Source organism: Sphingomonas jeddahensis (assembly GCF_001981525.1).
GTDB classification, from domain to species: Bacteria; Pseudomonadota; Alphaproteobacteria; order Sphingomonadales; family Sphingomonadaceae; genus Sphingomonas; species Sphingomonas jeddahensis.
Map to the genome: position 1 here is coordinate 1 of NZ_MPSB01000008.1, position 55,743 is coordinate 55,743.

The 55,743-nt window shown below is 67.2% G+C and carries 51 protein-coding genes, 1 tRNA gene and 3 pseudogenes (1 of these 55 only partly in view); 20 read left to right on the plus strand and 35 right to left on the minus strand.

Translation table 11 applies throughout. From position 1 onward, the window contains the following. A pseudogene (locus SPHI_RS15125) lies at positions 1–216 on the plus strand (hypothetical protein); the annotation flags it as partial. Positions 217–222: 6 nt separating this feature from the next. Here the strand turns inward: SPHI_RS15125 and SPHI_RS09615 are convergent. After that, a complete protein-coding gene (locus SPHI_RS09615; protein ID WP_144036179.1) occupies positions 223–864 on the minus strand; it encodes a Tim44/TimA family putative adaptor protein in 642 nt (213 codons plus the stop codon). Between the two features lie 151 nt (positions 865–1,015). Between SPHI_RS09615 and secB the strand changes: the two genes are divergently transcribed. The 4 genes from secB (at position 1,016) to SPHI_RS15315 (ending at position 5,785) form a co-directional block, all read left to right on the plus strand. Further along, positions 1,016–1,528 carry a protein-export chaperone SecB gene (gene secB, locus SPHI_RS09620; protein WP_076744723.1) on the plus strand — a complete coding sequence of 171 codons (513 nt, stop codon included), beginning with the start codon at positions 1,016–1,018 and terminating at the stop codon, positions 1,526–1,528. Between the two features lie 139 nt (positions 1,529–1,667). Beyond that, complete coding sequence (murJ, locus tag SPHI_RS09625) at positions 1,668–3,227, plus strand: murein biosynthesis integral membrane protein MurJ (protein ID WP_076744724.1); 1,560 nt, start codon at positions 1,668–1,670, stop codon at positions 3,225–3,227. Positions 3,228–3,236: 9 nt separating this feature from the next. Further along, complete coding sequence (trpS, locus tag SPHI_RS09630; protein ID WP_076744725.1) at positions 3,237–4,244, plus strand: tryptophan--tRNA ligase; 1,008 nt, start codon at positions 3,237–3,239, stop codon at positions 4,242–4,244. 152 nt (positions 4,245–4,396) lie between these two features. After that, positions 4,397–5,785: a sugar transferase gene (locus SPHI_RS15315; RefSeq protein WP_233130862.1), complete on the plus strand. Its 1,389-nt coding sequence runs from the start codon at positions 4,397–4,399 to the stop codon at positions 5,783–5,785. A gap of 317 nt (positions 5,786–6,102) precedes the next feature. On the opposite strand, the gene SPHI_RS09640 is transcribed toward SPHI_RS15315, so the two are convergent. The 6 genes from SPHI_RS09640 to SPHI_RS09665 form a co-directional block, all read right to left on the minus strand. Continuing rightward, on the minus strand, positions 6,103–8,208 hold the full coding sequence (locus SPHI_RS09640; RefSeq protein ID WP_076744726.1) for a GumC family protein: 2,106 nt from the start codon (positions 8,206–8,208) through the stop codon (positions 6,103–6,105). Between the two features lie 35 nt (positions 8,209–8,243). Then, positions 8,244–9,509, minus strand: a complete 1,266-nt coding sequence (locus tag SPHI_RS09645) for an outer membrane beta-barrel protein (protein ID WP_144036180.1) — start codon at positions 9,507–9,509, stop codon at positions 8,244–8,246. Between the two features lie 83 nt (positions 9,510–9,592). After that, entirely contained in the window at positions 9,593–10,054 is a 462-nt protein-coding gene (locus tag SPHI_RS09650) for a polysaccharide biosynthesis/export family protein (RefSeq protein WP_233130845.1), read from the minus strand. 208 nt (positions 10,055–10,262) lie between these two features. Next, on the minus strand, positions 10,263–14,375 hold the full coding sequence (locus SPHI_RS09655; RefSeq protein WP_198927850.1) for a translocation/assembly module TamB domain-containing protein: 4,113 nt from the start codon (positions 14,373–14,375) through the stop codon (positions 10,263–10,265). Then, complete coding sequence (locus tag SPHI_RS09660) at positions 14,375–16,300, minus strand: autotransporter assembly complex protein TamA (protein ID WP_076744729.1); 1,926 nt, start codon at positions 16,298–16,300, stop codon at positions 14,375–14,377. The genes SPHI_RS09655 and SPHI_RS09660 overlap by 1 nt, the downstream gene beginning before the upstream one ends. A gap of 48 nt (positions 16,301–16,348) precedes the next feature. Beyond that, positions 16,349–16,558 carry a hypothetical protein gene (locus SPHI_RS09665; RefSeq protein WP_096348748.1) on the minus strand — a complete coding sequence of 70 codons (210 nt, stop codon included), beginning with the start codon at positions 16,556–16,558 and terminating at the stop codon, positions 16,349–16,351. Between the two features lie 124 nt (positions 16,559–16,682). Between SPHI_RS09665 and SPHI_RS14780 the strand changes: the two genes are divergently transcribed. Then, entirely contained in the window at positions 16,683–16,856 is a 174-nt protein-coding gene (locus SPHI_RS14780; RefSeq protein WP_233130848.1) for a hypothetical protein, read from the plus strand. A 188-nt stretch (positions 16,857–17,044) separates the two neighbouring features. Here SPHI_RS14780 and SPHI_RS09670 read toward each other — a convergent pair whose 3' ends face one another. Continuing rightward, positions 17,045–17,659: a S24 family peptidase gene (locus tag SPHI_RS09670; RefSeq protein WP_076744731.1), complete on the minus strand. Its 615-nt coding sequence runs from the start codon at positions 17,657–17,659 to the stop codon at positions 17,045–17,047. Between the two features lie 87 nt (positions 17,660–17,746). Here SPHI_RS09670 and SPHI_RS15130 point away from each other — a divergent pair, with 87 nt between their 5' ends. Together SPHI_RS15130 and SPHI_RS09675 are read left to right on the plus strand one after the other, a co-directional pair. Further along, entirely contained in the window at positions 17,747–17,920 is a 174-nt protein-coding gene (locus SPHI_RS15130; protein ID WP_198927851.1) for a hypothetical protein, read from the plus strand. After that, positions 17,920–18,231, plus strand: coding sequence for a hypothetical protein (locus SPHI_RS09675; RefSeq protein ID WP_083719925.1), 312 nt, complete (start codon positions 17,920–17,922; stop codon positions 18,229–18,231). Before SPHI_RS15130 ends, SPHI_RS09675 begins: the two co-directional genes overlap by 1 nt. On the opposite strand, the gene SPHI_RS09680 is transcribed toward SPHI_RS09675, so the two are convergent. After that, on the minus strand, positions 18,232–19,140 hold the full coding sequence (locus SPHI_RS09680; protein ID WP_076744733.1) for a hypothetical protein: 909 nt from the start codon (positions 19,138–19,140) through the stop codon (positions 18,232–18,234). After that, the gene (locus tag SPHI_RS09685) at positions 19,110–20,348 is read right to left on the minus strand and encodes a TIGR04063 family PEP-CTERM/XrtA system glycosyltransferase (RefSeq protein WP_076744826.1); all 1,239 of its coding nucleotides are present in this window, start codon (positions 20,346–20,348) and stop codon (positions 19,110–19,112) included. The genes SPHI_RS09680 and SPHI_RS09685 overlap by 31 nt, the downstream gene beginning before the upstream one ends. Positions 20,349–20,441: 93 nt before the next feature. On the opposite strand from SPHI_RS09685, the gene SPHI_RS15135 reads away from it, so the two are divergent. The 3 genes from SPHI_RS15135 to acnA all read left to right on the plus strand — a co-directional run bounded on the left by SPHI_RS15135 (position 20,442) and on the right by acnA (position 24,870). Continuing rightward, complete coding sequence (locus SPHI_RS15135; protein WP_198927852.1) at positions 20,442–20,579, plus strand: hypothetical protein; 138 nt, start codon at positions 20,442–20,444, stop codon at positions 20,577–20,579. Further along, positions 20,572–21,921 (plus strand): putative O-glycosylation ligase, exosortase A system-associated, encoded by a 1,350-nt coding sequence (locus SPHI_RS09690; RefSeq protein ID WP_076744734.1) that lies wholly within the window; start codon positions 20,572–20,574, stop codon positions 21,919–21,921. The genes SPHI_RS15135 and SPHI_RS09690 overlap by 8 nt, the downstream gene beginning before the upstream one ends. A 264-nt stretch (positions 21,922–22,185) precedes the next feature. After that, entirely contained in the window at positions 22,186–24,870 is a 2,685-nt protein-coding gene (gene acnA / locus SPHI_RS09695; protein WP_076744735.1) for an aconitate hydratase AcnA, read from the plus strand. Positions 24,871–25,269: 399 nt separating this feature from the next. On the opposite strand, the gene SPHI_RS09700 is transcribed toward acnA, so the two are convergent. The 5 genes from SPHI_RS09700 to SPHI_RS09720 form a co-directional block, all read right to left on the minus strand. Next, the gene (locus SPHI_RS09700; protein WP_076744736.1) at positions 25,270–27,918 is read right to left on the minus strand and encodes a valine--tRNA ligase; all 2,649 of its coding nucleotides are present in this window, start codon (positions 27,916–27,918) and stop codon (positions 25,270–25,272) included. Positions 27,919–28,048: 130 nt separating this feature from the next. Then, the gene (locus SPHI_RS09705) at positions 28,049–30,097 is read right to left on the minus strand and encodes an alpha/beta hydrolase family protein (protein WP_076744737.1); all 2,049 of its coding nucleotides are present in this window, start codon (positions 30,095–30,097) and stop codon (positions 28,049–28,051) included. Positions 30,098–30,356: 259 nt separating this feature from the next. Further along, the gene (locus SPHI_RS09710) at positions 30,357–30,824 is read right to left on the minus strand and encodes a DUF2497 domain-containing protein (protein ID WP_076744827.1); all 468 of its coding nucleotides are present in this window, start codon (positions 30,822–30,824) and stop codon (positions 30,357–30,359) included. Between the two features lie 36 nt (positions 30,825–30,860). Then, complete coding sequence (locus tag SPHI_RS09715) at positions 30,861–32,369, minus strand: TolC family outer membrane protein (protein WP_076744738.1); 1,509 nt, start codon at positions 32,367–32,369, stop codon at positions 30,861–30,863. Between the two features lie 13 nt (positions 32,370–32,382). Then, positions 32,383–33,039: a protein-L-isoaspartate O-methyltransferase family protein gene (locus tag SPHI_RS09720; protein ID WP_233130851.1), complete on the minus strand. Its 657-nt coding sequence runs from the start codon at positions 33,037–33,039 to the stop codon at positions 32,383–32,385. A 158-nt stretch (positions 33,040–33,197) separates the two neighbouring features. Here SPHI_RS09720 and SPHI_RS09725 point away from each other — a divergent pair. After that, a tRNA-Cys gene (locus tag SPHI_RS09725) sits at positions 33,198–33,271 on the plus strand. Positions 33,272–33,461: 190 nt separating this feature from the next. Here the strand turns inward: SPHI_RS09725 and SPHI_RS15505 are convergent. The 6 genes and pseudogenes from SPHI_RS15505 to SPHI_RS09765 all read right to left on the minus strand — a co-directional run bounded on the left by SPHI_RS15505 (position 33,462) and on the right by SPHI_RS09765 (position 38,795). Then, positions 33,462–34,473: pseudogene (locus tag SPHI_RS15505) on the minus strand (malate:quinone oxidoreductase). Further along, complete coding sequence (locus SPHI_RS15510) at positions 34,412–34,684, minus strand: hypothetical protein (protein WP_076744743.1); 273 nt, start codon at positions 34,682–34,684, stop codon at positions 34,412–34,414. Before SPHI_RS15510 ends, SPHI_RS15505 begins: the two are co-directional and overlap by 62 nt. Beyond that, positions 34,681–35,013, minus strand: coding sequence for a hypothetical protein (locus SPHI_RS15515; RefSeq protein ID WP_076744744.1), 333 nt, complete (start codon positions 35,011–35,013; stop codon positions 34,681–34,683). Before SPHI_RS15515 ends, SPHI_RS15510 begins: the two co-directional genes overlap by 4 nt. Positions 35,014–35,023: 10 nt before the next feature. After that, positions 35,024–36,355, minus strand: a complete 1,332-nt coding sequence (locus SPHI_RS09755; protein WP_076744745.1) for a dicarboxylate/amino acid:cation symporter — start codon at positions 36,353–36,355, stop codon at positions 35,024–35,026. Between the two features lie 302 nt (positions 36,356–36,657). Beyond that, complete coding sequence (locus SPHI_RS09760) at positions 36,658–37,353, minus strand: TIM44-like domain-containing protein (protein ID WP_233130853.1); 696 nt, start codon at positions 37,351–37,353, stop codon at positions 36,658–36,660. 1,001 nt (positions 37,354–38,354) lie between these two features. Continuing rightward, positions 38,355–38,795, minus strand: coding sequence for a (deoxy)nucleoside triphosphate pyrophosphohydrolase (locus SPHI_RS09765; protein WP_076744747.1), 441 nt, complete (start codon positions 38,793–38,795; stop codon positions 38,355–38,357). Positions 38,796–38,835: 40 nt separating this feature from the next. On the opposite strand from SPHI_RS09765, the gene SPHI_RS09770 reads away from it, so the two are divergent. Continuing rightward, a complete protein-coding gene (locus SPHI_RS09770) occupies positions 38,836–39,039 on the plus strand; it encodes a Flp family type IVb pilin (RefSeq protein WP_076744828.1) in 204 nt (67 codons plus the stop codon). Positions 39,040–39,157: 118 nt separating this feature from the next. Beyond that, positions 39,158–39,340 (plus strand): Flp family type IVb pilin, encoded by a 183-nt coding sequence (locus SPHI_RS09775; protein WP_076744748.1) that lies wholly within the window; start codon positions 39,158–39,160, stop codon positions 39,338–39,340. A gap of 77 nt (positions 39,341–39,417) precedes the next feature. Here SPHI_RS09775 and SPHI_RS09780 read toward each other — a convergent pair whose 3' ends face one another. The 4 genes from SPHI_RS09780 to SPHI_RS15165 are packed head-to-tail and all read right to left on the minus strand — an operon-like array spanning position 39,418 to position 43,164. Beyond that, complete coding sequence (locus tag SPHI_RS09780) at positions 39,418–40,371, minus strand: acetyl-CoA carboxylase carboxyltransferase subunit alpha (RefSeq protein ID WP_076744749.1); 954 nt, start codon at positions 40,369–40,371, stop codon at positions 39,418–39,420. 9 nt (positions 40,372–40,380) lie between these two features. Next, positions 40,381–41,277 (minus strand): tyrosine-type recombinase/integrase, encoded by an 897-nt coding sequence (locus SPHI_RS09785; protein ID WP_076744750.1) that lies wholly within the window; start codon positions 41,275–41,277, stop codon positions 40,381–40,383. Between the two features lie 2 nt (positions 41,278–41,279). Next, positions 41,280–43,046 carry a hypothetical protein gene (locus SPHI_RS09790; RefSeq protein ID WP_076744751.1) on the minus strand — a complete coding sequence of 589 codons (1,767 nt, stop codon included), beginning with the start codon at positions 43,044–43,046 and terminating at the stop codon, positions 41,280–41,282. Then, positions 43,027–43,164 carry a hypothetical protein gene (locus SPHI_RS15165; RefSeq protein WP_198927855.1) on the minus strand — a complete coding sequence of 46 codons (138 nt, stop codon included), beginning with the start codon at positions 43,162–43,164 and terminating at the stop codon, positions 43,027–43,029. Before SPHI_RS15165 ends, SPHI_RS09790 begins: the two co-directional genes overlap by 20 nt. A 100-nt stretch (positions 43,165–43,264) precedes the next feature. Between SPHI_RS15165 and SPHI_RS09795 the strand changes: the two genes are divergently transcribed. Genes SPHI_RS09795 through SPHI_RS09805 form a run of 3 tightly spaced genes read left to right on the plus strand, consistent with a single transcriptional unit; the run spans position 43,265 to position 45,065 of the window. After that, positions 43,265–43,828 carry a shikimate kinase gene (locus SPHI_RS09795; RefSeq protein WP_076744752.1) on the plus strand — a complete coding sequence of 188 codons (564 nt, stop codon included), beginning with the start codon at positions 43,265–43,267 and terminating at the stop codon, positions 43,826–43,828. Beyond that, positions 43,825–44,925, plus strand: a complete 1,101-nt coding sequence (aroB, locus tag SPHI_RS09800; protein WP_076744753.1) for a 3-dehydroquinate synthase — start codon at positions 43,825–43,827, stop codon at positions 44,923–44,925. Before SPHI_RS09795 ends, aroB begins: the two co-directional genes overlap by 4 nt. After that, positions 44,925–45,065, plus strand: coding sequence for a DUF2256 domain-containing protein (locus tag SPHI_RS09805; RefSeq protein WP_076744754.1), 141 nt, complete (start codon positions 44,925–44,927; stop codon positions 45,063–45,065). Before aroB ends, SPHI_RS09805 begins: the two co-directional genes overlap by 1 nt. Positions 45,066–45,218: 153 nt before the next feature. Here SPHI_RS09805 and SPHI_RS09810 read toward each other — a convergent pair whose 3' ends face one another. The 5 genes from SPHI_RS09810 to radA all read right to left on the minus strand — a co-directional run bounded on the left by SPHI_RS09810 (position 45,219) and on the right by radA (position 49,847). Beyond that, positions 45,219–45,551: a DUF423 domain-containing protein gene (locus SPHI_RS09810; protein ID WP_076744755.1), complete on the minus strand. Its 333-nt coding sequence runs from the start codon at positions 45,549–45,551 to the stop codon at positions 45,219–45,221. Further along, a complete protein-coding gene (locus tag SPHI_RS09815; RefSeq protein WP_076744756.1) occupies positions 45,548–47,302 on the minus strand; it encodes a cation:proton antiporter domain-containing protein in 1,755 nt (584 codons plus the stop codon). The genes SPHI_RS09810 and SPHI_RS09815 overlap by 4 nt, the downstream gene beginning before the upstream one ends. Next, positions 47,302–47,742, minus strand: a complete 441-nt coding sequence (locus tag SPHI_RS09820; protein ID WP_076744757.1) for an iron-sulfur cluster assembly scaffold protein — start codon at positions 47,740–47,742, stop codon at positions 47,302–47,304. Before SPHI_RS09820 ends, SPHI_RS09815 begins: the two co-directional genes overlap by 1 nt. Then, positions 47,739–48,302, minus strand: a complete 564-nt coding sequence (locus SPHI_RS09825) for a CvpA family protein (RefSeq protein ID WP_076744758.1) — start codon at positions 48,300–48,302, stop codon at positions 47,739–47,741. Before SPHI_RS09825 ends, SPHI_RS09820 begins: the two co-directional genes overlap by 4 nt. Positions 48,303–48,473: 171 nt before the next feature. Continuing rightward, the gene (gene radA, locus SPHI_RS09830) at positions 48,474–49,847 is read right to left on the minus strand and encodes a DNA repair protein RadA (protein WP_076744759.1); all 1,374 of its coding nucleotides are present in this window, start codon (positions 49,845–49,847) and stop codon (positions 48,474–48,476) included. Between the two features lie 351 nt (positions 49,848–50,198). On the opposite strand from radA, the gene SPHI_RS09835 reads away from it, so the two are divergent. Then, positions 50,199–50,579, plus strand: a complete 381-nt coding sequence (locus tag SPHI_RS09835; protein ID WP_076744760.1) for a hypothetical protein — start codon at positions 50,199–50,201, stop codon at positions 50,577–50,579. A 66-nt stretch (positions 50,580–50,645) separates the two neighbouring features. Further along, entirely contained in the window at positions 50,646–51,383 is a 738-nt protein-coding gene (aat, locus tag SPHI_RS15325) for a leucyl/phenylalanyl-tRNA--protein transferase (RefSeq protein WP_076744761.1), read from the plus strand. 35 nt (positions 51,384–51,418) lie between these two features. On the opposite strand, the pseudogene SPHI_RS14700 reads toward aat, so the two are convergent. From SPHI_RS14700 to SPHI_RS09865, 5 genes and pseudogenes are all read right to left on the minus strand, one after another. Beyond that, positions 51,419–51,652, minus strand: a pseudogene (locus SPHI_RS14700) (DUF2155 domain-containing protein); the annotation flags it as partial. 203 nt (positions 51,653–51,855) lie between these two features. Then, on the minus strand, positions 51,856–52,248 hold the full coding sequence (locus SPHI_RS09850; protein ID WP_076744829.1) for an NADH:ubiquinone oxidoreductase subunit NDUFA12: 393 nt from the start codon (positions 52,246–52,248) through the stop codon (positions 51,856–51,858). A 120-nt stretch (positions 52,249–52,368) separates the two neighbouring features. Beyond that, a complete protein-coding gene (locus SPHI_RS09855; protein ID WP_076744763.1) occupies positions 52,369–52,854 on the minus strand; it encodes a DUF192 domain-containing protein in 486 nt (161 codons plus the stop codon). 2 nt (positions 52,855–52,856) lie between these two features. Next, positions 52,857–53,417: a cold-shock protein gene (locus SPHI_RS09860; RefSeq protein ID WP_083719926.1), complete on the minus strand. Its 561-nt coding sequence runs from the start codon at positions 53,415–53,417 to the stop codon at positions 52,857–52,859. Between the two features lie 76 nt (positions 53,418–53,493). Beyond that, entirely contained in the window at positions 53,494–54,015 is a 522-nt protein-coding gene (locus tag SPHI_RS09865; protein ID WP_076744764.1) for a regulatory protein RecX, read from the minus strand. A 115-nt stretch (positions 54,016–54,130) separates the two neighbouring features. On the opposite strand from SPHI_RS09865, the gene SPHI_RS09870 reads away from it, so the two are divergent. Next, positions 54,131–55,743, plus strand: the 5' portion of a protein-coding gene (locus tag SPHI_RS09870; RefSeq protein WP_076744765.1) for a fatty acyl-AMP ligase. 115 nt of this gene lie beyond the right edge of the window; only the first 1,613 of its 1,728 coding nucleotides appear in the window; its start codon is at positions 54,131–54,133; its stop codon lies beyond the right edge, outside the window.

Consider the following 55,743-nt stretch of genomic DNA (forward strand, 5'->3'; position numbering starts at 1 on the left):
GTGCAGTTCGACATCGCCGCCAACCAGGTGGGCGAGGACGCGCACGAAGTGGAGCTGAAGATCGAGGTCCGCGCCGAGACGCAGGGCCGCGTGTTCCTGAGGAACGGGGCGGCGGCTGCGATCCCGGCGATGGCGGCGATGGCGGCACGACGCCGCCGACGCAGGCAGACAGCGCAAGCGCCGAGGTCAGCGCGATTACCCCCCGTTTCAGCATAACGCCCCTTAGGCTTCGTCGGTGTCCGACAGCTTCCAGTTCGGGTCGCTGCTGCGCAGGGTGCGCGCAAAGGTCCAGACGTCGTGCGTCTCGACCGCGTCGCTGGTGGAGCCGGCGATCACATTGCCTTCCGCATCGCGGGTGACGGCGGCGATCAGCGCATCGAAGCGGATGGTGATCCGCGCATCCTTGCCGATGAGCGACGCGCCTGTGATCGTCGCGCGTTCAATCGAGACGAGGCGATTGTCAAGCACCTGCCCCGCCTCGTTCCGCGCGGCGATGGCGTCGCCGAAGGCACGCGCGACATCGGGCGCGACCAGTTCGCGCAGGCCGTCCTCATCGCCTTTCCAGAAGGATTCGAGGATCATGCGATAGGCCGACTGGGCGCCTTCCATGAAGCGGGCGACGTCGAAGCCCTGTTCCGCGGCGATGATCGCGCGGATGCCCGGTTCGGCATTGCCCTCAAACGGCTTGACCGCCGGCTCGCGTGGCTCGCTCGCCTTTTCGACGGCACGCGGCAACGGCGCAGGGGCGACCCGCTCCTCCGCTGGCTTCGGCAATGGTTCATGCCCCGTCCGCTTGCCCAGCACCGAATAGAGGCGGAGGGCAAGGAAGGCGGCGACCATCGCAAGAAGGACTATGTAGAACACCCGGCCTCCGATACGCTAAGCTTGCAACATAGGCGCCAACGCCCCGAGTTACAAATGGGTGCGGGCGTTGAAACGGTGCGGGCCGGCTGCTAGGCGCCCGCCTCATGCGCGCGGCCGTTTGCCGCGCCCTTCATCCTCAAGGAAAGACGACATGGACGAGCAGGATAACGGCGCCGCCCTCGGCAACACGCCCCAGCCCAATGGCGAGGACACCGGCCCCGCGATCGGCCTTCTTTCGCAATATGTGAAGGACCTGTCGTTCGAGAATCCGAACGCGCCGGCGGTGTTCCAGAACCAGCAGGGTCCCGAAATCAACGTGCAGTTCGACATCGCCGCCAACCAGGTGGGCGAGGACGCGCACGAAGTGGTGCTGAAGATCGAGGTCCGCGCCGAGACGCAGGGCCGCGTCACGTTCCTGGTCGAGCTGGCCTATGCCGGCCTGTTCGGCGTCCGCAACGTGCCGATGGAGACGCTGCAGCCGTTCATGCTGGGCGAAGCGCCGCGCCTGCTGTTCCCGTTCGCGCGTCGCGTGGTGGCGGACACGATCCGCGACGGCGGCTTCCCGCCGCTGCTGCTGGAGCCGATCGACTTCAACGCGCTGTACATGCAGCAGGCCGAGCAGCGCGACGCGCAGCTGCAGGCGGGGAACTTCGGGCAGGCTTGAGGCTGCTTGAACCACAATAAGCCGGACGGGCGCCCCCTCACCCGTTCGGACTGAGCCTGTCGAAGTCCGTGTGTTCTGAACATGCCCTTCGACAAGCTCAGGGCGAACGGGGCGTTGTTGGCGGCCCGGGGGCATCAAGATGAACTTAACCCGTGCGCTTGGCTCCGTTGGCGGGCTGACGCTGGCGAGCCGTATTCTGGGTCTCGTTCGCGATTCTTTGTTCGCCCGCTTCGTGGGCGCGGGGTTTGCGTCAGACGCGTTTCTGATCGCGTTTCGGCTACCCAACATGTTTCGCGCATTGTTCGCGGAAGGCGCCTTTTCCGCGGCGTTCATTCCGATGTTCAACCGCAAGGTGGCGGACAAGGATGGGCGCGGGCTGGCCGATGGCGTTGGCTTCGCGAGCGATACGCTGTCGATCCTGCTGCCGATCCTGATCGTCTTCACGATCGTGATGGAGCTGGCCGCCTGGCCGGTGACGTGGTTGCTCTCTGGCGGGTTCAATGCCGCGAGCCGCGATGAGTTCGCCTTTGCCGTCGAGCTGTCGCGGATCACCTTTCCCTATCTGATGCTGATCAGCCTGGTGTCGCTGCTGGGCGGGATCCTCAATTCGCTGCACCGCTTCTGGGTCGCAGCGGCGGCGCCGATCCTGCTCAACGTGACGCTGATCGCGGCGCTGCTGTTCTTCCACCACGACAACAACCTGTTCACCGCGCGCAACCAGGCGATTGCGGTGACGGTGTCGGGCGCCTTGCAATTGCTGTGGTTGATCTGGGCGTGTCGCAAGGCGGGCGTGACGCTAAAGCTCAAGCGGCCGACGCTCAATCCCGAGGTGAAGAAGCTGCTGTCGCTGATCTGGCCGGCGGCTGCGGGGGCCGGGGCGGTGCAGATCAACCTTGTCGTGTCGACGGCGCTGGCGGCGAGCCTGCTGTCGGCGGGGTCGGTGAGCTATATCTATTATGCCGATCGGCTGAACCAATTGCCGCTGGGGCTGATCGGGATCGGGCTTGGCACCGTCCTCCTGCCGACGATCTCGGCGCAGCTTGGGCGCGGCGAGGACGCCAGGGCGATGGAGACGCAGAACCGCGGCATGGAGCTGGCGCTGTTCCTCACCCTGCCCGCGACCGCGGCATTGGTGGTGTGCGGCCAGCCGATCGCGGCGGCGCTGTTCCAGCATGGCGCGTTCACGCCGGCGGACACGGTGGCGACGGCGCAGTCGCTGGCGGCGTTCTCGATCGGGCTGCCGTCGTACATTCTGGTCAAGGTGCTGACGCCGGGTTTCTATGCGCGGCAAGATACGCGCACGCCGGTGCGCTATGCCACGGTGTCGATGGTGGTGAACCTCGTCCTCAACCTCGCGCTGATCTATCCGCTGGGGCATATGGGGCCGCCGCTGGCGACGGCGCTGGCCTCCACCGTCAACGTCATTCTGCTGTGGCGGGCCTTGGTGGCGCGGGGGCATTTCGTGGCGGATGCGCAATTGCGGCGGCGGGCGTGGCGGCTGGGCGCGGCGGCGCTGCTGATGGGCGCGGTGATGTGGTTCGCCAACGATCTGTTCCGCCCCTACACGACGGGGCCGAGCCTCACCCGCTGGGGCGCGATGCTGGTGCTGGTCAGCGCGGGCGCGCTGGTTTACTTCGCCGCGACCTTCCTGTTCGGTGCCTTCCGGGTGGCCGACGTGAAGCGGTTAGTTCGTCGATAAGGATCATCCATGCGTGTCGTCTCGGGCATCAAGCCCACCGGTAATCTTCACCTCGGCAATTATCTTGGCGCGGTGAAGCAATGGGTGGCGATGCAGGAGGAGATCCAGGCCGCCGGGGGCGAGACGATGTATTTCATCGCCGACCTCCATGGCCTGACCGAGTTCATCGCGCCGGCCGAGCTGACCGCAAACACGATCGAGATGACCGCGACGTTGGTGGCGGCGGGGATCGATCCGGAACGATCGATCCTGTTCAACCAGACGCGCGTGCCGGCGCATAGCGAGCTCGCCTGGCTGCTCAACAATGTCGCGCGGGTCGGCTGGCTGAACCGCATGACTCAGTTCAAGGACAAGGCGGGGAAGAACCGTGAGGGCGCCTCCGTAGGCCTCTACGACTATCCGGTGCTGATGGCGGCGGACGTGCTGCTGTATAACGGCACGCACGTGCCGGTGGGCGAGGACCAGAAGCAGCATCTGGAGCTGGCGCGCGACATCGCAGCGAAGTTCAACCTCGATTACGGGACGGAGCTGTTCACCCAGCCCGAGCCGCTGATCAGCGCCGCCGCACCCAGGATCATGAGCCTGCGCGATGCGAGCGCCAAGATGTCGAAGAGCAACCCGTCCGAGCAATCGGTGGTGAAGCTGATCGATTCGGACAGCGTGATTGCCGACAAGTTCCGCAAGGCGAAGACCGATCCCGATGCGCTGCCGGATAGCTGGGAGGCGCTGGAGGGGCGGCCGGAGGCGCGCAATCTCGTGACGATCTTCGCCGCGCTGGCGGATCGCACGCCGGAGGATGTGGTGGCGGAGTTTGCCGGGCAGGGCTTCGGGCAGTTCAAGCCGGCGCTGGCTGACCTCGCCGTGGCGAAGCTGGGGCCGATCCGTGACGAGATGGTGCGATTGTTGAACGACCGCGCGGCGATCGATGCGATCCTGGCGCGGGGGGCGGAGAAGGCGCGCGATCTTGCTGCGCCCGTGCTGGCGGATGCGCAGCGGGCGATGGGGTTGCTGGCGTAAAGTTACGCGCCAGCAGATACTTCCATACTGACCGTATTTCGCTCCATCGCGAGAACTTCTCGGATATAGCGTCTCCTGACAGGCGAAGACGAACAACGACAGTTTTGCTGTAACAAATCTTCGGAGCGCATAGGGGGGCAGGCGTGGCCGTGATGTCCGAGGTGATTTCGCCGCGCGACTGGCTCACGCCGGTCGATGCCGCCGATGCCCCAAACGACGACAAACGTGCCTTTCGCCTGCGCTTCTACATGGTACTGTTTGCGGGCGACATTCTGTCGCTAGCTGCCGGTTTCGCGATCGGGCGCTCCCTTGCTGATGCGCGCGGCATGCCGGTGGAGAACCTCGGGTGGCTCGCGGCGACCCTGCCTCTTTACCTGCTGCTCAGCACGCGGACCTTTACCTCGGAGACGCTGCAACGCTGGCGCCGCGCGGCGTGGCTGGCGATCGCCAATCTGCTCGCGGCGTTCCTGATGGCGATCTTTGTCGCCTTTCTGCTCAAGGAAGCGGCGCCCATCCCGCGGCTGAGCGCGGGCGTGGCCTTCGTCGCTGCGGCCGGGCTGCTGCTGCTGTCGCGCAGCATGGTCGGCTGGTGGAGCGACCGGGTGTTCCGCGACTCCGTGCTGAGCTGCGTGTTGATCATCGACGGCGTGGATATGCCGCGGCCCGCCGGGCTGAAGATCGTGGCGAGCGAGCCGATCGATTCCGCGCAAACCACGATCCACCCACTCGCGCTCGATCGGTTGGCAAGGCAACTGCGCGGGGTGGACGAGGTATATGTCGCTTGCCCGCCCTCCCGCCGAGCGACCTGGTCGACGGTGCTGAAGGGCAGCAGCGTGGCGTCGCAATTGCTGATCCCGGAGCTGGATGCGATCGGGGTGATCGGCAACAAGCGCTTTGCCGGAGTTGCCTCCGTGCTGGTCTCGGCGGGCGGCCTGGCGCTGCGCGAGCGAATAATGAAGCGGGCGCTGGACCTCGCCATCGTGGTGCCGGCGATGCTGGTGCTGGCGCCACTGCTGATGGTGGTGGCGGTACTGGTGAAGCTCGACAGCCGGGGGCCCGTGTTCTTCACCCAGACGCGCGTGGGCGAAGGCAACCACCTGTTCACGATGTTCAAGTTCCGCAGCATGCGGCAGGCTGAGGCCGATCGCGACGGGGCGGTTTCTGCGGCGCGCGACGATGCGCGCGTGACTCGGGTGGGCCGGATCATCCGCGCGACCAGCATCGACGAACTGCCGCAATTGCTCAATATCTTGAAGGGCGACATGAGTTTCGTGGGGCCGCGGCCGCACGCCATCGGCTCGCTGGCCGGGGATCAATTGTTCTGGGAGGTGGACCAGCGCTACCACCATCGCCACGTCTGCAAGCCGGGGCTGACCGGGCTTGCGCAGGTGCGCGGCTTTCGCGGCGCGACGCACCGGCGCGAGGATCTGCTCAATCGGCTCGACGCCGATCTGGAATATGTCAACGGGTGGAGCCTGATGCGGGATCTGGTGATCCTGTGTGCGACGCTGAAGGTGGTGGTGCACCGCAATGCGTTTTGAGGTGAGGCTGCCGTTGCGGGCTCGCCTTTCTTCTGGGGCTTTGGGGTGGCTTTCGGGCTTCGCACCTGGCGGCTCGTGCTCAGGGCATCGCTGGTTGATTGGCCCCCGCCTACTTTCGTGCTGAGCTTGTCGAGAACGCGTTTCGCAGGTGTGGCACGCGCTTCCACAAGCTCGGGGCGACCGCCGGGTGGGTCGGCGTTCGCTCGCCGGGAGGTCGGGACGGCTCGAGCTTTGTTCCGGGCCCAACGGTTCCGATTGGGCCCGCTCTGGCGACCGTTTCGGTTTAGCTATTCCCCACAAGAGTGGCCCCGACCCTGTCACGCGGCACGATAATAGTCCGAGTAGAGTTTCGAGTGGTGATACAATCCGCCGACCGCGGGGGCGGCCGGATCGACTTGGGTGAGGATCACGCCGACCGGGTTGCTGCCGTCGGTGCGGAGCCAGGACAGGGCTGAGGCTGCGGCTGGCGCAGGTGTGGCGTTCCATTTGATGACCACGGCGGTGGCATCCGCCAGCGCCGCGAGCGGGCGGCCATCCGCCAGACCGATCAGCGGTGGCAGGTCGAGGACGATGTGACCGTAACGGTCGCGTAAGCCGGCGATCAGCCGCTCCATTCGGCCTTCGCCGAAGGGATCGTCCGCCTTGAAGAAGGGGCTGCGGACGAGGAGTTGGTCGAGGTTGGTGACGTCGCCAGGACGGATCGCCTCGCCGGCGTCCGCTTCGCCGCGCAGAACTTCGATGAGGCCTGGTCCGGAGGAGCCGCTGCGCACCAGTTCGCGGAGCACCGCTCGGCGGATGTCGCATTCGACGATCAGGGTCGGCGTGCCACCGATTGCCAACGTTCGCGCAAAGGCCAAAGCAACCGTGGTCTTGCCCTCCGCCGGCAGGGCTGAAGTGATGGCGATCACCCTGGGCACATGTTCCTCCCGCGCACCAAGAATGGCCGCGCGGGCGATGCGTAGGCTTTCGGCAAACATCGACGCTGGCCGTTCGAGCATCACATCCGCCGGGTTCTGTCCACTGCGCACGCGGGGCACGACCGCGAGCACCGGAACGCCAAGCCGATCCTCGATCTCCTTTATCGAGCGCAACCCGCCGCCGGACAGCTCAATCACCGCCACCGTCCCCATGCCGGCCGCCATCGCAACGATCAGGACCAGGGCGTAGAGCAGCGGCTTGTTGGGCGCGCTCGGCCGCACCGGCGGTGCGGCGCGTTCGATCACTTCGGCTTGTGCGATCGGCAGGCGGGCGGCCTGCATGCTTTCGAGGGACATCTGCGAGGTTCGTTCGTAGAGCGCCCGCTTGGCGGCGGCCTCGCGCTCCAGTCCGGCCGCGATTACCGCATCGCGGGTGCTGTGCTCGCGCTGGTGCTCAAGCATGTCCAGCGAGGCGCGCAGGCTGCCGGCGCGGGCCTCGGCCGCGGCGGCGCTGGCCTGGAGCGAGCCGATGACGCGCTGCGCCTCGGCGTCGATCTGGCCGTCGAGCGAGGCGAGCTGGTTGGCGACGCGAATGCTTTCCGGGTGGCGCTCGCCATAGCGGGCGTCGATCTCGCCACGGGCGCGCAGCACCTCGGCACGCTGACGCCGCAGATCGGCGATCACTACCGAGCCGAGCACTTCGGACACCGCATCCATGCCGCCGCGCGCCACCTGCGCGCGCGCCGCCGCGAGGTTCGACCGGGCGGCGGCGGCGTCGGACTCAGCGCTGGCGAGGCTACTCGCGAGCGGCGCGACTTGCTGATCGCTGATCGTACCGGCGCCAGGGCCGGCGCTGCTATGGACGATGCCGGCGCGCGCGCGGTAATCGGCGGCGCTGGCCTCGGCCTCCATCACCTCACGGCCGAGTTCATCGAGCCGCTGGCGAAACCAGGCGCTTTGCCGTTCCGCGGTGCCGACCCGGTTGGTCATGCGGCGATCGATGTAGCCTTCTGCGAAGGCATTCGCGAGCGCCGCCGCCTTTAGCGGATCGGCGGAAGTGAAGCGGAGCTGGAGGACGTAGGCCATCGCCTCCCGATCCACGGTGAGGTGCGACAGCAGGGCAGCGGTGACGGCATGGCCGGATGCCGCTGTGCCGTTCGCAGGAGCAAACTCGGGATCCGCCCGCAGATTGTGCGCGGCGGTAATCGCCTGTGCCAGCTCGGGCGAGCGTAGCGCCATGACTTCGGTATCGATCGCCTCGGGGGTCAGTTCCGCGCGCTGCGCCTGTGCGTTGCCGGCGAGTGGACTGCGCGATGGATCGAGACGGATGCGGGCAGCAGCGGTGTAATGCGGCGGCATCGAGGCCACCGCGAGAACGCCGATCAGCGTTACCGCGCTCACGATGCCGATGAACAGCATCCATCGGCGGCGTAGCGCATCGCTGACCCGGGCCACCACATCGCCCATGCGTGCGTCGGGTTCGGGGGCCCTGAGCTTGCCTTCCATGCGCGTCTTGCCTCGTTTCTGCTCTGGACCGATCGTCAAAGGTGGTAGGCAAGCCCCGCCTCGATGCGGCCCTCACCGGCGTAATTGCGGAGCGGGCCATCGCGGGCGTGCCGCCGGGCATAGCTCATGCCCGCGGTGAGCGTGGCGCGGCGCGAGACGAGGTAGCGGGCAGCGGCGGCGAGCCGGTAGGTGCGGTTCTGCCGGTTGGTGCCGATGACTGCCTGCCACCCGTAATCGCCGCTTGCCGACAGGATGAGGTTGGCGAGCGCCTCGTAGTCGCCGCCAAGCGTTACGCGATTGTCCCAGAAAGGCTGGGGCACGGCGCGGTCAGCGGCCGATTCCTCAGCCGTGCGGCGGGCGGCAGCGGTAACCGTGAACCGGCGAGTGAGAAACAGCTCGCCGCGCCCCTCCACGATCGCGCCGCGCACTGGCGCGATGCTTGCCATCCGATAGTCGCGAATGGTGTACCCGACCGTAAGCGTGCCGCGGGCGCGGCCGGCGATGTCGGCGTTGAAGCCCAAAGCGGCGCGGATCGCATGCGAGTTGAGCGCCGGGCGGCCGTAAGTCGTGTCCGTTACGCCGATCTGCCCGAAGAGCGACACGCTGGGCGTGCGGGCATGTTCGAACTGGCCGACGAGCCGGGTGACCTCGCGATCACGCGCCGCCTGATCGCGCACGGTGCCATCGACCAGCTCAAGCGGCGCAAAGCGGAAGCGCGCCCGATCCGCCGCGACGAAAGCGCGTATCCGGCCGCTGGTATATTGCGCCCGCACCGCCGCGGCATCGCGCCGGAAGCGCGACAATGCCGCCACGTCGGACCCAACTTCTCCTGAGAACAGATTTTCCGCGCCGCGCGAGGCGCGTGCCTCTCCGATAATGGTCAGCGCACGGCCGAGATCGAGCCGGCCGCTGCCGCCGATGTCCCAGGTGCGCTCGTTACGGCGCGGCTCGCCGGCGAAGCTGCGCAGTAGTGCGGCGGCGTCGAGACGGAGCGAATGGCGCGACCATAAGGATTGCACGCGCAGGCTGGGTTCGAGCGCCGCAAATGGTGCGCCCACTTGGCTCCGGGGTGTCAGATAGACGTTGCTCGACGCGCCAGCGGTGGTCCTGAGTTGCGGAAAGATCATCAGTCCGCCCAGCCGGCCGCCAAGCGGGGCGTAGGACGGACGCGGGCGGGACTGGACGCTGACGTTCCGATCGCGATCGACATCCTGCATGATCGGCGGCTGCACGAGCAGGCCGTCTTGCGCCTGCACAGGCGAGACTGTGCCGGCGATGACCAGCATGGTTGACGCGAGCATCAATCGCCCGATCGCCACGGCCTTTCCCTTCCCCAACGATCAAATGTGTTGCTGCGCCAGGCCGGCGAAGCGGAAGCTGCGTTTCAGAAGAAGCGTTCACCGACGCGGATCGTGTCGCCGGGGCGGACGATCAGTTCGGGCGTGAGCCGATAGTTCACCTCATCCTCGCCGCCCTGCGGGCGGATGCGGATCACGGCGCGGTCGGCGCGCGGGGTGAAACCCTTCGCCGTCGCAATGGCGTTGAGCGCGGTGAGGCCGTTTGCGTAGGAATATTGGCCTGGCGCAGCCACTTCACCGAGGATGTAGAAGGGACGAAAGGCGATCACGTCCATCGCGACCTTTGGATCGCGCAAGTAACCGTCGCCGAATTGCGCGCGTGCCTGTGCCGCGACCTGAGCGACGGTTTTTCCAAGCGCTGGAATGGTGCCGATCAGCGGCAGCGAGATTGCGCCGTCGGGATTGATCCAGAACTCGCCGGTCAGGCTGGGTTCGTTGTAAACGGTAACCCTGATCTTGTCGCCGACCCCAAGTCGGTAATCGGTCACCGACGTATCAGCGGCAACATAGCGGTCGCCAACAGAAACAACCGGCCCGGCGCCTCGCTCCGCACAAGCGGACAGGCACGCAACCAGGCAGACTAGCGACCCCGTTCTAAGCAACATGGTTCCCCCAAACCATGATGAATGACAAGTACGTCAATTACATGCGAGCACCGGGGGAGCAAGCCTCCACGATGCCTTGCCGGAGGGTAATTTAATAGTCGCGCGAGATACGAACGTTGGCACTTTGGCGGCCGAGCGTCGAGATGCTGGACAGGAGCGAGAGCCAGCGCGTGATCTGGAATTCGACGCGGGTTGCGGAATAGCCCTGACCATCGGTGACGATCTCCGCATAAAGCCGCCGTGTCACATATTTGCCGGCGGCAATCGAGGTTCCCTGGCCGGTCTGTGGATCCGCGGGAAGGATGCGGAGGCGATCGAGGCCAGCGGCGCGGCGGACGACGTTGATCGGGTTCAGGCCGCCATCGCCATCGCGTAGCGCCGCCACCGCGGCGGCGAGCTGCAAGGCTTCGGGCGCAGACAGATTGGTGATCGACGTGCCGAACAGCAGGCGCGAAAGCAGCTCGTCCTGTGGCAGCGCCGGGGTGCTGGAGAAGGTGATTTCCGGCTTCAGCGCGACGCCGGTGACTCGGATCGAGGCGTTGAGACCGGTGCTGTCGGCATTGGCCTCGATGTCGAGCGCGGGGTTGGCGGGCACCTCGCCGGCGAAGCGGATCACGCCGCGTTCGAGCTCGAACTCGCGGCCGGCGAATTCATAATCGCCGCGGATCAGGTCCGCCCGGCCGGTGATCGCGGGATTGTCGGGCGCGCCGCCGATCTGGAGGTCGGCGGACCATTCGCTGGTGAGGCCGAGACCGGTGACCGCGAGCTGGTTCGCCGCGCGTGCCTTGATGTCCAGCCGCCATGGCGCGGGCGGCACGATCGTCTCGTCGCTGCCCTCGGGCTGGTTGATCTCGCGGATCGTCAGCTTGGGGATGGCGCTGGCAGCGCTGGCCTGGCCGAAGCGGTAGCGGCTGCGATCAAGCTTCACCGTGCCCGAGATGGTGCCGCCCTGCCCGCTCGACTGGAAGCGCAGCGGGCCGGACACGGTGGCGCCGATGTCGTCGCGGTTGATCATCACCGCATGATCGGCGTCCAGGGTGAGATCGAGGCCGATGCCGCCATTGCCGGCGAAATTGAAGCGGCCGGTGCCGGTCACCTCGCCGTCGCGGCCGGCGGCAGCGGTGAAGCGGTCGATGGCGAGGCGCGAGCCGGCGAAGCGGCCGGCGGCCTGGACGTTGCTGAGCACGGTGCCGGTGGTGGCGCTTTCGATGCGCGCGCCCTTGGCCTCGACCGAGCCGCGGATGGTGGGATCGGCGACGGTGCCGCTGACGTCAGCGGCGATCGCGATCGGGCCGGACAGATCGAACAATTCGACGCGGCTGAGGCGCCAGAGCGTGTCGGCAGGGCCGTCATAGCGCAATTGCGCGAACAGGCCGGCGCGCGCGATCCGCGTGGCGAGATCGCCCTCGCCGAGCCGGAGCAGCGCCTGGGCGCGTCCGATCGTCTTGCCGCCCGAGGCGACCACCGCACGCACGCCGGCGCGGTCGGCGGTGAGCACGCCGGCCAGCCCCATGTCGATTGGGCTGGAGGAGGTGAGCAGGCCGGAGCGGGTGAGGCCGCGCACCGTTATGTCGATCCGTCCGGTCGGCGCGGCGCCGGCCGTGCTGACATAGCTGAGCGTGCCCGAGGCGCTGCCGCCGAGGCCGAGGCCGGGATAGCCGATGTCGAGCACCGCGAGCGGCATCTTGGCGAGCGTCGCGTCGATCGCGTTGCTGTCTTCGGTGAAGCGGCCAGTGACGGTCGCCTCGCCGCCCGCGAAGGTGAGCTTGGCGGGGGCAAGGCGCCAGCCCTCGCCATCGCGCGTCAGAACCGCGGGGGTGTCGAGGCGCAGCGGGCGGCGGTCGACGGTACCCTGCGCGACGACGCGGTAGCTGTCGGGCGTGACGTCGATGACGCTCTGGATGTCAAAGGCGCGGCCGCGCGAGCCGGCGATGGCGGCGCGGACCTGGCCGGCGCCGTCGCGCAGCTTCGCATTGCCGGCGAAGCGCGCGAGGCTCATCGCGCCGCGGCGCAGGCCGGTGCCGTTGAAGGTGGCGTCCAGCGTGGTGCCGGCCGGGTCGAGCACCGTGACGAGATCGAGCCGCGCCTGGCGCACCGTGGCGGTGTCGGCGAGGCGGGCGTTGCGCAGCGCCAGCCGCGCCTCGATACGCTGGACCTCGCCGACGAGGCGGAGCAGCACCTCGCCCTGGATGCCGCCGCCGGCGACCGCGAGGCGGCCGTCGAAGCCGCCGGTGACGATGCCGATCGTGCCGGCGGCGCGCGTGCCGCTGACGTCGAGCCGCGCCACCTCAATCTGCGCATCGGCGCCGCGCGGGAGCAGGATCTCGCCCTCGCCGCTGAACGGGCCGAGGCGCGAGCGGCCGGCGGCGGTGACGGCGAAGCCGCGCGGGCTGGGATCGAGGTGCGCGCGCACGTCGCGCAAGCCGAGCGCTTCGTTGGGGCGCTGGAACACTAGGTCGAGCGTCGGGCGTTCGATGCGGCCGTCCAGCTTCAGCGTCACCGGACCATAGGTCGATTGCTGGCCGGCGCCGGCGAAGACAAAGGTGCCGTCGCGGCGGCGATAGCCGTTGCCGGTGAGGCGGATCGACGGGCCGGTCAGTACCAGGTTGCGGAAATGGAGAATGCCGTCGGGCGTGCGCTCGAGGTTGGTGACGATGCGCGGCAGGCCGCCCGCGAGGCTGCGGAAGAAGCCATTGTCGAGCCGCACCATCTGCGCGGTGCCGGTGCCCACCACGCGGGTGCCGCGGCGGCCGGGGCCGGGGACGACTCGCAGGCGCGAGGTGACGTCCACCACGCCGAGGCCGGGGATCAGATAGCGGCCGAGCGCACCGTTGAGGCCGACCTGATATTCGCCGGTCCTGAGATCGAGCACCAGGCCGATGCGGCCGGTGAGCTTGTCCGAGCGTAGCCGCAGATCGTCGCCGGTGACGATCGTAGGCGTCACGCGCAGCACGCCATCGACCGATAGGTTGCGCAGAATGCCGCCGGCCACATCGCCGACGCCGGTCACGCGCGCGGCGGTGAAGCGAGCGGGAAGCAACACCGGCGCTTTCGACAGCCGCCCCTTGCCGGCGACGCGCGCCTGTTCGAAGCCGGTGTCGTCGAAGGCGAAGCGCGCGGCGGTGATGCGATAGTCGAAGCGGGCGGTGGCGAAGGGGCCGTCCAGCACGGCGCGCAGCTCGACATTGCGCCCGGTCATGTTGGCGAACAAGGCCGGCGGGCGCAGCAGGCGCGCCTTGATGCGCAGATTGCCCCAGGCGCTTTCGGCGAGATCGGCGATGCCGGTTGCGTCCACGGCCAATGCGGCGGAGCGGAGCGAGAGATTGCCGTCGAGGCGGCGGTCGGCGAGCGTGGCGGCGCCGTTGACCATGACGCCCGGCGCGGTGAGCCGCTGGAGCTTGCCTTGCGTGAGGCTCGCGGGCGAGACGCGGCCGGTGAGCGTGTAGGCGCCTGCGCGGTTGCCGAGCGCGAGATCGATCACGCGCACCTCGCCCGCCGTGGCGATCGCCCGCCCCTGCCATGCCGCCCAGCGCCCCGCGCCGCCGATATCGAGCGCCAGCGGCTTGCGGATGCCGGAAAGCCGCGCGAGCACGCCGCTGGCGGCGCCGCGGGCGCGCACGTCGATGTCGAAGCGGTTGCGATCGGGCGCCGCGTCGATCTTGAGTGCGAGCTGGTCGCTGCCCTGAACCATCGCGTCGATCGCAACGAGCGCGCGGCCGTCGCGAATATCGGCGCGCCCGTTGAGTCGGCCATAGCGCAGCACGCCGGTAACCTTTGGCGCGACCACCAGTCGGTCGACGGTCAGCCGGCCAATCGTGATGTCGAAATCGGGCAGGATCGGCGACGCGCGCCCGGTCGGTCGGGTTTTCGGCAGCTTGGCCAACATCGCGACGGGGACGCGCAGCGAGCGGATGTCGAGCTTGTTGGACAGCCAGGCGAACGGGCGCCAATCGAGCTCCGCGCGGGGTGCGGCGAACACCAGCCCCTCGGGATCGTGGACGCGCACGTCGCGCAGCACCGCGGCGCCGTACAGCGAGCCGTCGATCCGCCCCACCGTGAAGCGCAGGCCGTTGGCGGGGCGCGCCGCGTTGATCCGTTCCGCCACCCAGCGGTGGCCCACGTCTGTGTCGACGATCCATAGGCTGGCGGCGGCGATCGCGACCAGCGCGACAATCGCGCCCGCCACCCAGCGCAACCAGCGCATCAGAAGGCCTGGCCCAGCGAGACGTACACCGCGACTCGCGAATCGCCCGGCTGCGGGTTGATCGGGGTGCCGACGTCGATGCGGATCGGCCCGAAATTGCTGTAATAACGCACGCCGACGCCGGCGCCGTAGCGCAGCCCGGAGAAGTCGGGCAGGCCGGCGGTGTAGATGTTGCCGCCATCGAAGAACGGCACCACGCCGAAATTGCCGAACGCCTTGATCCGGCCCTCGATCGCGAATTCGGCCAGGCTGCGCCCGCCGATCGGATCGTTGTTGGGATCGCGCGGGCCGATCGACTGATAGCCATAGCCGCGCACCGACGCGCCGCCACCGGCGTAGAAGCGCCGCGAGGGTGCGATCTCATCACGCGGGGCACCGAGGATCGTGCCGAGCCGGATGCGGCCGGCGAGCACCACGCCGTCGCGGATCGGGTGGTAGGCGCTGGCATCGAACTGCGTGCGGGCATAGCCGAATGCCGTGCCCTGCAGCGAGAATTCGGGGCTGAAGCGGCCCCCGAGGCGGAAGCCGCGCGACGGATTGAGCAGATCGTCCGACCCGTCATAGCTGAGGCTGGTCGGTGCGGCGGCGATGAAGAAGGTGCGGCGGCGCGGCTGGCCGGTGGTGACGATCACGTCGCGTTCGTCCGACGCGACCAGTTCGGCGCCGAGCGACCAGGTCCAGGTTTTCTGGAAGAAGATGTTGGTCTGCCGTTCGAGGCTGCCGGAGAGCGAGAAGGTGTTCGCCTCATAAGCGTCGCGCCGGGTATGCGCGGCGGAGATCTGGGCGGTGAGGACGCGGTCGCGGCCCTCGAAATTGTTGCGGCGGAAGGTGACGGCGCCGAGCTGCTCCTGCGTGCCGAGCACGGTGCGCAGCGTCAGCGCGCCTTCGGGCGGAAACAGGTTGCGATGCGTCCAGCTCGCCTCGACGCGCGCGCCTTCGCCGGTGCCATAGCCGATCTCGCCCGCGATCGTGCGCGGCGGGGCGGGTTCCAGCCGGACATCGATGTCGACCGTCTCTGGCGTGGTGCCGGGCACCGGCTTCACCTCCGCAACGGAGACGAGCCCGGTCTGGATCAACGCGCGCCTGAGATCGTCAAGCGCGGGGGCGTAATAGGGCTTGCCCGGTTCGAAGCGGGCGATTTCCTGGACGTGATCGGCGTCAAAGACGCGGTTGTTCGGATTGGCGCGGATCTGCCCGAACACGCGCGCGGTGCCGGGATCGACACTGACGTCCAGCGTCGCGGTGCGCGCCTCGCGATCGATCGTGACGACGGGATCGCTGATTTCCGCGAAGGGAAAGCCCTGTTCGCCGGCCTCGACGCGCAGCTTCGCTTCGCCCTCTGCGATGCGATCGGCGTTGACGGCGTCGTCGCGCTCGACGCCAAAGGCGTTGCGCAGCGTTTCGGCCTTGTCACCCGCCGCGGCGACGCCGGCGATCGTCACGTCTTTCAGCCGGTAGATCGGCCCCGCCTCGACCGCCAGCACGACCAGCGGGCGCCCGCCCGTCGTTTCGATGCGGGTTTCGACCGAGGCGTCATAATAGCCTTCAGCGCGCAGCAGGGTGACGAGCAGTGAGGAATCCTCGCGCGCGCGGCGATCGAGTTGCGCGGCATTGGCTGGCTCTCCATCATTCTGATCAAGCACGGACAGTTCGGCGAAGCGCTGCCGCAGCAGCTGGGTGCCGGCACTGTCGAGTCCGTCGATTCGCCAGCCGTACCGCGCTTCACCGATCGTTACCGATTGCGCCCGTTCGGCCGCGGCCGGCTCCGGTGGCAATTCCGGCCAGGCAACGCCGATATCGGGCATCTCGGCGAGCGGCGCTTCGGGATCGAGCGCAGGGGCGCTGCTCTGTTGCGCCACGACGGACGGCGCGGTGAGCAACGCGATCAGACCTGCTGCGCCGATCGATGCGCCCCGCCCATACATGCTTTGGCCCTAGGGCGTTGATTGCACGTGAGCAATGCCGGCCGGCGTTCAGTGCACCGTGCCAGACGGGGCGTTCGCCGCAAGCAGGCGGACGAGCCGCTCCACCTGGCGCCAGCGGCAGAAATGAACGACATTGCCGAGCGTGCGACTGTGATCCGCCCGGATCGCCGCTTCATCCGCGGCATAATCGCCGAACACGCGCATCAGGGAAGCCGCGTCCGCCACCATGTGGCGGTCGGCGAGATACAGTTGTGACAATGGCGCCCCTGTTTTCTAGTCGTCGCTGTGCTCTACCGAACGGCACCCACCAGCCGGTGAATGGCGAAGGTTAACGCCTGTCGGATGGTGACAGGTCGGCGTTCGGCGTGGCAAGGTGATTGTTATGGCTCCCTCCCCCCAACGTTCCGGCTCCGCCGGTGGTTTTCTTGTCGCCGTTTGTCTTGTGATCGGCACCATCATCGGCTTGGTCGTGGGACAGCCGTCGATCGGCTTTCTCGTCGGACTGGGCGTCGGTGCGCTGGCTGCGCTGGTGCTGTGGTTGAAGGATCGGGGGTAAGCGCTGCCGGAGTGTTTCGGGTACGTGCTTCGACAAGCTCAGCACGAACGGGGCAATGGCATTCGCTCTGTCCGAGACTAGGTAATTTGCGAGCATCCTGATCCGTTCGCCCTGGGCTTGTCGAAGGACGTGTTTCCGGCACGTACTTCGACAAGCCCAGGGCGAACGGAAGATTGGTCCACAACCACTCAGGGCTGGCGCAGCAGTAATTTGACGCGGCCGACCACCACCGCGTCCTCCGGCGCGCAGCGGACCGGCGGGTAGTCGGGATTGTCGCTGAGCAGCAGCAGCCACTCGCGTTCGCGGCGCAGGCGCTTGACCAGCAGATCGTCGCTACGGCGGACCACGTAGATCCCGGCAGCGGCCAGCTTCACGTCGCTGCGATCAACCAGCAGCCGGTCGCCCGGGTGGATCGTCGGCAGCATCGATTCGCCCGTCGCGTCGATCAGCGATGCCTCAGCCGGCGAGATGCCGGCGTCGCGCAGCATTGGCGCGGCAAAAGCTTCGTGGCGGATTGTGCGCTCCTGCGCTGCTGCAACGCCGCGACCGGCGGATGCCGCCACCGTCAAATACGGCACGGCGATCGTGCCTTCACGCGGCAGGCCGCCGAGCAGCGCTTCCTCCACGCCCAGAAACTGCGCCAGCATTTGGCGGTCGCGCTCGGCGAGCTGGCGTGGGGTGCCCCGGCGAACGAATTGCTGAAGATACGCGAGGTTGCGGCCGATCAGCCGCGACAATTCGGACAGGCTGACGCCGCGCGCCGCCGCCAATCGCTCCAGCGTCTCGCCAACCGTTTCCGCCATGGCCGGATCATAGTCTAGGATTTTTCCTAGACAAGTTGGAAAAGTTGCAGGAACAAACATGGAACAAAGCGACTCGGAGGATCGTCCATGTCCCTGCTCACTCAGATCGACAGCTATCTTCGCCGTACCGGCACGCCCGAATCGACCTTTGGGCGACGGGCGGTGAACGACCCACGACTGGTCCACGACATGCGTGGCGGACGCACGCCGGGGCCACGCGTTCGCGCGCGGGTCGAGGCGCTGTTGCGCGAGGGCCAGTGATGCGCGGGCCGGGAGCAAGCGTGCTGCTGGGCCGCGCCCTGTCTGCTGCGGCGGCCCGCCATGGCTGCGCCGTGTCGGTGGAGGAGCGTGAGGCGACGGCGTGGCACAGCGCGACGTTCAGCGGCGAGCGCCTTGCGCTGGCGCTGAGCGCGCCGGCGGGCGTTGCCTGGGGCGGCTGGCTGGCAACGATCGGCGACATGGACGTGGCCCTGCCCGGGCATCTGCTCGCCGACCTTTGCGTCACGCGCGAGGTGGAGCGCGACGGGCGATGCCATGCCCGCATCGACGCCCTGACGGTGGCGCAGGCCTGATCAGCTGCGCGCCATGCGGCGGAGCATGACCAGCGTATCGTCAAGGCTGGTGGCGGTGGGTGCGGGAGGCTCGGACGGGGGCGCGGGTTCGGGCGCCTTTCGGCGCTGGGCACCGCGTTCGAGCCGTTCGAGCAAGGTTGCGAGTGACGCGGGTTCGTCCGAACCGACAGGCGCAGCTGCGGTGGCAGGTGCGGGTTCGGGCGCCATCGCCATTGCCGGCTCGCTGACCGGTCGGGGTGCTTCCTGCACAGGCTCGATCTTGGGCTCGGGCTCGGGCTCGGGTTCTGGGGCCTCGGCGAGAAAATCGAGTATTGACTCCTCGGCGACCGGTTCAGCAAACTCCTCATCCTCTTCGCGCGCGGGGACGACTACTACCGCCAGCGGCGGCACGGCGCGGCATGGCTCTCGCGGCACGTCGGGGATCGAGATCGGATCGAAAGAGGCGAGCCGCTGATCGAGATCGGCGGGCAAGGGCTGTTCCGGCTCGGGCACGCCGCGCGCGGGGGCAACCGTGATGATCGGCAGCGGCGGGCCGAGATCCTCCTCGGCGCGGATCGGTCGGCGTGGCGGATGATCGGGGTGCGCGTCGGCGCGGCGCATTGTTGGCACGTCGCGCAACACGGTGCGGCGCTTCAACATGGCCGCGGCTTGTCCGCGCAGCCGCCAAGCCAACCCCGCCGCGCCCACAAAGGGCGCCAGCACGGCCAGCGCGAGCAAGGTTCGGCCGGTGGCGCCGATCGGGGGTGCGGCGGCAGCGATGATCTTCGGCAGCCCCAAGCGCCACACGAGCACGTCGAGGCTGGCCTGCGGCATGGCCGCGACCAGCGCCGCCGCGACCACGCCGATCACCAGCATGACGAGCGGGAAGATATATCCGCTCAGGTCCGTACCGCTTCGCTCTGAGTCCATTTTCCGTCCTTGCCCCCGGCAGCGATCAGCCGCTGGTACACCGGCTCGTAGCGCGAAATATTTGAGGACCAGTTACGCTCGCGCTCCACGAACGCACGCGCTTGTGCCCGCCGCACATCCCAGATGCCGCGATCGGATAGCAGGCGGGCGAGCGCGGCAGCGATGGCGGCGGGATCATCGGCGGCGAACAAGGTTCCGGTCTCGCCATCGCGAATCAGCTCACGATGGCCCCCGACGTCTGACGCGGCGACCAGCCGGCCCTGCGCCATCGCCTCCAGCGGCTTTAGCGGCGTGACGAGATCGGTGAGGCGCATCTTCTTGCGCGGGTAAGCGAGCACGTCGACCAGGCTGTAATAGCGCTCGACCTCCTGGTGCGGCACGCGGCCGGCGAAGCGGATGCGGTCTGCCGCGGGAGATGCGGCGGCCTGCGCACGCAGGGCCGCTTCCATCGGTCCGCCGCCAACCAGCAGCAAATGCGCGCGCGGGCGCTCGGCCAGCAGCGCCGGCACCGCCGCGATCAGATCGTCGAGCCCCTCGTAATCGTAGAAGCTGCCGATGAAGCCGATCACCTCGCCGTCGAGGCCGAGCTGATCCGCGAGCGCTGCATCGCGCGGGGGTGGGTCGCCGAACAAGGCCATGTCGACGCCATTGGGGGAGACCATGATCTTGTCCGCCAGCACGCCGCGCGCGAGCAGATCCGCCTTCAGCCCTTCGCAGATTACCGCCACCGCATCGGCGTGCTTCACCGCCCAGCTTTCGAGTGCGCGCGTCGCCTTGTAGCGCAGCGACCCTTCAGTGCCGGTGCCGTTGCCGACCGCGGCGTCTTCCCAGAAAGCGCGGATCTCATAAACCAACGGCAGCTTCAGGCGCCGCGTCGCGCTGAGCGCTGCCAGTGCATCGAGCACAGGGGAATGGGCGTGAACGATGTCGGGCCGGAACGCCTTGGCGACCGCGGCGATGCGGCGGCCGAATGCGGCCACCTCCGCCATTTCGCCGAGCGGCGCGCGCAGCTTCCACGACGGCGGGGTACGGTGAAAGGTGATGCCATCCACTTGCTCGACCGCCGGCGCGTCATGGTGATGGCGCGGGCCGGTGACGGCGGCGACATCCCATCCGCGCGCCAGCTGCGCCTTGACGATCGCGCGGGTGCGGAAGGTGTAGCCGCTTTGCAGCGGCAGACCGTGATCGAGGACGTGGAGGATGCGCATCGCCGCTTCCTCTGCCATGGGCGCGCTTAACGGCGCGTCAACTGCCCGCCGCTAGCGTGGCGACCGCAACCGGGGACAAGCAGCACCACCGCCATGATCGACAATCTCGCCCTCGGGATCAGCCATGGCCTGCTGCTGCTCGCCGCATGGCTGCTGCTGCGCCGCGACGATCTCGATTCGGAAGCGCCGCCAGCCGACAAGACCGCCCGGGGGCGTCGGCCGCGTGCGTGACCTTGCCTTTATCGGGTTTCTAGTGGCGCTGTTCGGGCTCGGTTTCCGCCGGCCGTTCATCTTTGTCCTGACCTATATCTACATCGACATCGTCTCGCCGCAGCGGATCACTTATTATCTGCTCAACAGCGTGCCGATCTCGATGATGGCGGCGGGGCTGGCGGTCCTCGCCTGGCTGGTGGTGGACGACAAGAAGGATGCGCGGTTCGCGCCACGGCAGGCGTTGATCCTGCTGCTGCTGATCTATTGCGGCCTGACCACGCGCACGGCGGACTTCCCGGCGGAGGCGGCGGAGAAATGGGCTTGGGTGTGGAAGAACCTGGCCTTTGCCGTGTTCCTGCCGCTCACGCTGCGCACGAAGCTGCGCATTGAGGCGCTGCTGCTGTTCGTCGTCCTCTCCGCCAGTTCGATCATCATCGTCGGCGGGATCAAGACGCTGGCCTCGGGCGGCGGCTATGGCGAGCTCAACCTGATGGTGACCAACAATTCAGGGCTGTACGAAGGGTCGATCATCTCCGCGGTGGCGATTTCGATCATTCCGATCGTCCTGTGGTTCGCGCGGCACGGTACGATCTTTCGGCCCGAGTGGAAGGTGTGGACCTTTTGCGGTGCGCTGACCTTCGCCTGCCTGCTGATGCCGGTCGGCACCTCCGCGCGCACGGGGCTGCTGTGCATCGCCTTCCTGGCGGTGCTGATGCTGCGCGAGGTGAAGCGCAAGATGCTGTATCTTGCCGCGCTGGGGCTGGTGGGCGTGATGGCGGTGCCATTCCTGCCGAGCGCGTTCAGCGAGCGGATGGGAACGATCAAGACCTATCAGGCTGACGAATCCGCTTCGACGCGGTTGGCGGTTTGGAAATGGACATGGGACTACGCCAAGGCCAATCCGTTTGGCGGCGGCTTCGAGGCCTATATGCAAAACCGGATCCGCTACGACACGGTTCAGGTCTCGAAGGAGGGAGCAGGCCACACCGTCCAGCGCGCTTCAACGGTGGTGGACAAGAGCCGCGCTTACCATTCGAGCTATTTCGAGATGCTGGGCGAGCAAGGATATCCCGGGCTCCTCCTGTGGCTCCTTATCAACGGCATCGGCGTCGTCCGGATGGAAGTGCTGCGTCGGCGCTACAAGGAGGGCGAGTTCGCCTGGGCAGGCAGCTTGGCGGGCGCGTTGCAGCATGCGCACCTGATCTACTTGCTGGGCGGGGCATTCGTAGGCATCGCGTTCCAATCGTTCCTGTTCATGCTGCTTGGCGCACAGATCGGGCTGGACACGTATCTGTCGCGGCGTCGCTCCGAAACGGCGTGGCGGCCGATGCGGCGGGCGTGGGCGGGCGCGGCCGCCTGAGTTTCGTCACCCCGGACCTGATCCGGGATGACCGCGGGTATGTGGTGAGCAACGGGCAGCTTCTTGCGAACGAATCGCGAAAAGCGCGATCGTCAAGTCTTTTCCGCAACCTGCCCACGTTGACACCTTCCCCCGACCCCCGCCCGCTGCTATCGGCCCTTTCGACGCTTCACATCGCCCGTCTGGGCGCGCCCGCGCGTGGGTCCCTACCTGCGCTTCCCCGCCGCGCCCGAGCCGGGCCGCACCTATGGGGAAAGGACCCGCATGACCGCGATCGGCCACGACACTCTGAAGGCACGCCGCACGCTCGAAGCCGGCGGCAAGAGCTACGACTATTATTCGCTCGCCGTCGCGGCCGAGAAGTATGGCGACATCTCGCGCCTGCCCTTCTCCATGAAGGTGCTGCTGGAGAACATGCTCCGCTTCGAGGACGGCAAGACCGTTACCGCCGACGACGTGCAGGCGGTGGTTGACTGGCAGAAGGAGCGCCGCTCCGACCGCGAGATCCAGTATCGCCCCGCGCGCGTGCTGATGCAGGACTTCACCGGCGTTCCGTGCGTGGTCGACCTTGCCGCGATGCGCGACGCGATCACCAAGCTCGGCGGCAATCCGGCCAAGATCAACCCGCAGGTTCCCGTCCACCTCGTTATCGATCACTCGGTGATGGTCGACGAATTCGGCACGCCCAAGGCGTTCGAGGAGAATGTGGACCTCGAGTATCAGCGCAATTCGGAACGCTACGAGTTCCTGAAGTGGGGTTCCAAGGCGCTCGACAATTTCAAGGTCGTGCCACCGGGCACCGGCATCTGCCACCAGGTGAACCTGGAATATATCGCACAGGCCGTCTGGGCGTCGACCGAGAGCGGTGACAACGCATCGGGCAGCAACGCGATCGCTTATCCCGACACCTGCGTCGGCACCGACAGCCACACCACGATGGTCAACGGCCTGGGTGTGCTCGGCTGGGGCGTCGGCGGGATCGAGGCGGAGGCCGCGATGCTCGGCCAGCCGGTTTCCATGTTGATCCCCGAAGTGGTCGGCTTCAAGCTGACCGGCGCGCTGCGCGAGGGCATCACCGCGACCGATCTGGTGCTCACCGTGACGCAGATGCTGCGCGCCAAGGGCGTGGTCGGCCGTTTCGTGGAATTCTACGGCCCGGGCCTTGACCAGATGACGCTCGCCGATCGCGCGACGATCGCCAACATGGCGCCGGAATATGGCGCGACCTGCGGCTTCTTCCCGATCGACACCAAGACGATCGATTACATGAAGCTGACCGCTCGCCCGGCCGAGACGATCGCGCTGGTGGAGGCTTATGCCAAGGCCAACGGCTTCTGGCGCGACGCCAACACGCCCGATCCGGTGTTCACCGACACGCTGGAGCTCGACATGGGCAGCGTTGTTCCCTCGCTCGCCGGCCCGAAGCGCCCGCAGGACAAGGTCGCGCTTGATCAAGTCGACGAGGTCTTCAACGGCGATCTCGCCTCGGTGTATAAGAAGGCTCAGCCGGCGCGGGTCGATGTGGCCGAGCGTGATCATGATCTCGGCGACGGCGATGTGGTGATCGCGGCGATCACCAGCTGCACCAACACGTCCAACCCGTCAGTGCTGGTCGCCGCCGGCCTCGTCGCCCGCAAGGCCCGCGCGCTCGGCCTGAAGCCGGCGCCGTGGGTCAAGACTTCGCTGTCGCCGGGGTCGCAGGTGGTCACCGACTATCTCGTCAAGTCGGGGCTGCAGGACGATTTCGATGCCATGGGGTTCAACCTCACCGGCTATGGCTGCATGACCTGCATCGGCAATTCGGGGCCGCTCGCCGCGCCGATCAGCAATGCGATCAGCGAGAACGACCTCGTCGTCGCCTCGGTTCTGTCGGGCAACCGCAACTTCGAGGGTCGCGTGTCGCCGGATGCGCGCGCGAACTTCCTCGCCTCGCCGCCGCTGGTCGTCGCTTATGCGCTCAAGGGCAGCGTCACCACCGACATGAACGAGACGCCGATCGGCGAGGGCACGAACGGCCCGGTCTATCTCAAGGACATCTGGCCTTCGAACCAGGAAGTGTCCGAGCTGATGACCGCGAACATCGATGCGGGCATGTTCGAGAGCCGCTACGGCAACGTCTATGCCGGCGACGCCAAGTGGCGCGGGATCGAGGTGACCGCGTCGGACACCTACAGCTGGCCGGCATCGTCCACCTACATCGCCAACCCGCCCTATTTCGAGGGCATGGAGATGACCCCGGCGCCGGTGACCGACATCATCGAGGCGAAGCCGCTGGCGATCCTGGGCGATTCGATCACCACCGACCACATCTCGCCGGCCGGCTCGATCAAGGCCGACAGCCCGGCGGGCACGTGGCTGATGGAGCGTCAGGTGTCCAAGGCGGACTTCAACAGCTACGGCTCGCGTCGCGGCAACGACAATGTCATGGTCCGCGGCACCTTCGCCAACATCCGCATCAAGAACGAAATGGTGCCGGGGATCGAAGGCGGCATGTCCTCCTATGAGGGCGAAGTGATGCCGATCTACGACGTCGCCATGCGCCACAAGGCGGACGGCACGCCGATGGTGGTCGTCGCGGGCAAGGAATATGGCACCGGCTCGTCGCGCGACTGGGCGGCGAAGGGCACCAACCTGCTCGGCGTGCGCGCGGTGATCGCGGAGAGCTTTGAGCGTATCCACCGTTCGAACCTCGTCGGCATGGGCGTGCTGCCGCTGCAGTTCGCCGAGGGCGTGACGCGCGAGACGCTGAAGCTGGATGGCAGCGAGACGTTCACGATCCAGAACGTGTCGGGGCTGCGCCCGCGTCAGACGGTGAGCGTGACGCTCGCGCGCAAGGACGGCTCGGTCGATGCGTTCGAGACGCTGTGCCGGATCGATACCGTCAACGAGCTGGAATATTTCCTCAACGGCGGGATCTTGCAGTACGTGCTGCGGAACCTGGCGGCGTAAGAGGACGCGCCTTCTTCTCCCCTCCCGCTTGCGGGAGGGGTCGGGGAAGGGCCTGTCTACTTAGAGTAACGGGCAGCGGCGTGCGCGGACACGCCCTCCCCTAGCCCCTCCCGCAGGCGGGAGGGATGAGATACAGAAAAGGGGCGAGGCGTTCTGGACGCCTCGCCCCTTTTCTTGCTGTTCACCCCAACCATCCGTTCGTGCTGAGCCTGTCGAAGCACGTGTCAGAAGCGCTGCCGTGCGGCGCACGCCCTTCGACAAGCTCAGGGCGAACGGAGTGGAAGTTTTCCTTCAACGTCATGCCGGGCTTGTCCCGGCATCCACTGTTCCGCGTGCCCTACTTTCGTGAGGTTCGCGGACGGGTGGATGCCGGGACAAGCCCGGCATGACGGATTTGGCTTACCCCAGCCGCGCCAACGCCGCCGTCAGCCGCTCCGCCTCAGCGGCCTTCTCCGCGTGATCGGCGCGCGCCTTTTCCACCGCTTCGGGCTTGGCGCGCTCGACGAAGCTGGCGTTGCCCAGCCGTCCAGCCAAGCCATCCCGCTCCTTCTCCGCCGCCGCGATCGCCTTCGCCAGACGCGCGCGTTCGGCGGCGAGGTCGATCACGTCGCCGAGCGCGAGCCGGAACGTTGCTTCGTCCACCACCACCTGCGCGGTGCCGCCCGACACCTCGCCCGGATCGATCCGGGCGAGACGCGCGATCGTCGCAGCGTTGCGTTGCAAGCGCGCCCCAGTCTCCGCGCCGGCATCCGCCACCGCATAGGGCAGTCGCGCCCCCGGCGGCACGTTCAGCTCGGTCCGGCTCGACCGCACCTCGCTGACCAGCCGGATCAGCCAGTCGATTTCCTGCGCCGCCGCCGGATCGATCGCGCGCGCGTCCGCCATCGGCCACGCCGCAACGATCAGGTCGTGCTCGCGCTCCGCCAGCGCGTGCCACAATTCCTCGGTGATAAAGGGCATGAACGGGTGCAGCACGACCAGAATCTGGTCGAGCACCCAGCCGGCGACCGCCTTGGTCTCCTCGTCGATGCTCCCCTTGATCAGCTCCAGATACCAGTCGCAGAATTGGCTCCACACGAACTGATAGATGGCGTTGGCCGCGGCATCGAAGCGGTATTCGCCAAGCGCGAGGTCGACCGCCTGAATCGCCTTGATTGCTTCGCCGACGATCCACTTGTTGACCGCGGAGGTCGCCGGTGGCGGCTCCAGCGTGGTCGAGCCGCCGATGCCGTTCGCCTGGCAGAAGCGGCTGGCGTTCCACAGCTTGGTCGCGAAGTTGCGATAGCCCTCGACCCGCTTCTCATCCATCTTGATGTCGCGGCCCTGGCTTTCCATCGCCGCCATGAAGAAGCGCAGCGCATCTGCGCCGTATCTGTCGATCAGGCCGAGCGGATCGACGGTATTGCCCTTGGACTTGGACATCTTTGCGCCATCGGCGGCGCGGACCAGACCGTGCAGGTAGAGCGTGCGGAACGGCACGTCCTTCATGAAGTGCATACCCTGCATCATCATGCGCGCATCCCAGAAGAACAGGATGTCGAAGCCCGAGATGAGCACATCGTTAGGGTAGCGGCCGGCGAGCGTCGGGTCGGCGTTCTCCGGCCATCCCATCGTGGCGAACGGCCACAGTGCGGAGGAGAACCACGTATCGAGCACGTCGGGATCGCGCGTCAGTGCGACGCCCTCGCCCGCTTGCGCCTGCGCCTCGGCTTCGGTTTCCGCGACATAGGCGTTGCCGTCAGCATCGAACCATGCCGGGATCTGGTGGCCCCACCACAATTGCCGCGAGACGCACCACGGCTGGATGTTCTCCATCCAGTTGAAGAACGTCTTCTCCCACGTCTTGGGGACCAGCCGGATCGCGCCGGACTGCACCGCTTCGATCGCCGGCTGGGCCAGCGTCGCGGCATCGACATACCATTGGTCGGTCAGCCACGGCTCGATCACCACACCCGAGCGGTCGCCGAACGGCGTCTGGATCGTGCGCGGCTCGGAATCATGTTCCTCGCCGTCCTTGTCTACGTGCGGGACGAGGACGCCATCCGCCTTCAACCGCGCGACCACCGCCTTGCGCGCTTCGGCGGTCGATAGCCCCAGCAGTTCGGCCGGGATCAGCCCGTCCGCCACCTGGACGATGTTCGCCCTGGCATCGAGCATGTTGAGCATCTCGCCGGCCTTCATGCCGGCGCGCTTGCCGACCTCGAAATCGTTGAAGTCATGCCCCGGCGTGATCTTCACCGCGCCCGAACCCAGTTCCGGATCGGCATGTTCGTCGGCCACGATCGGGATCAGGCGGCCGGTGATCGGCAGGCGGACGTTCTTGCCGATCAGCGCGGTGTAGCGTTCGTCGGTCGGGTGGACCGCGACGGCCATGTCGGCGAGCATCGTCTCGGGGCGCGTCGTCGCGACCTCGATATGGCCCGAGCCGTCCTCCAGCGGGTAGCGCAGCCGCCAGAACTGCCCCTTCACCTCGCGCGTCTCGACCTCGAGATCGCTGATCGCGGTGCCGAGGCCGGGATCCCAATTCACCAGGCGCTTGTCGCGATACAGCAGGCCCTGGCGATGCAGCTCGACGAAGACCTTGAGCACGGCCTTCGAGAAGCCCTCGTCCATCGTGAACCGCTCGTTGGCCCAGTCCATCGAGCAGCCGAGCCGGCGCAGCTGGCCGGTGATCTGGCCGCCGCTCTCGGCCTTCCATTCCCAGACCTTGGCGACGAACTCCTCGCGGGTGAAATCGGTGCGCTTCTGCTGCTTGAGCGCCATCTGCCGCTCGACCACCATCTGCGTCGCGATGCCGGCATGGTCGGTGCCGACCACCCAGAGCGCGTCCTTGCCCTTCAGCCGCGCATGACGGGTGAGGATGTCCTGCAGCGTATTGTCGAGCGCATGGCCGATGTGGAGCGAACCGGTGACGTTGGGCGGCGGGTTGACGATCGTCCACGGCTCGGCGTTCGGGCGCTCGGGGCGGAACAGGCCGCTGGTCTCCCAATGCTGGTACCAGCGGGATTCGATCGTGGCGGGGTCGAAGGTCTTGGGAAGCTCGCTCATGGCGGCGAGCCATAGCGAGGCGGGTGGGGGAACCCAAGTCCCCCTCCCGCTCGCGGCCCGCAGGCGAGGCGTCTGACGACAGCCCCTCCCCCGACCCCTCCCGCGAGCGGGAGGGGAGTTTGAGCGGGACTTACTCCGCCTCCGCCCGCTTCCCCGTCCACTGGTTCATCCAGCCGATCACCTCGCGATACCATTGCCGCGAGTTCTTCGGCTTCAGCACCCAATGGTTCTCGTTGGGGAACACCAGCAGCCGCGACGGGATTTCGCGCCGCTGGAGGGCGGTGAACGCCGCCAGCCCTTGGGTATAGGGAATGCGGAAATCCTTCTCGCCGGTGATGACGAGCTGCGGCGTCTTCCACTTGGCGACGTGATTGACCGGGTTCCACTTCTCGAACGCTGCGGGGTCCTCGTAATAGGTCTTCCCGCCGTGCTCCCATTCGTCGAACCAGAGTTCCTCGGTCTCATACGCCATGGCGCGCGCGTCGAAGACGCCGTCATGCTGGACGATGCACTTGAACCGGTCGGGCCACTGGCCCTCGATCCAGTTCATCATGTAGCCGCCATAGGAGGCGCCGAGCGCGCAGGCATTGTCGCCGTCGAGCCAGGTGAACTTGGCGGTCGCGGCGGCGAGGCCCTTCTTGAGGTCTTCAAGCGGCCAGCCGCCCCAGTTATTACGGATGCTGTCGGTAAAGGCTTGGCCGTAGCCGGTCGAGCCATGGAAATCGACCGCGACCAGCCCGTAACCCGCACCCGCGAACACCGCCGGGTTCCAGCGGTACGACCAGCTGTTGTTGCTCGATCCCTGCGGCCCACCGTGGACCATGTACGCGACGGGCAGCTTGCCAGAATTTGGGCCCGCGCTGCCCACCGGCTTCACCGCATAGCCATACACTGTGTCGTTGTTCGCGCCGGTGAAGCTGAACCGCTCAACCGCCGGCATGTCGATGCCGGCGAGCTTGGCGGCGTTGACATTGGTCAGCCGCTTCGGTGCAGCGGCGCCTGCGATGCGGTAGAAATCAGCGGGCGCGGTGAGCGAGTCCATCGCCACCACCGGGCCAGCCGGCGTCATCGCCACCGCGCCAACGTGGCCCTCCTGCGTCAGGCGCTTCACGTCCCCGGTCGCCGCATCGACGCGGAACAGCGGTGTTTCCTGCGTGTCATCCGCCGTGACGTAGATGCTGCGCGAATCGGGCGCCCAGGTGATCGAGCCGACCGAACGATCCCAGCGCTCGGTCAGCGACACCGTCTGCCCGCTTGCGAGATCGCGCACCGTCAGCACCTGACGATCCGCTTCGTAGCCGGGGCGGCGCATCGCGAAATAGGCGAGCTTGCGGCCGTCCGGCGACACGCTCGGCTGGTTGTCGGTCGCGTCATTGGCGTCGGTAAGGTTGGTCGGTGCGACACTGCCGTCCGCGGGCACGGAGAAGATGTCGAGATTGGTCGAGGTCGGCTCGATCCGCCCCGCTTCACGCAGTGCGAAATAGATCGTCTTGCCATCTGGGCTCCACGCGATTTCCTCGCCCCCGCCGAACGGCTTGGACGGCGTATCGCCGACGAGCGTGCCGATTACCGCTTTGCCATTGCCCGGCGCACCGGCCGCGGTGAGCGGCAGGACGAAGAGTTGCGAGCGCTTGCCGTCGCTCCACGTATCCCAGTGTCGCACGAACATCCGGTCATAGGTGCGGCCCGATCCGGCATCGGCCAACTTGCGGATCATCGGCTCTTCGAGGCTCGGCGCGCCGGGCAGGCGATCGGCCCAGACGACCAGCTTGTCGCCGGTCGGCGCGACCTTGAAGCCGCTGAACCCGCCCTTGAAGTTGGTCAGCTTGCGCGGGGTGCCGCCGGCGACGGGCACGGACCAGATCGCATCATCGGCGGTATAATAGACGCTGGTGCCGACGATCTGCGGGTCGTTCTCGTCCACCTGCGGGTCGGCGAGCAGCTTTTGCGGCTGTGCGCCGGAACGCGACAGGTCGAGCCGCCACAGGTCGAACCGGCCGCGATCCGCATCGAGATCGGTCTCGCGCTGCGCCCAGACCATCCAGCGCCCGTCCTTGGACACGGTCGGCGCACCGATGCGGCTGAGCATCGTCACGTCTTCGATGGTGAGCTGGCGGGCTTGGGCCGGGGCGGCGGCGATGGCGAGCGCGGCGAGGCTCGCGGACAGGAGGATCCTCATGGGATCGGGTTAAGCAGATCGTATCGGTGGCGACAATCGGGTTCACGCGAAGGCGCGACGACGCGAAGATTTTGGTTCGCGCGGAGGCGCGAAGGACGCGGGAGGCGTTGCGCCCGGCAGATCGATCATGCGACAGCAAGAATGCCTATTTTGCTGCCGGGACATAGCCGCGGGCGGAGCCTCTTCGCGCCTTCGCACCTTCGCGTGAACCGAAATTCGCCGGTCGCCAACAGTGCTACCGCCAGCGCTAAAGCGCAGCCTAAGCCCCGCGGGTGATCTTCGCGATCTCGCGCGCGACGAGATTTTCCACCATCCCCGGCAGGTTCGCGTCGAGCCATTCGCGCAGCATCGGACGGAGCATGTCGCGGACCAGCCCTTCGAGGGTGCCGTCGTTCCCCGGCTCTGGCTTCACCATCAGCCGCGACAGGGCGTCCAGCGCGCCACGCGTCGCCTGCGCGGTCTGATCGGACAAGATGGTAGCCACAGGATCGGGCGACGGCCCCGCGGGTGCAGCCGATCCGGCACGCGGCGGCGCCGGCGGCATCGGATCGCTCAGCTCAAGAACCTCCTCCGGCTCATCACCATCGGCGGCGGGCGTGGACGCGACGGAACGAACCGTGCCATTGCGGCGCGGGCGGATCGGGCGGTCGTCACCTTCCTCGGCAATGATGCGCTTGATGGAAGACAAGATGTCTTCCATCGACGGCTCGGCGCTGACATCCCCCATGCGCGCAATCAACCTCGTCGCGAAAACCGCCGACAATCAGCGGTTCGGTGCGTTCTCACCTGTGGTCAACCCCGGGCTTCTGTCAACCTTGCTGCTGTCCAGCGCCGGATCGAGCGGGCGAGCAACAGCCGCGTTCTGTGCCGGTATCGTGCTGGTCGACGGCGCGACCGCCACCGGCGCCGGGCCATCGCCAAAATCGGAGAAGCGGCCCCGCACCGCCCGGAAGTTTTCGGCCGAATTGTAAAGCGGCCCGCCCTCCAACCCCAGATCCTCCGCCTCGGCTTGGCCCATTGCCGCCAGCAGCGCGAAGCCGGCGACATAAGCGTCGCGTCGCGCGGTCACCAGCGTGACCTGGCTGTTGAGCAACTCCTGCTCGGCATTCAGAATGTCGAGGATGGTGCGATTACCAACACTGTTTTCCGCACGCACACCTTCAAGGCTCAACTGGTTTGCGGCAACTGCTTGCTCCGATGAGGAGATCACCTGCAAGGAGGACTGCCAAACAGCATAGGCAGACCGCGCCGAGGCGATCACCTGGCGCTCGGCTGCGGTGGCCTGCTCGATCGCCTGCGCGCGCTGTGCCTGCGCCTGCCGAACCAGCGCCGCCGGTCGCCCGCCCTGGAACAGCGGCAAGCTGACGTTCAACCCCACGCCCGCCGACGTGCCGCTCTGGCCCACGCCGAGGCCGGTGCCGCTACCGAGCGAGCCCAGATAATTGACGTAACTGCCAGTGGCGCCGATGCCCAAGGTAGGAAGGCGGCTCGCGCGCGCCACCCGGATGTCGAAAGCCGTTGCGTCGCGCTGCTTCAGCGCCGCGAGCAAGGTGGGATTGTCGCGCAGCGCCACTTCGACCGCCCCATCGGCGCTCTGCGGCAGGTTGGGCAGCGGCGGCGGCGCATCAAGCGCACCGGGGGAGTTGCCGACCAGCCGCACGTAATTTTCTCGGCTGCCAATCAGATTGGCCTGTACCCGCTGCAACTGCGCACGTGCCAAGCTGAGCCGCGCTTCCGATTGTGCTACGTCGGTTCGCGTCAAGTCACCGACCTCGAAGCGGTCGCGGCTGGCCTGGAGGTTGGTTTCCAGCACGCGTACATTTTGCGCGTTGAGGCTGACGATCGCTTCGTCCCGCAGCACGTCATTGTACGCGCCAACCACTTCGGTGAACAGCGACGCCTCCGTGCCCCGCAGGCCGAACTGGCCCGCCTGGACCCGAGTCTCGGCGGCACGCACCGAGTTGCGTACTGCGCCGCCCGAGAAGAAAGGCACGTTGAGCGACAATTGCGCCTGCGCCGCGCGTTCGGGCGTGGTGAAGGAATTGCCGCTGCGCAGGTAATTCTCGTTAACCCCGGCCTGTGTCCCAATCGTCGGCCGCCCGGCAGCGCGCGCAATCGGCACATTTTCGTCCAGAGCGCGCTGCTGCGCCCGCCCTGCCGTGATCGTCGGATTGTCCTGATAGGCTCGGGCGAGTGCTTCGCGCAGCGTGTCCGCCTGAGCGGGCGCCGCGCCAAGCGCGAGGATCACGGCAAGGGGAACGGCTCGGTTCATCGCAGCTCTTGTTTCAGAAGGTGAATCGCGCCGGCGTGGCGAAGCCGGGCAAACGACAGCAATCAACATCGGCGAAGTCGATCATCGCAAAGCCGCCCTCGCTGCGGCGGCCAGCCGCGAGGCGGGTGACGCCGCGATCGACCAGCCCGCCCACAATCCGGCCGCCTGGCCCAACCTGCGCGACCAGCGTCTCGGGCACGCGCTCGACGGCGCCATCGATAATCATGACGTCATAGGGCGCGCCTTCGGCATGCCCCTGCTCCAGCGGTGCCTCGACCAGCGTGATGCGATCGTTGGCGCCAAGCGCCGCCTTCGCCATCGCCACCAAGGCGGCATCCGATTCGACCGCCACGACTGACGCGACGAGTTCAGCCAGCACGGCCGCGGTATAGCCCGACGCGGCACCGATCAGCAGCACCCGGTCACTCGGCAGCAGGCGCGCCTCCGTCAACAGCCGGCCAGTGGCGATCGGCAGGTTGAGCGAGCGCCCGCCACCCAGCGTGACCAAATCATCGCGGTAAGCGAATTGCGCGGCGTCCGCCGGCACGAAACGTTCACGCGGAACGGTCGCCATCGCGGCGACAACCCGCGCGTCTGACACGGCACTGGTGCGCAGCTGGCTGGCCACCATCGCGGTGCGCAGCGCAGCGAAATCCGGTTGGCGTTCCATGGTCATCGTCATCTTTTCACCTGTCGCACGGCTGTTTTAGCTTGGCAATACACTTACCAGTCGAGAGTGGAGCTTTATCGCGGCGGCGCAAGTGCGCCAATCTCCAAACTTGACACGCCCGCTTCCCCGCCGCATCAGCCCGCCCTCGCTCGCATCGAGGCCCGATGGCGGAGTGGTGACGCAGAGGACTGCAAATCCTTGCACCCGGGTTCGATTCCCGGTCGGGCCTCCACTCTTACTTCCGAAATCGCGCAGTCCGCCCAGTCCATGGGACCAGCGGCAAAATCCGTCGGTGGAACGATGCTCCGACTCGCAGGAGCAAACAGCCGACGGACAATGCCCGCCGGCTGCCATGATGGTAGCTGGTTTCCGACTTGTCTCTACGCCAACAGCGCGAAAAGAGCGTCAGACCCGAAAGCGCATCAGAGCGCCAGATCGGGATGACGATCCGCCGTCACGCGCGTGGCGGCCGCGCGCGGCTGCGTTGCGACATGCACCGCTGGCGGCGGGGCGGCGAGGCGCAGCGTCTCGCCGGTCGCTTGCCATTCATGCGCCAACAACTCCGGATTGTCGTTCAGCGCCACGCCATAGGTCGGCACCATCTCGCGCAGCTTGGCCTGCCACGCGGGCGTGGCGAGCCGCTGCGGGAACACCTGCTTCAGGAGCCCTAACATGATCGACGGTGCGGTCGAGACCCGGGAGAGGCGCCCAGCAGCGCCGCGATGCTCCCGTCCTTCGATGCGACCAATTCGGTGCCCAGCTTCAGCACGCCGCCCATTTGCGGATCGCGCTTGATGATCTGCACGCGCTGCCCCGCCTGCCACAATTTCCAGTCCTGTGCGCGCGCATTGGGCAGATACTCGCGCAGCGCGGCCAGACGATCCTCGTCGGACATCATCAGCTGCCCGCCGAGATATTGCACCAGGTCGAAATTGTCCCAGCCCACCGCCACCATCGAGCGGAAATTGTCCAGCGTCACCGATGCCGGCAGGTCGGAATACGAACCATGTTTCAGGAACTTGGTGGAGAAGGTCGCGAACGGTCCGAACAGCAAAGCGCGCTTCTTGTCGAAATAGCGCGTGTCGAGATGCGGCACCGACATCGGCGGCGAGCCACGTCCGCCTTGCCATATACCTTGGCCAGGTGGCGGTTCGCCACCGCGGGATTCTCGCTCACCAGGAACGATCCGCCGACCGGGAAGCCGGCGTAATTGTCCGCTTCCGGGATGGCCGATTCCTGCAGGATCGGCAGCGCCCCGCCACCCGCGCCGGCGAACACGAACTTGGCGTTGATCACTCGTGTGCCGCCGCCGTTGGTCGCTTCCGCCGTCACGCGCCAGCTCTTGTCGGCGTTGCGCTCCAGCTTGCGTACTTCATAGCCGGTGGTTAGCGTCACGCCCGGCTGCTGGCTGAGCAACGCCGTCGATCTCGGCATTGCCCTCCACGAACGCCTGCTGCGCGACCACGTCGTTGCGCTGGTCGGGCAGTACGGTGCCGAGCTCCTCGCCCGCGATGCCGCCGTGCGCCAGCTCGCCATAGGTTCGGAAATGCGGGCCGATGTGCAGGTCGGCGCCCGCCACGATGCGGTTGATGTCCTGCCGCTGCGCCCGCCGCTCGCGCAAATTAGGGTTGGTCGTGTGGTTCACGCGCAGGCGAAGCTCGCCCGACAGGTGAGATAGACATCGCCGTCATCGTCGAGCGGCAGGAACTTCAGCCGGGCGATCGGATCGTCGCGGTTCGCCGGGTCTGCCATACGGCGCCAGTCCTCGGCCCAGCGCGACTGGGCATAGCCCTTGCCAGTCGCGCCCTCGCCGGCGGCGGCGATCGGATATTCGCTGGCGGCGGGGCTGGCAGCATGGCCGGCTCGTTCGGCGTTCTGCACCGTGCCGGTCTGGGGGGCGTCCTTGATTTCGGCCAACGCGGGGGGAGCGGCGAGCGCGACCGCGCTCGCCAGGATACGCAAACAATGGGTCATTGGGATACTTTCAGCCGGCGGCGATCGCTCCGGCGGGTTGCTGGTCGACTCGCGCCGCCTTGCCCGAAAGCGCCGCCTCGAGCTGGTCGTGATCGAGGCGGCCTTCCCACTTTGCGACGACCACCGTCGCTACGGCGTTGCCGATGAAATTGGTCAGGCTGCGGCATTCGGACATGAACCGGTCAACGCCCAGGATCAGCGCCATGCCGGCGACCGGCACGTCAGGCACGATCGACAGCGTCGCCGCCAGGGTGATGAACCCGGCGCCCGTCACGCCCGCCGCGCCCTTGGACGACAGCATCGCGACGCCCAGCAGCATCAATTGCTGCCCCAAAGTCAGATCGACGTTGCACGCCTGCGCGATGAACAGCGCCGCCAACGTCATGTAGATGTTGGTGCCGTCAAGGTTGAACGAATAGCCCGTCGGCACGACCAGCCCGACGACCGACTTGGGGCAGCCCGCGCGCTCCATCTTCTCGATCAGCGATGGAAGGGCGCTTTCCGACGAGGACGTCCCGAGCACCAGCAGCAGTTCGGCCTTGAGATAGGCGATCAGGCGGAAGATCGAAAAGCCCGCCAGCCGCGCCACCACGCCGAGCACCACGACCACGAACAGGATCGAGGTCAGGTAAAAGGTGCCGACCAGCGCGGCGAGATTGGCCAGCGTGCCAACGCCATATTTGCCGATGGTGAACGCCATCGCGCCGAACGCGCCGACCGGTGCCGCCTTCATCAGGATCGCGACCACCTTGAACACGGCCAACGACACGTCGTTCAGCGCGCCCAGCAGCCGCTCGCCCCGCTCGCCGATCAGCGCCAGGCCGATGCCGAACAGGATGGCGACGAACAGCGTCTGGAGAATGTTGCCGTCGGTCAGCGCCGACAGAAACGTGTCGGGGATGATGCCGATCAGGAATCCGGTCAGCGTCGTTTCATGCGCCTTGGCCGAATAATCGGCGACCTTGGTGGCATCCAGCGTGTTGGGATCGATGTTCAGCCCTGCGCCCGGCTGCACGACATTAGCGACGATCAGCCCGACGATCAGCGCCAGGGTGGAAAAGAACAGGAAATAGGCGAACGCCTTGCCCGCCACGCGCCCCACCGCACCCAGATCGCGCATCCCCGCAATGCCGGTGACGATGGTCAGGAAGATCACCGGCGCGATGATCATCTTCACCAATTTGATAAAGGCATCGCCGATCGGCTTCATCGCCTCGCCCGTCGCGGGGGCGAAATGGCCCAGCAGCACGCCCGCCGTAATGGCGAACAATACCTGCACGTACAGGTGCGCATACCAAGGGCGGTTTTTGGGTGGCAGGGTGTGGGTCTCGAATTGTGTCACGCCTTAGGTCCTCTCAACGCCACTCCACCCCGTTTGAACGGACGGTACGGCGAGCAGCCAATCTGCCCGTAGCGTAAGTGCGGACCATTCAGAAAGTTTCAGATGAGACAACACCACGCAAAAACAACGGCTTAGCTTGTTATCCCGGAGGATTGCGGCCGCGATCATTGCTCTCCCTTGGACGCCGCACTGGACGACGTCGACGCGTTGTTCGATGCCGAGCAGAAGGGGGCGACCGTCAGCGAACTGCGCAGAATGGCTGGCGGGCCACGGCCCGCCAAGCATATCAATGTCACCGCGCGTCAGGCTTCCTGGACCGCCGAAAGCCGCCATTCGCCATGGGACTCGCGCTTGAAGGTCCACAGCTCGGTCGCCTGACTGGGGCGCTCGGCATCTCCTTCGAGAACAGCGCCGGTGCTGCGGTCAAGCATCACATCGACACTCTCGTAGCGCATGGCGATGGTTGCGTAATCCGTGGTATCCTCCCGCCAGGCTTCTGCCACTTCCGCGTCGATCAACACAGTGCCCGAGACACTGTTGCGCCGCCCGGCGGTGGCGTTCTGGCTGAGTTCCTCCGCGAAATAGGACATGACCTCCGGCGTGGTTCGCTCACGCAGGCGCCCGAAATCTTCCTTGCTGAAGGCGTCCTGCACCTCAACGAGGAGCCGTTCGAAATCCTGCCGATCCGCATTGTCGATGTCGATCTCTCCGCTGCGCGGCGCGGCCGCCACGGCTGGGAAGCTTCGCACCGATGGCCGCTGCGGCGCCGAGCGCGGCTCAAACCCGGCGAAAGGCGACGACATGGCCCCGCCATGGGCACCAGCAAGCGCTGGCCGGCGGCGGAACATGCGCAACAGGAGCCAGACCAAGCCGCCGATCAAGGTGATCTGGAGCAAAGCCATGAGCATTCCTGCTCCGGCGAGTGACCCCAGCCCGCCGCCGAGGAGCGCGCCGATGAGTCCGCCTGCGATCAGACCGCCGATCAAGCCCTTCGCCATGCCGCCGCGGTTGGCGGAAGCCGCCCGGCCGGCCTGCGCCTGTGCCGGAGTTCGAGCCGCCGACTTCTCCGTCATTGAACGCTGCACCGGTGCGGTCTGCTTCGGCGCCACGGCTGTTGGGGCCGGTGCATTATAGGTGCGCGCACCCCGACTGCCAAAGCTGCCTTTCCGCCGCGCGTCCGCATCGTCAGGCACGATCGTTAGCGCCGCAATGGCAAGGCTCGCCGCTATGACGCCCAAATTACCGCTCTTGAAAGGGATCATCTCATTTCCTTGCGCTGAAGCTTTGTCGGCCCTGTGAGAAACCGCGAAGACGCCTTGTCAGGCGTGGCATTGCTGATCGCTTGGTGCTCACCGCACCCCGCACCATGCGTCCTGCTCATCCGAGCGGTACGCCCCATGTGAGACACGCCAGTGCGGCAGCTGCGTCATCGCGATCTCCTCGTCTGGGCACCGCCCGCAGGATCGCGAGATTGCCAGGCCCGTTGAACTTGCGGTCCGACATCACACCGCTAGTGGGTGTCAGAGGGGCCCGGCCCGCGGGTACAACCTAAGCAAGGGCATTCTGGCCTTCAAGGCTCCGTGGCTCGCAAATCCCATCCGCGCCAGCCTGGCATCATCCGCACTCCGCGGATCAATCATCGGCCGCTCGCCATGTCGGGGGCCCGCACGGGCCCATGTCACCCGCGGCTAAGGGAAAGGCGATCCTCATCGCCGAGTAACGCTATGATTGGTTCGCCCCGAACTGGTGCGATTTTCTACACACGTCCGGCTCGCGCCGGTATATCAGCGCTGCGGCGGGGATCGCCGCAGAGTCGCATCATCGAACAAACGAGCTGGGGGGCAGGATGCGTGGGATCGACGGTGATTCTGAATGGCTGGTGCGACTTCACCACTGGCTCGTGCTTGCATTCCTGCTTTGCGGAACGGGCGCCTGCCTGATGGTGTGACCGGCCGCCGAGCTACTCGGCCCGGTGAGCCAATGGTCATTGGGTGATCGTTCACGGCAGAAGATCTGCGCACCCGGCACGGCTCAGCGCTGAGACCAGTGGAATATCGGCCGGCGGCATGGGAAGGCCGACGAGTTCCGCCGGCGAGACCCAGCGGATCGTGGGGGCTTCGATCGGACGCGGTTCACCGCTCCAGATGTGTACGCGGTACAGCAGCAGCACCAGCAACCGGCCGGCGCCTGCCTCGGTGGAGAAAGCCAGCGGCGTCAGCGCGGCGCGGGCTACGGTGATCCCAAGCTCTTCGGCCAGTTCTCGAACGAGGGCGGTTTCAGGATACTCCCCAGTCTCCACCTTGCCGCCGGGAAATTCCCATAGGCCGGCGTGCTGCTTGCCTGTCGGCCGCTGCTGCACCAGGACGCGTCCGTCCGCGCTTATCAGCGCTGCCGCGACTACCAGCAGTGGCGGCAGATGCGTGCCTTGCGCAGCGGACATGTCGACCTTTCGTTAAGGCTATGATGCGATGCCGTACGCCATGCACCGACGCCACGGCCCGATCAAACGCGCGCTAATCGCTTTACGCCGTCTGGTCCGCGACCAGCGAGGCGCGACGGCGGTGGAATATGGCCTTATCCTGGCGCTGGTATTCCTCGCGATGATCGCGGCCGTTCAAGGAGTTGCCGACGAGACGATCGGCATGTGGGACTATGTCAGCAATCGGGTCGTCAACGCAGAGTGACCGCGCCGATCCAGCTTAAGTATTCTTCAACCCCCTGGCCTTAAGGTCGCGATAGTCGGAGCGGGGGCTTCCAATCCGGCCGGGTGACTGAAGCTAAGACATACACTGGAGATCGAACATGCAGAAGATGCGCGCATTCATCAAGAATTCCAAGGGTGCCACGGCGATCGAGTACGGCCTGATCGCTGCGCTGATCGCCGTCGCCGCCATCGCCGCCATGGGCACGCTGGGTAACCAGCTCAACACGACCTTCAACGGCGTCTCGACCAAGATGTCGAGCAACAATGACAAGCTGAAGTAAACTTCGGCCGCAACGCAATGTAGTCTATAAGGGGATACGAGACACGTCTCGTATCCCCTTATATCTTTCTCAACGGTTCAGCTCAGCGCGCGGCCCATGGCGAGGAACTTCTCGCGCCGTTCGCGCCGCAGCGCTTCGGCATCGAGCGGCGCCAGCTCGCCCAGTGCCTTCTCGATCGCATCACCCAGTGAGCCGATCGCCGCCGCCGCGCCGCGATGTGCGCCGCCCAGCGGCTCGGGCACGATCGTGTCGATCACGCCCAGCGCCTTCAGGTCCTGCGCGGTGACCTTCATCGCCTCCGCCGCGTCCGCCGCCTTGTCGGCGGTGCGCCACAGGATCGACGCGCAGCCCTCGGGGGAGATCACAGAATAAACGGCATGCTCGAACATCAGCACGCGATTTCCGCTGGCCAGCGCGATCGCGCCGCCCGAACCGCCCTCGCCGACCACCGCCGACACCAATGGCACGCCGGCCGCGAGGCACGCCTCGGTCGAGCGGGCGATCGCTTCGGCCTGGCCGCGTTCCTCGGCCTGTAGCCCCGGGAAAGCGCCCGAGGTATCCACCAGCGTCACGATCGGCAGCCCGAAGCGATCGGCGAGCGCGATCAGCCGCACCGCCTTGCGGTAGCCCTCAGGCTTGCCCATGCCGAAATTGTGCTTGAGCCGGGTGGCGGTGTCGTCGCCCTTCTCATGCCCCATCACCAGCACGCGGCGCCCGCGGAAGGTGGCAAAACCGCCGAGGATCGCCTGATCGTCGCCGAACGCGCGGTCGCCGGCGAGCGGAATGAATTCATCGAACAGCCCGGCGACATAATCCTTGAAGTGCGGCCGCTCCGGATGGCGCGCGACCTGAGTCTTCTGCCACGGCGTCAGCTTGGCGAAGGTTTCGCGCAGCATCTTGTCGGACTTGGCCTGGAGCTTCGCCACTTCGGCGGCGATGTCCATCCCGCCCTCCGCGCCCGTGTCGCGCAGTTCGTCGATGCGCGCCTGGAGCTCGGCGATCGGCTTTTCAAAATCGAGGAAAGTCGGCATCGCGCGGAGCTAGGCGCGCGGTTTCTCCACGTCAACGAGCGGGTGGCGTTCGTTGACCAGCGCCACCAGCCGCGATCGATCGACATGGGTGTAGATTTCGGTGGTCGCGATATCGGCATGGCCGAGCATAGACTGGAGCGCCCGCAGGTCCGCGCCGCCCTCCAGCAGGTGAGTCGCAAAGGCATGGCGCAGGACGTGCGGGCTGATCCGGTCTGGCGGGATGCCCGCTTCCGCCCCCAGCGCGCGAATGATCTGGAACAGGCGCACGCGTGAGATATGCGCCTTGCCCGACGGGAATAGATGCGGCCGATCCGCCGCGACATGGTTGCGCCACGCGGCCACCGCCGCGCGCGCACGATCGGAAATCGGCACTAGCCGCTCCGTGCCGCCCTTGCCCTTCAGGATCAGGAACGGTCGATCGGGATGGATGGCGTTACGCGGCAGCGAGACGAGCTCGGTTGCACGCAGCCCCGATCCGTAGAGTAATTCCAGGAACGCGGAGTTGCGCAGGTCGGCCGGCAGCGGCGGATCACGCGCGAGCCGCGCCGCCACGACCGCGAACAGCCGATCGACATCGCCATGACTCAACGTCTTGGGCAGGCCACGCCGGCTACCGGGCTTCGGCAAAGAAAGGCCTGGATCGTCGGCGCGCAGGCCCTCTTCCGCCAGGAACGTGAAGAACCGCCGCAGCGCCGATGCCTTGCGCGCCACCGTCGACCGCGACAGGCTGGCCCAGCCGTCGCCCAGCCGCGCCAGCGCCGCCGTATCGGCCTCGGCCAGCCGTCCGTCGAGCGCCTCGGACGCCAGCATCAGGTCGCTGCGATAGGCCGCGATCGTGTTGCGCGCCGCACCGGCCTGCGCGGCCATCATCTCCAGAAAGCGATCGACGAGCGCGCGGTCCCCCATCGTCAGGCGCGCGACAGCGCCTCGGTGGCAATCATCCGGGCCTCGCCGTCCAGCCCGACCGCGCGCAACGCCGCGACGATCCGGTACAAAGCGGTGGCGGGGACGCCGCGCCAGTCATCCGTCTGCATCCCGATCCCCGCCAGCAGCAGCACCGTTGCCGGCTGGCGATCGCGCACTGCCCGGTCAAGCGCACGCGTCCAGCTGTTCTGCGCGCCGATCCGGACGTCGAGTGATTCGGCGCCGCTCTCGACCTCCTCGGCTGACAGCCGGCCGAGGCCTGCCAGCCCGGCGAAGAACAGCCGCCGCTTGCGCGTGACATCTCCAGTGCCGGCGTAATTGGAAACGGCACCATAGCCCAGCCGCGAGCGCGCATCGGGATCGGACAGTTCGAGCAACGCCCAGGCGTCGCCGCCCTCTTCCACTTGCCCCCGCCAGCGCTGCGCGGTGCGATCAAGGCCAGCCGAAAGCATCGAGGCGACGATCCGGTCAGCTTCTTCGCGCCCATCGCCGGGCCGCACCCGCGCCGCCGCGCGCGCCGTCAGGATCAGCCGGGCATAGCGCGCCTGCGGCGTCTCGCCCCCGTCCCACAACTGGCGCAGCGCGCCGAGCCGAGTCGCGACATCCGCCCCGACATAAGCCGACCGCAGATCGGACGCGATCGCGCCCAGCGCCGCCGGTGTCTCCTCGCCCGCATCGAGCGCGGCATAGAGATCAACCAGGGCCGCATTGGAGATTACCCCCATCGCCGCAGCACGCTCCGCCACCGCGGCGCGGTCAGCGATCGGGATTGCCGGCGCCAGCGCGCGCCAGCCCGTGACCTGCGGGCCGACGGTCTCGTACAATTCGTCCGGCACCTTCACGCCCGTCGCCGTGGCAAGGCCCCAGCGCCAGGTGGTGAGTTGTACCACCGAATCCCATTCGATCGTCACCGCCTGCCGGCTGTTGAGCCCGGCGCCGATCACCTTTTGCGCCAGCGCGAGATCGATCCCGCTCGCCACGCGCCGGCGGCGCGCCGCCGCCACCAACGGCCGCGCCCCGCCCTCGGCATTGCCAAGCGCCGCGCACATCGCGCGCGCCAGAACCCAGCCGCGTGCGCTGTCGCCCGTGTCGTCCGCCAACGGGCAGAGGCCGCCGGGGTCGCCCGTCGCCAGCATCGCCTGCATCGCGACTTGCCGGTATTTGGGCGTCGCGTTCATCGTGTCGACGCTCTCGACCAGACTACGCGCGGCGACCGATTCGCCCATGCGCAGCAGTAGCCACGCGCGTTCGGCGGCGAAGTCCGCGCCATTCAGCCCCGCGGGCGTATCGACGCGCGAGACAAGCGCGCGCCGCAGCGCGATCGACAGCCAGCGCGACGGCAGCGGCGCGGACAATCGCCGCATCAGTCCTTGCAGGAAGCCGCCGTCGGCCGCCCCGAACGCGCGCGAGGCCAGCCCGCCCTCGGCCATGCCGACCGGCCCGACCAGTGCCAGCGAGCGCCGCGCGAACAATGGCATCTCATATTGCGCCAGCTCTGCCTCACTCGGTGGTGTCGGCGTCGGGGTCGGGGAAGGCGATACCTCGGGCTCGGGCAGCTCGAGCGGCGCCTGCGGCAGCGGCTGCACCGTTGCGCCATCGGGCGCCTGCGCAGGCGGCGGCGCAGCAACCGGCTCACCGAAGCCGGGCGGCAACAGCGATTCGGGCGCTTGGGCGTTCTGGGCAACCGCCGCGGCGGCTAATGAGGCAGCGGCAGCGAGGGCCGCGAGAAGCCTAGCTCGCGAGGTTGCCAAGTTCGACCGCCTTTTCGACGCGCGTCGTCGGCTGTTCGGTCGCGCTACCCGCGAGGAAGAACAGCCCGCCGACCACGACGACCAGAAGCACTATCAGCGAGACGATCAACCGCGACATGTTTCAACCTTCGTACCACGCGCGCGCCCTGCCTGAAGACCAGACCCGATGGCCGGGCCTTGTGCCGGAAGCGCCGACGCGCTGTATAGCCGGCTTGGCCATGTTGCAAAGCCCCGCCCCATCCAACCGCGACCGCAAGAGGCGCTGGCAGCGCGAGCCGATCGTGCTCGTCGGGCTGATGGGCGTCGGAAAGTCGACTGTGGGCAAGCGGCTGGCGAGCCGGCTCGGCCTGCCGTTCGTCGATGCCGACAATGAGATCGAGGATGCCGCCGGCATGTCGATCGCCGAAATCTTTGCGCGCTATGGCGAGCCTTATTTCCGTGATGGCGAGCGGCGAGTGATCCAGCGGCTGATCGACGGGCGTCCCAAGGTGATCGCGACCGGCGGTGGCGCGTTCATCAACGATGCGACCCGCGCGCTGATCTTGTCCGATGCGCTGGCGATCTGGCTGGATGCGGATATCGACGTGCTGGTCGATCGCGTACGCCGCCGCGACACCCGCCCGCTGCTGCGCGGCAAGGATCCGGCAACCGTGCTGCGCGAGCTCGCCGCGATACGCAATCCGCTTTACGCTGAGGCGCATCTCCGCGTCGCGAGCAACAATGCGCCGCACGAAGCGACGGTGCGTGCGATCCTTCAGGCGATCGATTACGGGGCGGCATGACGACGATACGGGTGGCGCTAGGCGCACGCAGTTACGATGTGGTGATCGAGGCCGGTCTGCTGGGCCGCGCGGGCGAGCATCTGGCCCCGCTGGTCGGCAAGCGATGCGTGCCGATCGTCGCGGATGCGAACGTGGCGGTGCATCTGGAGACGCTGCGCGAGTCGCTCGACGCCGCCGGCATCGCCAGCAAGCCGATCGTCATCCCGGCCGGCGAACGGTCGAAGAGCTGGGCGACGTTGGAGACGCTCACCGACCGGCTGCTCGAATTAGGCGTCGAGCGGGGCGATCATGTCGTGGCGCTCGGCGGAGGCGTGATTGGCGATCTCGTCGGCTTCGCGACCGCAATCCTGAAGCGCGGCTGCGGCTTCGTGCAGATCCCCACCACCTTGCTGGCGCAGGTCGATTCGTCGGTCGGCGGCAAGACCGGGATCAACGCGCGCGCGGGCAAGAATCTGATCGGCGCTTTTCATCAGCCTAGGGCGGTGCTGATCGATCCCTCGGTGCTCGATACGTTGCCTCTGCGCCAGCTGCGCGCCGGCTATGCCGAAGTGGTGAAATACGGGCTGATTGACGACGCGGATTTCTTCGCCTGGTGCGAAGCGAACGGCGTCGCGTTGCTCGCCGGCGACGGGGCGGCGCGCGAATATGCCATCGCGCACGCGGTTGCAGCCAAGGCGCGCATCGTGGGCGAGGACGAGTTCGAGACGACCGGCAAGCGCGCGCTGCTCAACCTCGGTCACACCTTCGGCCACGCGCTGGAGGCGGAGGCGGGGTTTTCCGACCGCCTGCTCCACGGCGAGGCGGTGGCGGCGGGCTGCGCCCTCGCCTTTGGCTATTCCGCCGCGCACGGGCTTTGCACGGCGGAGGATGCCGTGCGCGTCTCAGCGCATTGGCAGAAGGTCGGCCTGCCTGACAGCCTCTCCGCGGCCGGCATTGACGCCCCTGCCGAGCGGCTGGTCGACCATATGCGCCACGACAAAAAGGCGAGCGGCGGCCAGATCCCCTTCCTTCTCGCGCGCGGGATCGGGCAGACATACCTAGACAAGCAAGTGTCGCTGGACGACGTCGCCGCCTTCCTGGCGCTGCAGCCGCGCTGATGCCCAACGGCATCGCCAAACGCGACCTGCCGGCCAAGACCTGCCCCGCCTGCGCCCGCCCCTTCGCCTGGCGCAAGAAATGGGCCCGCGACTGGGAGAACGTCGTCTATTGCTCCGACACCTGCCGGAAGAAGCGGTAACCTAAAATCCTCCCCGTCGCAGATGGGGAGGGGGGCCGCGCCGGCAGGGCGTGGTGGAGGGGGGAAGCCAAGCAGCGCCACCATCCGCGGCCTTCCCGTCCACCAGCCTACGGCTGGTCCCCCTCCCCATGCTGTGCATGGGAGGACAAAGATTTAGCTCCGCATCCCGGCCCACGCCAGCCACAGCCACCCCGCAATCAGCAGCGTTCCGCCAACTGGCGTGATCGCCCCCAGCCATCTCGGCGCGCCCATCGCCATCAGGTACAAGGTTCCCGCGAACACCAGCCCGCCAGCGACGAACAGCCACCCGGGCCCGCGCGCCTCCAGCCGCAGCGCCGCCAGCGCCGCGACCGCATGGATCAGCTGATACTGCCCGCCGGTACGCAGCCATTCCGCGGCCTGCCCGCTCGCGCCATGGGCGCCGAACGCACCCGCGCCGACCGCCAACGCACCTGACAGCCCCGCCACCACCACCAGCCAGTTCATCGGTCATTCCCCCACGGCTGCTGTTCCGCCACCATCGCGCGTGCCGCGCGAATGTCACCGGCCTCGACCTGGATGCGCAGCCGCTCCTTGTCGCTGGCGCGATACATGTCCTCCGCCCGGTCGATCTCGGCGCGGGGAATGCCCAGCCCCTCCATCGCGCCGCGCGCCATCTTCACCGCCGATTCGAGCACTTCGCGCACCACCAGCTTCGCCGGCCCGCCCTTGAGCTTGATCAGCGCGCGGCGATCATAGGCGCGGACATAGATGGCGGCATTGGGGAAGGCCTGATGCGTGGCCTCGACAACCTCCGGCGTCACCTGCTCGTCGTCGATGCAGAACAGGATCAGCTCCGCCTCCGCCGCGCCCGCCTGGCGCAGAACCTCGAGCCGCGTGCCGTCGCCATAATAAACCTTGGCGCCGAACTCGCCGGCGATGTCGATCATCTCGATATCGGTGTCGATCAGCGTGACGGGGATGTCCTGCGTCAGCAGCATCTGCCCGACCGTTTGCCCGAATCGGCCATAGCCGACGATCAGCGCATTGGCGCCGTCCGCCGTTGGCCCGTCGCGCTCCTCCTTGACGATCGGCGCCTCGCGGAAGCGTTTGGTCAGCGCCATCAGGAACGGCGTGGTCGCCATCGACAGAGTGATGATCGCCCCGAACAAAGATGCCGCCTCGGGCGCGATCAGATAAGCGTTGGTCGCCTGTGCGAAGAGCACGAAGCCGAACTCGCCGCCCTGGCTGAGCAACACGCCGAGCGCGAGCGCCGACCGCCAGTTCATCCGGAAGGCGAGGCCGAGAAGGAAGATCACCAACGTCTTGGTGGCAATCAGCGCCAACGCCATGGACACGACGAACAGCGGCCGCTCGGCGATGGCGGGCAGGTTCAGCATCATGCCGATGGTGAGGAAGAACAGGCCGAGCAGGATCGATCGGAACGGATCGACGTCCGCCTCCAGCTCATGCCGGTACGGGCTGTCGGCCAGCATCACGCCGGCGATGAACGCGCCCAAGGCGGTGGACAGGCCGAGCGCTTCCATCAGCGCCGCGCTGGCGATGACGGTGAACAAGGCGGCGAAGACGAACATCTCGCGCTCGCCCATGTTGCCGATGCCGCGGAACAGTGGCGCGAGCACGAAGCGGCCGGCCGCGATCAGGCCGGCGACCGCCGCGATCGTGTAAAGCACCAGCGTCCATCCCGGCGGGCCTGCGGCATCGGCGGGATTGCGGCTCATCGCCGCGACAATGGTGATCAGCGGAATGATCGACAGGTCCTGGAACAACAGGATCGAAAAGGCGCGCTCGCCAAACGGCGTGCGCAGCCGCCCGGAGGATTGCAGCAGCGGCAGTACCTGTGCGGTCGACGACAGCGCCAGCGGCAGGCCAAGCGCCAGCGCCGCCGGCCAGGAGAAATGCGCGAACACCGCGACGATCGCCGACACGGCAATGCCGCACGCCACGACCTGCAACAGGCCAAGCCCGAAGATATCCTGCTTCAACCGCCACAATCGCGACGGATTGAGCTCAAGCCCGACGACGAAGAGCAGCAGGGTGATGCCCAGTTCGGCCACCCCCAGCTTCGATTCGGCGTCGCCGACCAGGTTGAGCATGTGCGGCCCGACAACCGCGCCCGCCACGAGATAGCCCAGCGTCGCGCCGAGCCCGAGCCGCCGGAACAGCAGCACGAAGCCAAGCCCCGCGCCGAGCAGGATCACCCCGTCGCGCAGCAGCGACCCTGCCCCGTGTTCCATCAATCCCCCGTTTTCGTCTGCGCTTGGGCGTTTGCCGCGGCCTCCGCCGCCGCCTCGAACGCAAGTCGGATCGAAGCATGACGCGCGTGATAATCAAGTGCCGGCGCCAGCACGTCCAGGCCGGGCCAATCCGGCAACTCGCCGGTGCGCGCGAGCCAGCCGGTCAGCGCATCGCGCGCTACGGCCAGTTCCTCCGGCGTGCGGCCGATGATGTTGCCGGCGAGCAGCGACGACGATGCCTGGCCTAGCGCACAGGCGCGCACCAGCATTCCCGCCTCGCTGACGCGCCCAGCCGCGCCGAGGTTGACGTCCACCGTCACCCTGCTGCCGCAGATCGGCGACCGCTTCTCGCTGGTGCCTTGCGGATTGGGAAGGCGCTCGTCGATCGGATTGTCCGTCGCGAGCCGCAGGATCGCGTCATTGTACAGCGCGTTGCTCATCCCGGCTGGCCTGCCCTGCCAGCCCGCTCGCCGGCGCTACCTTGCTCGAACACTGGCAGGCCGCGACGGCGCCGATCGACGAAGTCGGCGATCGCCGCGCTGGTCGCGTTGAGCAGCGGATAGGTCCGCGCTTCCTTGATCCACGCCGGCCGCCGCGTCGGCCCGCCGCCGATGGTGTCGAGCACCAGCACCACGAGCAGGAAGGCAAGGCTGGCGAGGATCAGCCCCTTGAGCGCGCCGAACCCGAAGCCGAGCGCGCGGTCGACCGGCCCGAGCACCGATTTGCGCACCCGCTCACCCAGCGCCCGTGCGACGATCCGCCCGAGGAAGTAGGTGACACCCGCGAGCAACACAAACGCGAGCGCCGCTGCGCCGGAGGCAGTGCCGACGGTACCGGCCAGCGCCTGCGACACGGGCAAGTGGAAGATCTTCACTGCGAAGATCACCGCCACCCAGGCGAACAGCGCCAGCACCTCGGTCACGAACCCGCGCTTCAGCCCGAGCAGCGCGCTGCCCGCAACGACGGTGAGTACCGCAATATCCAGTCCATTGAGGTTCATTGCTGCTCATCTAGGGTGTTGGAGGGGAATTGAGAACCGGTCGCTTCGCCCCTCCGACCGCGTCATCCCGGCCTTGAGCCGGGATCTCGCTTTTTCGTCCTCGTCACCCACCACCAAGGCAGCGGACCCCGGATCAAGTCCGGGGTGACGATAAATGAAAGGGGAGCCCCCTCACTCCCGCCCGAGCAAGTGATCCACCAGCCGCCCCAGCGTCGGGAACCCCGCCAGCCGCAGCGGCCCCTTCTCCCCCGTCATGGAAGCCGGCACCAGCGCCTGGCCGAATCCCAGCTTCGCCGCTTCCTTCATCCGCAGTGCGCCATGCGCCACGCTGCGCACCTCGCCCGACAGCGCCAATTCGCCGAAGGCCACCGCGTCTGCCGGCACCGGCCGCTCCGACAATGCCGAGACGAGCGCCGCCGCCACCGCCATGTCTGCGGCGGGATCCTGCACGCGATAGCCACCCGCCACGTTGAGATAGACCTCCGCCGAGGAGAAGCTCAGCCCGCACCGCGCCTCCAGCACCGCCAGGATCATCGCCAGCCGCCCGCTGTCCCACCCCACCACCGCGCGCCTGGGCGTCGCGCCGCTGGCGAGCCGCACCACCAGCGCCTGGATCTCGACCAGCACCGGACGGGTACCCTCAAGCGCCGGGAACACCACCGCGCCGGTCACGCTCTCGTCGCGCTGCGTGAGGAACAAGGACGAAGGATTGGACACCTCGGTCAGTCCTTCGGTCTGCATGGCGAAGACGCCGATCTCGTCCGTCCCGCCGAAGCGGTTCTTGATTGCGCGCAGGATGCGATATTGGTGGCTGCGCTCGCCCTCGAAGCTCAGCACGGTATCGACCATATGTTCCAGCACGCGCGGGCCTGCGATCGTGCCGTCCTTGGTCACATGCCCGACCAGCACCAGCGCCGTGCCGCGCTCCTTTGCGAAACGGATCAGTTCCTGGGAGGAGGCGCGCACCTGGCTGACGGTGCCTGGCGCGCCTTCGATCAGGTCCGAATGCATCGTCTGGATCGAATCGATCACCAGCAAAGCCGGCGGCTTGCCGCTGCCCAGTGTCGTCAGGATATCGCGCACCGACGTCGCCGAGGCGAGCCGTACCGGCGCCTCGCCCAACCCAAGCCGCCGCGCGCGCAGCCGCACCTGATCCGCTGCTTCTTCGCCGGAGACGTAAGCGACGTCCGCCCCGCCCATCGCCAGCCGCGCCGCCGCCTGGAGCAGCAGCGTCGATTTGCCGATCCCCGGATCGCCGCCGATCAGCGTCGCGCTCCCCTCCACGAAGCCGCCGCCCAGCGCCCGGTCGAGTTCGGCGATTCCACTGGCGAGCCGCGCCGGCAGCGGCACCTCGGCGTCGAGCGACACCAAAGTGAACGCCCGCCCGCCGCCCTGCAGATTGTGCTTCGCCTGGAACGGAGTGACGACCGCCGGCGCTTCCTCCACCAGCGTGTTCCATTCGGAGCAATCGACGCACTGCCCCTGCCAGCGTGAAGCGACTGAACCGCAGGACTGGCAAACGTAGCGTTTTTGAAGTTTGGCCATTCGCAATCCCTAGGTGTCGCCCTGCCGTCCGACCCGACCTCGACAAGAAGCTGCCCGTCTTCGCCGCGCGCTTGCCCCAGGAAGAGAATGCAGGGCCCCGGTAGGCTCAGCCCGAACGGCTCGGGAGTTAAGATATCGCCAGAACAACTAGGGAACAAGTCGCCGATCTGCCAATCTTTCTGCCACCGAAGCAGAACGCCCGATTGCCCGCTACCGGCCACCCCGTCGTGGTAGCTGGTTGTCCTTCTCGCCGAGCGGAGGAAGAATGAGGCAGCTTTACTGCAATAAAATATCTCTGCTCGCCGTCTTCGCCTTGACGCTCCGTGCTGCATGCGCGAAGTCCGCGCCGCTATGAAGAGCCCCCTCCCCTTAGCCGCCGCGGCGCTCCTCGCGCTTGCTGCCTGCAACGCCGAACCCACCACCGAAGTGATCGACGCGAACCCCGATCCTATGGCGAAGGAACTCGCCAATGCCGGCGCGATCGAGCTTCCGCCCGCGATCAAGGCCGACAAGTCGATGCGCTGCAGCGACAACAGCCTGGTCTATGTCACCTTCTTTGAAGGCGACAAGCAAGCGATCGTCCGGACCGAGAAGGGCGGCACCGCCACCACGCTTACGGCAGCCAATGCCGGCGAGCCGCTGACGGCGGAAGGCGGCTGGAAGCTGACCGGCGACACCGCCAACATCTCGATCGAGCAGCCTGGTAAGGGCGCGCTGAGCTGCCACGAATAAGGCATCCATGATCCGCCGCCGCACCTTGGCAGGCGCGGCGGCTTCTTTCTATCATGCGCGCCATCCATGACGCGCCACCTCTCCTTCGAAATGCTCGATCCCGCCACCGTGCTGGGCGCCTATGCGGTGGGTGTGTTCCCGATGGCGGACGCGCGCGACGCGCCAGGCGTCTACTGGGTCGAGCCGCGGCAGCGCGCGATCCTGCCGCTCGACCGCTTTCATCTGTCCCGCTCGTTGCGTCGCACGCTGCGATCCGAGCGGTTTCGCCTGACCGCCGACCTCGCCTTTCCCGCCATCATCGACATGTGCGCCGAGGCCGCAACCGACCGGCCCGAGACATGGATCAACGGGTCGATTGAGCGTGTCTTTCTTGAGTTGCACGCGGCCGGGTTCGCGCATTCCATCGAATGCTGGGAGGGCGATCAATTGGTCGGCGGACTCTACGGCCTGGCGCTCGGCCGCGCCTTTTTCGGTGAAAGCATGGTCAGCCGCACCACCGATGCCTCCAAGGCAGCGCTGGCCGCGCTCGTCGCCCGTCTGCGGTACGGCGGCTTCACCCTGCTCGATTGCCAGTTCATGACCGATCACCTCGCCTCTCTAGGCGCGGTGGAGATCGATCGGGACGATTACATGGCGTTGCTGGGCGAGGCACTTTCGAACGTGCTCGGCACGTCGCGGTCGTCGTCGGACGCCCGGCGGGCCGGCGCAGCGGACTTCCGCGCGGTGGACGGCGCGCTCAGCACGTCCGTGTCCGGCCCCTTCTCGGGGAAGGACATCGTGCAGCTCTTGGGCCACACGTCATAGATCGGGTGCTGAACGACATTCAGCGCCGGCCGCTCCTTGTAGAGCCAACCTGAGAAACCACGTCGCCACTTGTTGTCGCTGCCGCGCACGTCGAGCTGGATAAACGCGCCGGTCAGTTGCTCCTGCTCCCACGGCGCCGTCCGCTCGCAAGCGCGCAGGCGAACGATCGTATCGCCCACGCGCAGCGCCTGTCCCGGCTTCATGGTGAGATCGCGGCTGACACCATTCCGCTTGTTGAGCAGCCCGATCACTGCGCCGCGTTGCGCCATGGGAGTGCTGCCGGCATCGACGGGGGCGACCTCGCCCTCCACCGTCACTACATCCGATGGGGCTTTCTCGTCGGCAGCGTCGGGCACCTGCTGGCTCGTCACCGGCGCCGACTCGCGTGCATCGCCCAGCCAGCGCGCACCCTGCCACACGCCGGCCGCAAGCAGGGCGGCGCCGCCGATCGCGGCAGCCGCGACCGCAGGCTTCACGCGTCGGGGCTCCAAGCCTCATAATCACCAGTTGCCGCCTGCCGCTGCCCACCCCGGTCGAGCGAACCTGACGGGCGATACGCCTCGGCAGTGCCGGTCATGTTGGGCTTGGCGGGCTTCTGCCACGGGCGCGGCGGCGGCAACACCTCGGCGGGCGCGGCATCGACATGATGGTGCAGCCAGCTGAACCATTCCGGCGGCACCCGGCTTGCGTCATTCGATCCGTTGTAGATCACCCAGCGCCGCGGATTGCCGGCACCGTCCTTGCCACCTTGGTAATAGACGTTGCCAAGCCCGTCCTCGCCAATGCGCGACATGCCGCGCAAGCCGAACCAGGTGCCGATGGTGGCGCCATTCCACCAGGTGAAAGGATTGAGGTTGATGCCCATGTCGCCCCAGCGCTTAGCCGCTGCCGCGCGGAGCTTCAATGGGATCTGGTAGCTGCGATGGAGCACCTGGCATCGCCGAGAGCATGCGGACTTGCGCCGATCCAGCAAAAAGCGGTCGCGTCACCGCTTCCACGTCACCTTGTCGCCCTCTGCAATCCCAAGCTCGGCCGAGCGCCCGCCGTTGAGCTCCAGCACCGCTGCGACCGGCTCGCCCGAGGGCACCTGCGCTTCCGAGAAGGGCACGGTATTTTCGGCGATGCGTGCGATCGTGCCGTCCGCACGGATAAAGATGATGTCCAGCGGCGAGGGTGTGTTCTTCATCCAGAAGCTTGCCTCGCGCGGCCCGCCGCCCTCCGGCGGATAGGGTGCGAACAGCATGCCTCCATCCTTGGGGATGTCGGTGCGGTACATCAGCCCACGCTGCTGCGTCTCCACGGTGTTGGCCACCTCGACCCGGAACACATGCCGGCCGTTCGCGCTTGCCACCGTCACTTCAGTCAGCGGGGCACGCGCGGCCTCGTTGCCGGCGGAGGCTGCGGCGTCACGCCCGGTGCAGGCCGACGTGCCGATCAGCAGCGCGATTGCCGACAGGCCATAAAGCTTCATGATCAATTCTCCCGTGCGACGCTGACTGCCATCGGCCCCTTGCGCCCCTCCACGACGCGAGCGCGCAAACGTTGTTCGGGCAGCACGTCGGCAATGTCGCCGCGTCGCAGCGTTTCCATATGGACGAAAATATCACCCGGCACGTCGTCACGCACCAGAAAACCATAGCCCTTCAGGCGATTGAACCATTTCACTGCCACCGGCTCCCAATCGCCGGCTTCGTCGATCAGGCTCGCGGGGTCGATCCGTGATGCCGCTCGCGGCACCGGCTCGACCGCGGTGGACGTGTCGACCGTCAGGATCTCGCGCGCCTGATAGCCGCGGTCGCGCCGAACCGCGACTGCGTCGATCCGCGTTCCTTCGGGAAGGCTGCGGCGACCGAGTGGCTGAAGCACTGAAAAGTGGATCAGCACGTCGCCCAGGGCGCCTTCGTCGGGCACCAGGAAGCCGAAGCCGCGAGTCACATCGAACCACTTCAACGTGCCGGCGACGCGCACGCCTTCCTCGCCGTCCGTAACGGCGGCATCGCGGCCCTCGATCACCTCAGGCGGTTCGCTGCGCATCGTCCCTCAAGTCCCCCGCCGACAACGCTAGCATGGTTGACGCGCCGCACAACATGGCAGTTGCAAACCGGCATCATTACGGATCGTCCGGTTCCTCGCCCGGTGCCGCCGTCACGATCCGGCGGGCGAGCGCAAACGAATGGCCCGCGCGCAGCATGGCGGCGACCTGCCGCTCACGCTGGCGCTCGTCCGCGGGCGCGGCCGCATAGGGGCCGAACCGCCGCCGCCGCGCGAGGGCGAGTGCGCTGTTGAGCGCTGCTGCGTCGCTCTGTTCCAGCGCTTCGACGGAATCCGCCTCGTCGACATGCGCGGCGCGTAGCGCTTGGGACACCCGCCGCGCGCCGTAGCCGCGCCGCGCCAGCGATCGTGCGCGCGCCTCGGCAAAGGCGCGATCGTCGACATAGCCCAGCCCCGCCATCCGCTCCGCCACCGAAGCGGGATCAAGCGCCGGCCCGCTCCACCCCCGCTCGCGAACCTTGCGGCGGAGGTAATCCGCCAATTTTCCCCGCGTAGTGGCGAACCGCTCGACATAACGCAGCGCCAGATTCTCGAGCGCGGCCGCGTCGAGCGGTGGTGGCGGGCGGCGGCTGTTGGTCATGCGCCTTTATGTTGCCACACTGGCAATGGAATTTGAACGTTGCGATCCTGCCGGTCGCCGGCCCATCGTGCCGGTGCCTGATCGGGATCTTGATAGAGATTTAAGCAGACAGGCCATGACGACCTTGACCCCGACCCCGAGCAGCGATGCGCAACCGCGCCGCTTCGCCGATTTCGCGACCTTGGGCGAGGCGCTGGACTATGCCGCGCAAGGCGACCGCGGGCTGAACTTCCACGATGCGCGTGGCACGCTGGTCCGCCCGTATCCGTTCCGCGAGCTACAGGCAGATGCGAAGGCCGCTGCTTATCGCCTGATCGCCGCGGGCATTGCGCCGGGTGATCGCGTGGCGCTGGTCGCCGAAACGAGCGCGGAGTTCGCCGCACTTTTCTTCGGCACCGTCTATGCTGGCGCCTGGCCAGTGCCACTGCCGCTGCCCACTTCATTCGGCGGCAAGGATTCGTACATCGATCAGTTGCGCGTCCAGCTGACGAGCTGCGATCCGGTCATGCTGATCTACCCACCGGAATTGACTGAGATGGCCGGCGCTGCCGCCGCCGCGGTCGGCACCCAAGGGATCGACTGGGCCGACCTGCTCGGTCGCGACGCGCCGCCGGTCGATCTGCCGCACGCGGCGGGCGAGGACATCGCCTATCTGCAATATTCCAGCGGCTCGACCCGCTTCCCGCACGGTGTCGCGATCACCCATCATGCGCTGCTCAACAACCTTGCCGCGCACGCGCACGGCATGCAGCTAATCGAGAGCGACCGCTGCATCTCCTGGCTCCCATGGTATCATGACATGGGCTTGGTCGGCTGCTTCCTCTCGCCGGTCGCCAACCAGGTCTCGACCGATTACCTCAAGACCGAAGATTTCGCCCGCCGCCCGCTTGCATGGCTCGATCTCATCACGCGCAATCCTGGCACGTCGATCAGCTATTCGCCGACCTTCGGCTACGACATTTGCGCCCGCCGCATGTCGAGCCAGACCAAGGCTGCCGACCGTTTCGACCTGTCGCGCTGGCGTCTCGCGGGCAATGGCGCGGACATGATCCGGCCGGACGTGATGCAAGGCTTTGTCGATGCGTTCGCGGACGCCGGTTTCCAGGCGACTGCCTTTCTGCCCTCCTATGGCCTGGCCGAAGCGACGCTCGCTGTGTCGATCATGCCGCCGAACGAGGGCATCCGCGTCGAACTGGTTGAAGAAACGCAACTGTCGGGCGTTCCCGCCGGCCAGGATCGCCCGCATCGCTATCGTGCGATCGTCAACTGCGGCAAGCCGGTGCGCGACATGAAGGTCGAGATCCGCGAGGAAGACGGCACCCCACTGCCCGAGCGAGCGATCGGCAAGGTTTGGTGCAGCGGGCCGTCGCTGATGGTCGGCTATTTCCGCGACGATGCGGCGACGCAGGCGTGCATGGCCGACGGTTGGCTCGACACCGGCGACATGGGCTATTTGTCGGACGGCTACATCTACATTGTCGGCCGGGCCAAGGACATGATCATCGTCAACGGCCGCAACCATTGGCCGCAGGACATCGAATGGGCCGTGGAGCAGCTCCCCGGCTTCAAACAGGGTGACATTGCAGCCTTCGCGATCACGACGCCCGGCGGCGAAGAGACGCCAGCGGTGCTCGTCCAGTGCCGCACGTCGGACATCGAGGAACGCAGCCGCCTGCGCGACGAGATCCGCGACCGCGTGCGCGCCGTGACCGGCATGAACTGCGTCAT

What these genes read in the sequence shown, in the direction of transcription:
- SPHI_RS09705 (WP_076744737.1), bottom strand. Translation starts at nt 30,097, where the DNA reads ATGAGGATCCTCCTGTCCGCGAGCCTCGCCGCGCTCGCCATCGCCGCC.
- SPHI_RS09710 (WP_076744827.1), bottom strand. Translation starts at nt 30,824, where the DNA reads ATGGGGGATGTCAGCGCCGAGCCGTCGATGGAAGACATCTTGTCTTCC.
- SPHI_RS15165 (WP_198927855.1), bottom strand. Translation starts at nt 43,164, where the DNA reads ATGTCGCGGTTGATCGTCTCGCTGATAGTGCTTCTGGTCGTCGTGGTC.
- SPHI_RS15130 (WP_198927851.1), top strand. Translation starts at nt 17,747, where the DNA reads ATGTCCCTGCTCACTCAGATCGACAGCTATCTTCGCCGTACCGGCACG.
- SPHI_RS09835 (WP_076744760.1), top strand. Translation starts at nt 50,199, where the DNA reads ATGAAGAGCCCCCTCCCCTTAGCCGCCGCGGCGCTCCTCGCGCTTGCT.
- SPHI_RS14780 (WP_233130848.1), top strand. Translation starts at nt 16,683, where the DNA reads ATGGCTCCCTCCCCCCAACGTTCCGGCTCCGCCGGTGGTTTTCTTGTC.
- SPHI_RS09785 (WP_076744750.1), bottom strand. Translation starts at nt 41,277, where the DNA reads ATGGGGGACCGCGCGCTCGTCGATCGCTTTCTGGAGATGATGGCCGCG.
- SPHI_RS09775 (WP_076744748.1), top strand. Translation starts at nt 39,158, where the DNA reads ATGCAGAAGATGCGCGCATTCATCAAGAATTCCAAGGGTGCCACGGCG.
- SPHI_RS09820 (WP_076744757.1), bottom strand. Translation starts at nt 47,742, where the DNA reads ATGAGCAACGCGCTGTACAATGACGCGATCCTGCGGCTCGCGACGGAC.
- SPHI_RS09865 (WP_076744764.1), bottom strand. Translation starts at nt 54,015, where the DNA reads ATGACCAACAGCCGCCGCCCGCCACCACCGCTCGACGCGGCCGCGCTC.
- SPHI_RS09670 (WP_076744731.1), bottom strand. Translation starts at nt 17,659, where the DNA reads ATGGCGGAAACGGTTGGCGAGACGCTGGAGCGATTGGCGGCGGCGCGC.
- radA (WP_076744759.1), bottom strand. Translation starts at nt 49,847, where the DNA reads ATGGCCAAACTTCAAAAACGCTACGTTTGCCAGTCCTGCGGTTCAGTC.
- SPHI_RS09655 (WP_198927850.1), bottom strand. Translation starts at nt 14,375, where the DNA reads ATGCGCTGGTTGCGCTGGGTGGCGGGCGCGATTGTCGCGCTGGTCGCG.
- SPHI_RS09815 (WP_076744756.1), bottom strand. Translation starts at nt 47,302, where the DNA reads ATGGAACACGGGGCAGGGTCGCTGCTGCGCGACGGGGTGATCCTGCTC.
- SPHI_RS09645 (WP_144036180.1), bottom strand. Translation starts at nt 9,509, where the DNA reads ATGCTCGCGTCAACCATGCTGGTCATCGCCGGCACAGTCTCGCCTGTG.
- SPHI_RS09810 (WP_076744755.1), bottom strand. Translation starts at nt 45,551, where the DNA reads ATGAACTGGCTGGTGGTGGTGGCGGGGCTGTCAGGTGCGTTGGCGGTC.
- SPHI_RS15135 (WP_198927852.1), top strand. Translation starts at nt 20,442, where the DNA reads ATGATCGACAATCTCGCCCTCGGGATCAGCCATGGCCTGCTGCTGCTC.
- SPHI_RS09780 (WP_076744749.1), bottom strand. Translation starts at nt 40,371, where the DNA reads ATGCCGACTTTCCTCGATTTTGAAAAGCCGATCGCCGAGCTCCAGGCG.
- SPHI_RS09855 (WP_076744763.1), bottom strand. Translation starts at nt 52,854, where the DNA reads ATGAAGCTTTATGGCCTGTCGGCAATCGCGCTGCTGATCGGCACGTCG.
- SPHI_RS09770 (WP_076744828.1), top strand. Translation starts at nt 38,836, where the DNA reads ATGCACCGACGCCACGGCCCGATCAAACGCGCGCTAATCGCTTTACGC.
- aroB (WP_076744753.1), top strand. Translation starts at nt 43,825, where the DNA reads ATGACGACGATACGGGTGGCGCTAGGCGCACGCAGTTACGATGTGGTG.
- SPHI_RS09680 (WP_076744733.1), bottom strand. Translation starts at nt 19,140, where the DNA reads ATGGACTCAGAGCGAAGCGGTACGGACCTGAGCGGATATATCTTCCCG.
- SPHI_RS09850 (WP_076744829.1), bottom strand. Translation starts at nt 52,248, where the DNA reads ATGGGCATCAACCTCAATCCTTTCACCTGGTGGAATGGCGCCACCATC.
- aat (WP_076744761.1), top strand. Translation starts at nt 50,646, where the DNA reads ATGACGCGCCACCTCTCCTTCGAAATGCTCGATCCCGCCACCGTGCTG.
- SPHI_RS09825 (WP_076744758.1), bottom strand. Translation starts at nt 48,302, where the DNA reads ATGAACCTCAATGGACTGGATATTGCGGTACTCACCGTCGTTGCGGGC.
- secB (WP_076744723.1), top strand. Translation starts at nt 1,016, where the DNA reads ATGGACGAGCAGGATAACGGCGCCGCCCTCGGCAACACGCCCCAGCCC.
- SPHI_RS09675 (WP_083719925.1), top strand. Translation starts at nt 17,920, where the DNA reads ATGCGCGGGCCGGGAGCAAGCGTGCTGCTGGGCCGCGCCCTGTCTGCT.
- SPHI_RS09860 (WP_083719926.1), bottom strand. Translation starts at nt 53,417, where the DNA reads ATGCGCAGCGAACCGCCTGAGGTGATCGAGGGCCGCGATGCCGCCGTT.
- SPHI_RS09715 (WP_076744738.1), bottom strand. Translation starts at nt 32,369, where the DNA reads ATGAACCGAGCCGTTCCCCTTGCCGTGATCCTCGCGCTTGGCGCGGCG.
- trpS (WP_076744725.1), top strand. Translation starts at nt 3,237, where the DNA reads ATGCGTGTCGTCTCGGGCATCAAGCCCACCGGTAATCTTCACCTCGGC.
- SPHI_RS09660 (WP_076744729.1), bottom strand. Translation starts at nt 16,300, where the DNA reads ATGTATGGGCGGGGCGCATCGATCGGCGCAGCAGGTCTGATCGCGTTG.
- SPHI_RS15315 (WP_233130862.1), top strand. Translation starts at nt 4,397, where the DNA reads ATGTCCGAGGTGATTTCGCCGCGCGACTGGCTCACGCCGGTCGATGCC.
- acnA (WP_076744735.1), top strand. Translation starts at nt 22,186, where the DNA reads ATGACCGCGATCGGCCACGACACTCTGAAGGCACGCCGCACGCTCGAA.
- SPHI_RS09795 (WP_076744752.1), top strand. Translation starts at nt 43,265, where the DNA reads ATGTTGCAAAGCCCCGCCCCATCCAACCGCGACCGCAAGAGGCGCTGG.
- SPHI_RS09685 (WP_076744826.1), bottom strand. Translation starts at nt 20,348, where the DNA reads ATGCGCATCCTCCACGTCCTCGATCACGGTCTGCCGCTGCAAAGCGGC.
- SPHI_RS09805 (WP_076744754.1), top strand. Translation starts at nt 44,925, where the DNA reads ATGCCCAACGGCATCGCCAAACGCGACCTGCCGGCCAAGACCTGCCCC.
- murJ (WP_076744724.1), top strand. Translation starts at nt 1,668, where the DNA reads ATGAACTTAACCCGTGCGCTTGGCTCCGTTGGCGGGCTGACGCTGGCG.
- SPHI_RS15515 (WP_076744744.1), bottom strand. Translation starts at nt 35,013, where the DNA reads ATGACCCATTGTTTGCGTATCCTGGCGAGCGCGGTCGCGCTCGCCGCT.
- SPHI_RS09720 (WP_233130851.1), bottom strand. Translation starts at nt 33,039, where the DNA reads ATGGAACGCCAACCGGATTTCGCTGCGCTGCGCACCGCGATGGTGGCC.
- SPHI_RS09760 (WP_233130853.1), bottom strand. Translation starts at nt 37,353, where the DNA reads ATGGCGAAGGGCTTGATCGGCGGTCTGATCGCAGGCGGACTCATCGGC.
- SPHI_RS09640 (WP_076744726.1), bottom strand. Translation starts at nt 8,208, where the DNA reads ATGGAAGGCAAGCTCAGGGCCCCCGAACCCGACGCACGCATGGGCGAT.
- SPHI_RS09700 (WP_076744736.1), bottom strand. Translation starts at nt 27,918, where the DNA reads ATGAGCGAGCTTCCCAAGACCTTCGACCCCGCCACGATCGAATCCCGC.
- SPHI_RS09765 (WP_076744747.1), bottom strand. Translation starts at nt 38,795, where the DNA reads ATGTCCGCTGCGCAAGGCACGCATCTGCCGCCACTGCTGGTAGTCGCG.